The following is a 56,813-nucleotide window of genomic DNA, read 5'->3' as shown; positions in this document are numbered from 1 at the left end:
AGGTGTTCACCGGCAACATGACGGGGAACGTCGTCATCCTCGGGATGGCCCTCGCCGGCGCGAGCAACCTGCCTGTGCTCGGCCCGCTGCTCGCCCTGTTCACCTTCATGCTCGGGGCCGCCGTCGGCGGGCGGGTGCTGCGGCCCGTTGCGATCGGCTGGACGACCCACGCGACGGTGCTGTTCGCGGTGCAGGGCGTGATCATGGCGGGACTGGCGATCGCCCTGTTCCTCGGGGGCGGGCATCCGCCACAGCCCTTCGACCTGGTGATCACGAGCCTCCTCGCCGCGATGATGGGACTCCAGGCCGGGGTCGCCCGGCACATCGGGGTCAAGGACGTCACGACGGTCGTCGTGACGTCGACGATCACGGGACTGGCCGCCGACTCGAGGCTCGGCGGAGGAAAGGGCCAGCCCTGGTTCCGCCGGGTGGCCGCGATCCTGCTGATCTGCGCCGGCGCCGCCGTCGGGGCCCTGCTGCTCTCGGTGCACATCGGCTGGGGCGTCGCCCTCTCTGCCGTGATCACCCTCGTCGTCGCGTCGCTCGGGCATGCGGCCGGGCGCCCGCACCATGCGCCGGAAAACAGAGCGAGTGCATGAGTTTCCGGTCTTGGTGGCGGGAATGACCCCGGCGTGTGAGGCTTAACCGGTGCCGAAGACTTCTGAAAAATCGGACCTGCGTGAAGCCGTCTCCCTCGACCGCCCCTGGGTCACCATCGTGTGGGACGACCCGGTCAACCTGATGTCCTATGTGTCCTACGTGTTCCGCAGCTACTTCGGGGTCGCCCCCGAGGAGGCCGAACGCCTGATGCTGCGGGTGCACAACTCCGGCAAGGCCATTGTCTCCACCGGGAACCGGGAGTCGATGGAGCGCCACGTCGAGGCGATGCACGGCTTCGGGCTCTGGGCGACGCTCTCGCGCGAGGACTCCTGATGCTCTTCACCCGTGACCCGGCCGGAACGGTGTCCGCGAGCTTCGAATCGGTCGAGCTCGGGCTGCTCCGGCTCGCCGCGAGCCAGCTGATCGAGCTCCTGCTCGCCGCGGAGACCCATGCCCTCGGGACCAGCGCCGATCCCGCGCTGAGACGCCTGCTGCCGGACGCCTACCCTGACGACGCCGAAGCCTCGGCAGAGTTCCGCCGTTTCACCTCCGGGGATCTCCTCGACGGCAAGCTCGCGAACGCCCGCGTCCTGCTCGCCTCACTCGGCGAGGAACCCCTCGATGAGATCGCCGACGAACCGTCTCTGCCCTTCCTGGACGACCGCTTCGAGGTTCCGCCGATGCCGATCGCCCTCGACGACGTCGGCGTGCAGTCCTGGCTGCGCACGCTCACCGACCTCCGGCTCACGCTTGCCGAGCGCCTCCAGATCTCCCCCGACGGCGAACAGCACCTCGACGCCGACGAGGCCCCGCTGCTCAGCAGCATCTACGAGTGGCTCGGCATGGTCCAGGAGTCCCTCGTCTACGCCATCGACCGCTAGGCGATCGCGACAGGGAGGGCTTCGAGCGCAGTGAGCGCCTCGTAAGCCCGACGCGGGCCCGCGCCGCCCCGCAGTGAGTCGCTGAGGGCGTCGAGACGCGCGCGGTCGCCGGCCGGAAGCCCGAGCACCGAGAGGACTGCGGCGCGGAGCTCGAGGCTCGTCGCGGTGTTGGGCGCGAGCGAGAGCCCGAATCCGCTCGTCTCGACGCCCTCGGCCCCGGCAAACTGGTCGGTGGAGAACGGCAGCACGAGCAGCGGTACTCCCGCGGTCATCGCCTCGGTCACGCTGTTGTTGCCGCCGTGGGTGACGGCGAGGTCCGCGGCGCCGAGCAGGGCGACCTGGGGCAGGAAACCGCGCACGAGCCAGGCGTCGGGGATCCGGCCGAGCTCGACGGGGTCCGTCGACCCCGTCGCGAGGGCGACCCTGACGGAGAGGCCGTTGAGGGCATCCGCCACCCGGGCGAGCACGTCGCCGCGCACCGAGAGGAAGCTCCCGAAGCTCACGTAGACGAGGGGACGGTCGTCGCCGGCCGCGACGGCGTCGGCGAGCCACGCCTCGACCTCGGCGTCGCGGGCCTCCTCGCGCACCGCGGAACCGAGGAAGACGTGCTGCGGCAGCAGTGCCGTCCGGGCCGGTGCGTGCAGTTCGGCCGGATAGTTGAGCATCAGCACGTCGCCGGATTCGGTGAAGGCGTCACGGCTCGGCTCGGCCGCCGGGTCGAGTTCGAGCAGGGCGGCGTTCCACTGGGCGGTGAAGGTGTCACGCACCGCCTCGCAGGTGCTGTGAAGCGCGGCGAGGTCATCCGGCTCCGGCGCGAAGGCATCGGGCCAGGCGGACGGGAAGCCATAGACCTCGGTGCCGACCGGAAGGGCGCTCGGGTGCCCGAGCACGACGTCGGCGTGGCGGATGCCGGCGCTCACGAGCGCGAGGCGGGCGCTGAAGGCCAGGTGGTCGACGATGATCTGGTCGGGGCGCACCTCGGCGACGATGCGCTGCACCTCCCTGGCGATCTCGACCGGGTTCCAGAGCAGGTCGTTGCTGCGTGCCTCGGCCTGGAACTGCAGAGTCGGCACGAGGCCGAGCCTCGTCGCGGCGAAGAAGCCGCGGAGGGCGTCGTCCTCACCGCTCGGCTGCTGTTCCGCCCGGATGGTGCCGGGGTTCGAACCGCGGCCGAGCTGCAGGTTCACCCGTTCGAAGCCGAACTCGGCGACGATTCCGGCCGTCGCGGGGCCGCTCGCGACGACGACCCGTTCCCCGGCGGCCTGCCAGGCCGTGCCGAGGGTCGCGAGCGGGAACAGGTGCGAGGCGTAGTCGGGGCTGATGATGAGCAGGGTCATGAGGCGCTCAGCGTCCAGTTTGACGCCAGTCCCCGGCCGTAGCCGTTCCCGGCATCCGCCCTGAGGCGCTCGTGCGCTTCTGCGACGTCGCGGTACACCCCGGAGAGGGTTGCGGCCATCGCCTGGATCGTGAACGAGCCGGAGACCATGGCCATGGCGCGCTCGGCGAATTCGGGGCCGAAGGGGCCGGCCGCGAGATCGAGGGCTTCACGCACCCCGGTGGCGAGGCCTGCCGGCTTCCCGGTGTCGACAAGGAACCCGGTCACTCCCTGCTCGACGTAGGTGGCCGGTCCCCCGCCGTTCGGGGCGACCACGGTGAGCCCCGCGGCCATCGCCTCGAGCAACGCGATGCCGAACTCCTCCTTCATGCTCGCGCAGACGTACACGCCGTTCGCCGCGGCGAGGCCGGTGCGGCCGAGGCGGGTGGCGGCGAGCCAGCGGGCGACGGTGTCGTTGGAGCGGTGCCCGGCGAGCAGCAGCCCCGCAGAGGCGGCGTCGCCGCGCGGCACGACGGCGTGGATCCTGTCGAGCTGGCCGGCTTCGTCCGGAGTGGGATCCGTGAGGTCGCCTCCGACGATCAGGAGGTTGCAGGCGGACTGGAGCGCCGGATCGGCCGCCCAGGTTTCGACGAGGGTTGCCATGCCCTTGACCCGGTGCAGCCGGCCGACGGTGATCGCGAGCGGCAGTGCGCGGCGCTCCAGCGGGAGGGTTGCGAGGAGCTCGTCGAGCTGGCCGAGGGCGAGGGCACCCTCGACGCTCATCTGGGCGGGAACCACGGACGCGGGCGGGGCAGCCAGGTCTGGCTCGGCGTACGCTGCGGCCACGACCTCCGCGACCGGCGTGCCCTCGCTCGCCCCGGCGTCGACGAGCGAAGCCTCGATCACGCCGATGTCGATGCCCTCGGCGACGATCGAGTGGCGTTCCGGGTGCTGCGTCACGTCGATGCCGACGAGCTCGCGCAGGTCACGCTCGAGGTCTGGCCGGGGGAAGAGCACCGTGTGCGCGGCATCCGCTGCGAGGCGCTGCACGAGCCGGACGCGGAACCAGAAGTGATCGGCGGCATCGGCCGTGCCGAAGGTCGCGCGGGTGAGGGCACCGGCGGACTCGAGCGAGCGGATGAGGCTGTGCGGGTCCGGCGCGACGGTGAACACGACCGGGATGTCGAGTTCCCTGGCGACCGTCGAGGCGGCGAGGGTGCCCACGTCCGCCATCCGCAGGTGGATCGCGTCGACCGGCCCCGCGGCACGGAGCACCCGGCGGATGCCGCGCTGGGTCGCGATCCGGCGGGACCAGGCGTCGGCGGAGGCGACGGGCTCGCCGAGGAAGGGAACCGTCGCGAAGGCGTGGCCGGACAGGGTAGACGCGACCTCGGGCAGGCAGTCGAGCGCGGAGGCGAAGCCGCCGCGGGAGAGGGTCAGCACCCGGCCGACATCACCGGCACCAGTCCCGGCACCGCTGCCGGACTGTCCGGAGACGAGCGCGTCCCCGAGCCGGACCAGCAGGGTCGCGATGCCGCCGTTGTCGCCGGAGCCGACCCGGGTCAGCGCGCCGTCGATGTCAGCGTGCAGGAAGAGCTGGGCGACGGTCGTTCCGCTGCTCCACGGTGCCCGCGGGTAGCGCGGCACGGTCAGGTCAATCACGGCGAGCCTGGCGACCTCGGCGAGGACCCCGCTGCCTGCGGCCAGTCCGGTGACGATTCGGAGGCCGGTGTCGTTGGAACCGATCCCGGTTCCGATACCCGCGCCGGCGCCCGAGAGGGAGCCGGGACCGGCATCGGCGAGGCCCCGGTCGCCGATCGCGGCGATCGCGGCGGCCCGCACCTCTGTCGCCTCGGCCGGGTCGACGGCGACGCGGAACAGCATGCGTTCGGGAATGCGCCCCGAGATCTGGCCGATGGTTTCGACCAGTCTGGCCCGGGCGCCCGGCTCGGTGACGCCCAGCAGGGCGCCCTCGACGGCGAGGGCGACAGGGGCCGCGACGGCAGCGCTCCATTGCTCGAGGGTGCGCTGGGCGATCATCCCGGCGAAACCGCCGTCGATGACCATCCCGAGCAGGGGCGCGACCGCGTCGAAGCGGGGCAGGCGGGCGCCGAACGCCCAGGCCGCGTGCTCGCGGAGGAAGAGCTGCTCGTGCCCGAGGAGGGAGACGAGGACCTCGTCCGCCGTCTCGTCGAAGACCTGGGCGAGGGCGTGCACCGCGGCGATCGCGGTGACCTGGTCTGCCGGATCGACGGCGGCCTCTGCGAGCAGGCGCACGGCCCGGGTGCCGCCGTCCCGGCTCGCTGCAACGGTGAGGTCGTCTGCGGCCATGATCGTGGCGAGGATCGAGTCCGCGCTCCGGAGCGAATCCAGTGTGCTCTGCGTTCCCATGGTCGAACTCCCTGTCTGCCGGCGATGCCGCGGCTGGTGTCGGCCGGTGGGCCGAGAATGGCCCGGTGGGCCGGGACAAAAGCCCCTTGTCGATTCAACGCCACTTTCCCGGTTCGCGCGCCCTTCCGGGCTGGGAATCACCCGAGAGGACGCATCGCCGTTCTCAGACCCTGCGACGGCTGCCGTTGTGCCGGTACGCAGTCAAAAGGAGCATCATGGATGGCATGACACGTCACGCCCCGATCCAGGACATCAACGAAGACTCCCTCGTCGTGAAGAAGCCGGAGACCAGCGCGGCGGGCCTCGAAGCCGTCGTCGTAGCGCTCGAGCGCGGCGTCGCCCAGGCCGGGATCGGCCGCACCACCCGGGCCCTGCTCCGGCTCAACCAGCGCGACGGGACAGACTGCCCCGGTTGCGCCTGGCCGGAGTCGCAGGGTCACCGCAAGACGGCCGAATTCTGCGAGAACGGCGCGAAGGCCGTCGCGGAGGAGAGCACCGTGCGCCAGGTGACCCCCGCATTCTGGGCGGAGCACTCCATCGCCGAGCTCGCGACGAAGACCGAGTACTGGCTCGGCAACCAGGGCCGCATCACGCACCCCGTCGTCATCCGCCCCGGTGACACGCACTACTCGCAGATCTCCTGGAACGACGCGTTCGAGCTCATCGGCGAGCAGATCCGTGCCACGACCCCCGACCGCACCGTCTTCTACACCTCCGGCCGCACCGCGAACGAGTCCGCGTTCCTCTACCAGCTCTTCGCCCGCTCAATCGGCACGAACAACCTGCCGGACTGCTCGAACATGTGCCACGAGTCCTCCGGCTCGGCGATGAACGCGACGATCGGCATCGGCAAGGGCACCGTCTCCCTCGAGGACATCCACCACGCCGAGCTCATCCTCGTCGTCGGCCAGAACCCGGGCACCAACCACCCGCGGATGCTGTCAGCCCTGAAGGAATGCAAGGACAACGGTGGACGGGTCGTCGCGGTCAACCCCCTCCCCGAGGCCGGGCTGTTCAACTTCAGGGACCCGCAGTCCGTCTCCGGACTGATCGGCGACGGCACCGCGCTCGCCGACGAATACCTGCAGATCAAGGTCGGCGGGGACCTCGCCCTGTTCCAGGCCCTCGGCCACCTGCTCCTCGAGGAGGAGAAGCGCGTGCCCGGCTCCGTCGTCGACCAGGCCTTCATGGACGCCAACACCCAGGGACTCGAGGAGTACCGGGCCGCGCGCGGCGAGATCGACTGGGAGGAGACCGAGAAGGCGACGGGGCTGTCCCGGCTGCAGATCGGCGTGGTCGCGAGCATGCTCGTGACCTCGAAGGCCACGATCATCTGCTGGGCGCTCGGTCTGACCCAGCAGCCGCACTCGGTCAACACTCTCAAGGAGATCATCAACCTGCTGCTGCTGCAGGGCAACTTCGGCAAGCCGGGCGCGGGCGCCTGCCCGGTGCGCGGCCACTCCAACGTGCAGGGCGACCGCACCATGGGCGTCTGGGAGAAGCCGAAGGAGGCGTTCCTCGCCGCCCTCGACACGGAGTTCGGGATCGTGAGCCCGCGCGCGCACGGCCTGGACTCCGTCGCGACGGTCGAGGCCTTCGAGAACGAGGACGTCGACGTGTTCGTGTCCCTCGGCGGCAACTTCGCCCTCGCCTGCTCGGACACCGCGAAGCTCGAGGCCGCGATGCAGCGGGTCGGGCTCACGGTCCACATCTCCACGAAGCCGAACCGCTCGCACGTGATGCACGGGCGCACCTCCTTGATCCTGCCGACCCTCGGCCGGACAGACACCGACGACAAGCACCCCGGCGGACGCCAGGTGCTCTCCGTCGAGGACTCGATGTCGGTCGTCCGCACGACACAGGGGCGCCTCGATCCCGTGTCGGAGCACCTGCTCGCCGAGCCCGTCATCGTCGCCAGGATGGCGAGCGCGACCCTCGGCGCCGAACACCCCGTCGACTGGAAGGCGATGAGCGAGGACTACGACCTGATCCGCGACCACATCTCCCGGGTCGTGCCCGGCTTCACCGATTTCAACCGGCGCCTGAAGACGAAGAACGGCTTCGTGCTGCCGAACCCGCCCCGCGACACCCGCAGCTTCGCGACCGACATCGGCCGCGCCCGGTTCACGGTGAGCCCGCTCGAATATCTGACCCCGCCGGCCGGGCACCTCATCCTGCAGACCATCCGCAGCCACGACCAGTACAACACGACGTTCTACGGCCTCGACGACCGGTACCGTGGCATCTCGAACGGGCGCAGGGTCATCCTGATCAACAAGGACGACGTCGTCGAGCTCGGCTTCCACGACCGCGACCTCGTCGACGTGATCAGCACCTTCCGCGGCGAGGAACGCCGCGCGGACGAGTTCCGGCTCGTGGTGTACCCGACCCCGCGCGGCTGTGCCGCCGCGTACTTCCCCGAGGCGAACGCTCTGATGCACCGCGAACTCGTCGCCCGCGAGTCGAACACCCCCGGCTACAAGGCCATGGCGGTGCGCTTCATCGCCCACGAGCAGGCCCCGGTCCCGACGGCCGGTTAGGACGCCGGGCCGAGCACCACGCGGAGCATGCCGGTGAAGACCGCCCGCTCGGCGCCGAGCGGGGTGAAGAAACGTTGGTCGACGCCTTCCACGGCCGCGTTCGCGTGGCGGGCGAGCTCGGCTCCCGCCACTGTCACCTTGAGGGACTTCGCCCGGGCATCCGTCGGGTGAGCCCGCCGTTCCACGAGGTCCTTCCGTTCCAGGGTGCGCAGCACCTGCGAGGTCATCATCGGGTCCGTTCCGGCGTGGCGGGAGAGTTCCCGCTGGGTGGTCGGCCCGTCCGTGTCGAGCCACACGAGCGAGGCGAGCAGCACGAACTGCACATGGGTCAGGCCGAACGGCCGGAGCGCCGCCCGCTGGGCCGCCTGCCAGGCGTTGGTGACCCGCCACAGCATCAGCCCCGTGCTGTCCTCCGCGGACGCGAACTCGCTGTCGAGCCCGCTCTCCTCGGCGTCCGGCATCAGTGGTCAGGGTCTTCAGGGTCAGCAGGGTCAGCAGGGTCAGCGGATGCCTCGGCGAGCGCGAACAGCCCGGCCATCGCCTCGGGGAAGTCCGCACTGATCTCCGGGCCGAGCCCCGGTCCGATCTCGTCAGCATCCTGCCCGGTGATCACGAGTTCGTGGGTGACCCGCGTGCCGCCGTCACTCGGTGTGAACACGTGCCGGAACGTCAGCACGACGTCGCCGAATGTGGTCTCGTCGGCATACCGTTCGTTCGGGGCCAGTTCGATGATGCGGGATCGGAACGTGTCCTGCCCGACCGGCGTCACGCTCAACTCCGTGCCGACGGTGAATGCACCGTCCATCTCGAAGACGTCCCCGCCCGCGGCCGCGGCGACCCCGGTGTGGATGTCCCGGAACGCCGCCCAGACCGCGGCGGGTGTGGCGCTGGTGTCTGCCGTGTACTCAGTTCTCCACATCAGATGACCTCTCGTCCGAAGCTGCCCCTCGCAGCGGGACAGTTAGTATGCGCACATACTAATTCGGCGCTGCGGAACCGGCAAGGGCCGATGGGGCAGAACTCGCAACACTCGCAGCACCCTCGGCACCCTCAGCACCCTCGGCACCGGCGAAATCTTCCGCTGCGCGACCGCCACCGCCGGTGATCCGCTCGGCGCCCGCATAGATCACCATCGAGTCGCCGCGCAGGAAGCCGACCAGGGTCATGCCCACCTCGGCGGCGAGTTCCGCCGCGAGGGAGGACGGCGCGGAGACCGCGGCCAGCATCGGGATGCCGGCCATCGCCGCCTTCTGGACGAGTTCGAAACTCGCCCGGCCGGAAACCTGGAGCACGGTTCCACGCAGCGGCAGCCGGTCCTCCTTGACCGCCCATCCGATCACCTTGTCGACGGCGTTGTGGCGCCCGACGTCCTCGCGCAGCACGAGCAGTTCCCCGGTGGCGGCGTCGAAGAGCCCGGCAGCGTGCAGGCCGCCGGTCTTCTCGAATACCCGCTGGCCGGCCCGGAGCACCTCCGGGAAAGTGACGAGGCGTTCGGCGTCGAGGAGCACAGGGTCGTCCGAGACGGTGAAGACCGACCGCGTGCGCACGGCGTCGATGTTCGCCTTGCCGCAGAGCCCGCACGCGCTCGTGGTGAGGAAGTTCCGCTCGAGGCTCGGGTCGGGAGCAGCCACGCCCGGCGCGAGGCTCACGTCGAGAACGTTGTAGGTGTTCTCTCCGTCCACGGTGGCGCCGGCGCAGTAGCGCGCCGCGAAGAAATGCTCGCCGCGGCTGATCACGCCCTCGGAGACCAGAAAGCCCGCGGCCAGGTCATAGTCGTTGCCGGGCGTGCGCATCGTGACCGCGAGCGAGGTGCCGTTCACGCGGATCTCGAGCGGCTCCTCGACGGCGAGCACGTCTTCCCGGCTGGTCCTCCGGCCGCCGACCGTGAGCCGGACAACCTTTCGTCGTGCCGTGATTCGTGTCATTGTTCCTGGTCACCCTCCGATGTACGACATCTCGATCTTCTTCTTACCGGATGCCCGCAGTTCGCTCGTTTTCGCGCTCCGCAGGTCCGAATACCGGTCGGTCCGCTCTCGCCAGACCGCGGCCATGGCGGCGGAGAGGTCGTCGTCCGTTGCGCCGCCGCGCAGGAGCGCGCGCAGGTCGTGTCCCTCCGTCGCGAACAGGCAGGTGAAGAGTTTGCCGTCCGTCGACACCCGGGCGCGGGAGCAGGTCGAGCAGAACGACTGCGTCACGCTCGAGATCACCCCGATCTCGCCGCTGCCGTCCCGGTACCGCCAGCGGCTCGAGGTCTCCCCTGTGTAGTTCGGGGCGATCTCCTCCAGCGGCAGTTCGGCGTCGATCCGGGCGATCACCTCGCGGGACGGCACGACGGCGCCCATCTCCCAGCCGTTGCTCGATCCGACGTCCATGAATTCGATGAAGCGGAGGATGACCGGCGTGCCCTGGAAATGCCGCGCCATGGCGAGGATGTCCCCGTCGTTCTGGCCGCGCTTGACGACCATGTTGACCTTGACCGGGCCGAGCCCGACGGCCGCGGCGACGTCGATGCCGTGCAGGACCTTCGCGACCGGGAAGTTCACGTCGTTCATGGCCCGGAAGGTCGCGTCGTCGAGGGAGTCGAGGGACACCGTGACCCGGCGAAGTCCCGCGTCCTTGAGGGCCTGGGCCTTGACCGCGAGCGCCGAGCCGTTGGTGGTCAGGGCGATGTCGATGGGCCGTCCGTCCGGGGTGCGGAGTACCGCAAGCTCGGCGACGAGGTCTTCGAGGCCGCGGCGCAGCAACGGCTCCCCTCCGGTCAGCCGGATCTTGCCGACCCCGTGCGCGACGCTCACCCGGGCGAGCCGGGTGATCTCCTCGAAGGTGAGCAGTTCGTCGCGTTCCATGAAGGCGAAGTCGCGGCCGAAGATCTCCTTCGGCATGCAGTACACGCACCGGAAGTTGCACCGGTCCGTGACCGAGATCCGCAGGTCGTGCAGCGGCCGGCCTCGGGTGTCCGTGAGTGTCGGGTTTCCGGTCATACGCTCCACCCTAATCTTCTGTCATCACGGCCCCGCGACACGGATGCCCGACCGGGGCGGCGCCGGCCGGGCATCCGTTCGAAACGGTTGCTCTTACGTCACTGATTCACTACTTGACGTAACCGTTCGGGTTGAGCACATATTTCACGGACTTGCCGGCGTCGAACTCGGCGTAGCCGCGCGGCGCGTCCTCGAGGCTGATCGCCTGGGCGTTGACGGCCTTCGCGATCTGCACCTTGTCGTGCAGGATCGCCATCATGAGCTTGCGGTTGTACTTCATCACCGGGCACTGGCCCGTGGTGAAGGACAGCGACTTCGCCCAGCCGAGCCCCAGCCGGATCGAGAGCGACCCGACCTTCGCAGCCTCGTCGACCCCGCCCGGGTCACCGGTGACGTAGAGCCCGGGGATGCCGAGCGCGCCGCCGGCGGCGGTGATGGTCATGAGCGAGTTGAGCACCGTCGCCGGCCGCTCCTCCCCCGCCGCCTGGCCGTGCCCGCGGGCCTCGAAGCCGACCGCGTCAACGGCGCAGTCGACCTCTGGGACGCCGAGGATCTGTTCGATCTGGTCCTGCGGGTCGCCCTTGCGCAGGTCGACCGTCTCGCAGCCGAAGCTGCGGGCCTGGGCCAGCCGCTCCCCGTTGAGGTCGCCGACGATGACGGCGGCCGCTCCGAGCAGGTGCGCGGATGCCGCTGCCGCGAGGCCGACCGGCCCTGCTCCTGCGACGTAGACCGTCGACCCGACGCCGACGTTGGCGCTCACCGCCCCGTGGAACCCGGTGGGGAAGATGTCGGAGAGCATGGTCAGGTCCATGATCTTCGCGAGGGCCTGGTCCCGGTCCGGGAACTTCAGGAGGTTCCAGTCGGCGTACGGCACGAGAACGTACTCGGCCTGGCCGCCGACCCAGCCGCCCATGTCGACATAGCCGTACGCGCTGCCGGGGCGGTCGGGGTTGACGTTCAGGCAGATCCCGGTCTTGCGCTCCTTGCAGTTGCGACACCGGCCGCAGGAGATATTGAACGGGACCGACACGATGTCGCCGACCTTGATGAACTCGACATCGGGCCCGGTCTCGACGACCTCGCCGGTGATCTCGTGACCGAGCACGAGGTCGGCCGGGGCTGTCGTGCGTCCACGGACCATGTGCTGGTCCGAGCCGCAGATGTTGGTGCTGACCGTGCGGAGGATGACCCCGTGCGGTACCTTCCGGCCGACGTTGGCCGGGTTGACGCCGGGCCCGTCCTTCAGCTCGAAGGTGGGGTAGTCGATGTCGATGACCTCGACGTGCCCCGGGCTCTTGTAGGCAACTGCTCTGTTCCCTGTCATTACATACCTTCCTAGGTTCTGCGTAGTGATCCTCTGTGCACGGCCGTTTCGATCGTGCGAGATTGCAGTGGTGCTAGTTGGTGCGCTGTGGGGTGGCGCTTACTCGGTGGTGCCGTCTTCGACGAAACACCCATCGGCTGGGGATATCAAGGGGGTTGCCGAGACTCTGGGCGGATGCGGATGCGCCGGCCGCCGGGAGCGCCTAGCGTAAGGGGCATGGCCCTTCCTCCCCTTGTCGAACCCGTCGCCCGGCTCACCCCGACCGAATCCGTGCGCACCGCCCGTCAACGCCGCCTGCCGCAGCTCGACGAGCTCGGCCAGCGTCGCCTGGCGAACGCGAAGGTGCTCGTGCTCGGCGCGGGCGGCCTCGGCTCCCCGGCCCTGCTCTACCTGGCGGCGGCCGGGATCGGCACGATCGGCATCGTCGACGGCGACGACGTCGAGCCGAGCAACCTGCAACGCCAGATCGTGCACGGCCAGGCGGATGTCGGCAGGCCGAAGGTCGTGAGTGCCGCGGAGTCCATCGCGGCCATCGCCCCGGCGACCATTGTCATCCAGCATGCCGAGCGGCTCGACCACGGCAATGCCCGCGCGCTCATCTCCGGGTACGATGTCGTGATCGACGGCACCGACAATTTCCCGACCCGGTTCCTCGTGAACGACGTCTCCGCCGAACTGGGGAAGCCGCTCGTCTGGGCATCCGTGCTGCGCTTCGATGCCCAGCTCTCGGTGTTCTGGGCCACCCCGCCCGAAGGGAGCGGCGTTGCGGGCGTGCAGCTGCGGGACCTGTTCCCGAATCCGCCCGCCGAGGGCGAAGTGCCGAGTTGCGCGGAGGCCGGCGTGCTCGGCGCCCTCTGCGGCCAGGTCGGTTCGCTGATGGCGACGGAGGCGATCAAGCTCGTCGCCGGCATCGGCGCACCGTTGATCGGGCGGGTGCTCGTGATCGACGCCCTCTCCGGGCGGTTCACCGAGGTACCGCTCGTAGGCGGAGACGCGGAAGGGCACGCCCGGGCCGCCAGTGAGGCCGCCGCGGCTGCCGCGACCGACTCCGGTACGGCAAACATGCAAGCCCCCGTGCCGACCTGGCCGACACTGTCGGCGGCCGAGCTCGTCTCCCGCCTGGTCGCGCGCGCGAACGGGGCGGACGACTTCATCGTCCTCGACGTGCGTGAGCCGGGTGAACACGCCGAGAGTGCGGTGCCCGGCTCCCTGCTGCTCCCCCTCGACCAGCTGCGCACCCCGGAGGGACTGGCGTCGCTGCCGCGCGACGTTCCCCTCGTGCTGCACTGCGCGCAGGGGCCGCGCGCGCTGAGCGCCGCCGCCGCGCTCGCCGCGGACGGCTTCACCGACCTGACACTGCTCGAGGGCGGGATCATCGCCTGGGACGCCGCCGTCGCCGACGGCGGAGCTCCCGGTTTCGGCCAGAAGTGGTCGACCCAGTGGTCGGGGACCTGGTCCCCCGAGTGGTCCGTCGAAGCGCGGAGCTGACCGTGGCAGTAGCCGAGGGCGCTGCGGGGAACCACGATCACGCGAGGCGCGGCGGGCACGCTGACGCGGCATCCGCCCGCCCGGTCGCCGAGCACCTCGACTGGATCCTGGGGCAGTTGCCCATTCTCGAGCCCGTCCGGGTCCCGCTCGAACACGCGCTCGGGCTCGCCCTTGCCGAGGACGTCACAAGCGCGACGGACACCCCGCCGTTCGACAACTCGGCGATGGACGGCTACGCCGTGCGGCGCGCCGACCTGCTCGCCGCGACCCCCATGAGCCCGGTCGTGCTGCCCGTCGTCGCCGACCTCGCCGCCGGTACCGCACAGAACCCGCGCATCGACGCCGGGCAGGTCGCCCGGATCATGACCGGGGCGCCGATCCCCGACGGGGCGGATGCCGTCGTGCCGATCGAGGACACCGACCGGGGCATCGACCGGGTCGGCATCCTCAGGGTGCCGGAGCCGGCAGCCCACATTCGCAGGGCCGGCAGCGACGCCGCAGCCGGCGACACCATACTGCGGGCAGGGACGACGCTCTGGCCCACCCGGATCGCCGCAGCCGCGAGCGCCGGCCGCGCTGAGTTGCTCGTGCACCCGGCGCCCCGCGTCGCGGTGATCTCGACCGGCGACGAGCTCATCGTGCCCGGCACCCCCGCGCGGCGCGGCCAGATCCCCGACTCCAACTCGTACCTGCTCGCCGCTGCAGTGGCCCAGGCCGGCGGCGTCGTGCACCGGATCGGGGCGGTCCCCGACAACGAGGAGTCCCTGCGCACCGTGCTCGACTCCCTCATCGGCACGGTCGACGCGATCATCCTCTCCGGAGGCGTCAGCGTGGGAGCGTACGACGTCGTCAAGGCGGTGCTCGCCCCGCTCGGCGTGTGGTTCGGCCCGGTGCGGATGCAGCCCGGCAAGCCGCAGGGCTTCGGCCGCCTGCCCGCAGCCGGCACCGGCAGCAACAGCACCACCGGGAAGACAGGCTCCGCCGGAAGCGCCGCGCTCGGCCCGATCGTGTTCGCCCTGCCCGGCAACCCGGTGAGCGCGTTCGTCTCGTTCGAGGCCTTTGTACGCCCGGCGCTCCTGTTCATGGGCGGCCACGGCACCACCACCCGTCCGACGATCACGGGGACCGTCGCCCGCGGTTGGAGCTCACCGAGCGGCCGCCAGCAGTACATGCCCGTCGTCTGCGAGCGTCGTGGCCAGGAGACCCTCGTGTGGCCGGCCACCTCCGGCGGTTCCGGCTCGCACCTCGTCGCGGGACTCGGCCAGGCCGAGGGTCTCGCCATCGTTCCGGAGGAGTCCGACACCGTGGCTGAGGGCGACCTGCTCCCGGTCATGCTGGTGATATGAGTCATGCTGGTGGTATGACTTCCGCCCGAGACGAAACCGCCGCCGCCAGACCCGAAGGGCACGCTGCGCCGAATGCGCAGGCCGGGCAGCCGTTCACGCATCTCAATACCGCCGGCCAGGCCCGGATGGTCGACGTGACCGAGAAGCAGCCGACCGTGCGCAGCGCGACCGCCGCGGGTTTCGTGTTCTGCGGGCCCCGCGTGGTCGCCGCGCTGCGCGACGGCACGACGCCCAAGGGCGATGTGCTCGCCGTCGCGCGCATCGCGGGCATCCAGGGCGCGAAGAAGTGCGCGGACCTGCTGCCCCTCGCCCATGTGATCGGGGTGCACGGCGCGGCTGTCGACCTCACGATCGAAGACACCGGCGTGCGGGTGGCTGCGACCATCCGCACGGCCGACCGCACCGGCGTCGAGATGGAGGCGCTCACGGCCGTGTCGATCGCTGCGCTGGCGGTCGTCGACATGGTGAAGGGACTCGACAAGTCCGTCAGCATCGGGGACATCCGCCTGATCAGCAAGACCGGCGGCAAGTCCGGCGACTGGCTGCGCCCCGCCGAGTAGGACCGCCCATGCCTGAAGCCCTCACCCCTCAGGTCGACCTGATCGTGCTTGCGGGCGGCCGCGGCAGCCGGCTCGGCGGCGCCGTCAAGGCCGCCGTCGACGTCGCGGGCCGCACACTGCTTTCCCGGGTGCTCGACGCTCGGACCCTCGCCCGTCGAGTCGTCGTCGTCGGGCCGGCGTCAGCACGGGTCGCCGCCGGCCCCGAGGCGGCCGGAGTGCTCTGGGCGCTCGAGGATCCCCCGTTCGGCGGCCCCGTCGCGGGCATCGCCGCCGGCCTCGCGGCCCTCGCGGCACCCTCAACCGCAACCTCAGCCGGCGCCCCGGCCGATGCCCCGGCCGAGTGGCTGCTCGTCCTCGCGTGCGACCTGCCCTGGGCGGCGGATGCCGCCGGCACCCTCGTCGCAGCCCTCGCCGACCAGGCCCTCGCTGACCGCGCAGGCAGGAACACCACCGGCACAGACGCCCTGGACGGCCTGCACCTGTCCGACCCGGACGGTCGCCCCCAGTGGCTCGCCGGTCTCTACCGGGCGAGCACCCTCCGGGACGCCGCGGCACGCCTCGGCCCCGCAGCGAACGGCGCGAGCATGCGCGCCCTCCTGTCCGGGCTTCGGCTCGTCGGGGTCCGTGACGACTCGGGAAGCAGCCGCGACGTGGACACGTGGCAGGATGTTGAGTGGAGCACCGCGCTCCTGTCGGGACCCAGCCCGGTCAGCACCACCCCTCCGAGGAGCGACAACCCATGAGCACCTCCACCCCCCTGCCTCCCGAGGCCCTCGACGACTGGCTTGCCGTCCTCGCCGCCGGGCTCGACCTCGATCCGGCCGACGTGCCGGTCGGCACTCTCCTCGACGTCGCCCGCGACGTCGCGCACGGCGTCGCCCGCCCCGCCGCCCCGCTCAGCACGTTCCTCGTCGGTTTCGCCGCTGCCCGCAACGGCGGCACCGCAGCAGACATCGAGCAGGCCTGCGCCACCGCCACCGGGCTGGCCCTCGAGTGGGCGAAGACACACCCCACCGAGACCCGCTAGTGGCCGGCATCCGCTTCTTCGCGGCCGTGGCAGAGTCCGCGGGCACTGAGACCACGACCGTCGACGTTGCCAGCATCGGCGATCTCCGTACGCTCCTGGCCGACCGCCACGGCACCGAGTTCGCCAGGATCCTGTCGCGCTGTTCCCTGCTGGTCAACGGCATCAGGGCAGCGGATGACGCGGTGCCCCTCGCCGGGACCGACACCGTCGACGTGTTGCCCCCCTTCGCCGGCGGCTGAACCGCAGATCGACGCGGACCGGGTGTGAGCGGCACGATCCGACTGACCGGGCCTGATCGGAGGGGAATGATTTTTCACGGTGTTCCGCGATTGTCGAGGTCCGCACGCACGGTCAGGGTGGTAGTTACGCGGGCCGCACGGCCCGAAACCACCTAGTCCGAGGAAGCACATGTCAGTCCCTTCCGCACTCGTCTCGTCGAAGCTCAAACCAGACCTCTCCAACTGGGATCCGGAGAATGAAGAAACCTGGGATCCCAAGCTCGCGTGGCGCACCCTGTGGATCACGACCTTCAGCCTGACGCTTGCCTTTGCGGCCTGGTACCTCGTGAGCGCGATCGCCCCACGTCTGAACGACATCGGCTATTCCCTCGCGCCCGGCCAGCTCTACTGGCTTGTGGCCATCCCCGGACTCGCCGGCGGATTGCTGCGACTCGTCTTCATGTTCCTGCCGCCGATCATGGGCACCCGGTCCCTCGTGGCCATGTCGTCCGCCCTCCTCGTCCTGCCGATGCTCGGTTGGACGCTCGCGGCCCGCGACACTGCGACCCCATACTGGGTGCTGCTCGCGCTCGCCTTCTCCGCCGGCATCGGCGGAGGGACGTTTTCCGGATTCATGGCCTCGACCAGCTACTTCTTCCCAAAGCGCCTCGCCGGCACCGCGCTCGGACTTCAGGCGGGCATCGGTAACTTCGGGATCGGCCTCATGCAGCTGCTGCTGCCGTGGGTCGTCGGCTTCGGCCTGCTCGGCACCGCGGCGCTCACCCCTCAGAGCAGCGCCAAGGGCGACCTGGTCTGGCTGCACAACGGCGGCCTCGTCCTGATCCCCTGGGCACTCCTCGCCGTCGTCCTCGCGATCGTCTATCTGCGCCGGGTCCCGGTCACGGCGAACTTCCGCCAGCAGATGGACATCTTCAGGATCAAGCACACCTGGATCATGACGGCCATCTACCTGATGAGTTTCGGTGCGTACAGCGGCCTCGCTGCACAGATGGGCCTGATCATCCTGAACGTCTACGGGCACTTTCCCGATGCCCCGAATCCGCTCGCCTTCGCCTTCATCGGCCCCGTCGTCGGCGCCCTCGTGCGCGCGGCCAGCGGTCCGTTCTGCGACAGGTGGGGCGGCGCGATCTTCACCCTGATCGGGGGTATCGGCATGACCGTCGGCACCGTGGTCACCGCGTTCTTCCTCAGCCCGAGCAGCGTGTCCGACTTCTGGGGCTTCCTCACCGGGATGCTCATCATCTTCACCTTCGCGGGATTTGCGAACGCCGGCACGTTCAAGCAGATGCCGATGATCTTCCCCAAGCGGCAGGCCGGCGGGGCGATCGCCTGGACGAGCGCCATCGCGGCATTCGGCCCGTTCATCGTAGGCATCGCGCTCACGGCGATCAGTCCCACCGCGTTCTTCGTCGGCTGCGCGGTCTTCTGCGTCTTCTGCACCTGGCTCGCGTGGCACTACTACGCACGTCCCGGCGCTCCGTACCCGAGCTGACCGGCATCACCCGGCCGCCGGCTCAGCGCACCACCTGGCACCACCACGACGAAGGCCGCCGCTCTCTGGAGCGGGGGCCTTCGTCGCGCCCGCCCGGTCTTCCTGAGTTAACACGGGGATGAGCGAAGACCAGCGGGGACGACGAAGCGCCCGCACGATTCGGTGTCGTGCGGGCGCTTCTCTGGAGCGAAGTGAGGCGGGTCCGACTAGCGGCGAGCGTCGTCCCTGTCCCTGGCGGATGCCGGCAGTACGCTCTTCTCCCAGCCGCGGCGGGCCTTGCGCGCGCCGGATCCCCTGTGAGAGTCGCGCGACCTGTAGACGATGTACGGTCTCACGATGTAGCCGATCGGGGCCGAGAACACGTGCACGAGCCTGGTGAACGGCCAGAGCAGGAACAGCAGGGTCGCGGTCAGTACGTGCAGCTGGAAGAAGAACGGCACATGAGCCATCAGCGACGGGTCCGGCTGGGCCGAGAGCAGCCCGCGCACCCACGGTGAGATGGTTCCGCGGTAGTCGTAGCCGGCACCGAGCACCTGGAACAGCACGGTGGCGGTGGTCCCGAACAGCAGGGTCGCCCCGAGGAGCAGGTACATGACCTTGTCCATCACCGTTGTGGCGAGCAGCACCCGGGTGTTCAGCCGCCGCCGGTAGATCAGGATCGCAAGCCCGGCGAGGGTGAGGACGGCCGCGATACTGCCGAGCCAGGTCGCGCCGACGTGGTAGATCTCATTGGAGACGCCGACGAATTCGAGCCATTCCTTGGGAACCAGGAGCCCGACGACGTGGCCGCCGAGAACCATCAGGATGCCGTAGTGGAACATCGGTGATCCCCAGCGAAGCAGCCGGTTCTCGTAGACCTGGCTCGACCGGGAAGTCCAGCCGAACTGGTCGTGCCGGTACCGGAAGATGTGGCCGACCACGAACACGGCCATGGCCGCGTACGGGAACGCCACCCACAGTAGAAAGTCGATCGGGTTCATACCCTGAGTTCCTCACTCGCGATGCCGGACGGCGAAAATGGTTTGAGATTGCCGAGGAAGGTCATGCCGACCGTCTCCGTCGGCGGGCCCTCGTTCACGAGGTTCAGGTAGCGTTCGCGGGTTTCCTCATCGATGCTCGGGAGTGAGAGGGAGACCGCTTCGACGACGTGCGCGTACGGGCTCTCGATGGTCTCGAGTGCGGTGCGGAGCACCTCGATCCCGTCGCGGTGTGCCGCCAGCAGCTCCTGTGCGATGGGCGAATCGCTGAGCGCCGAGAATTCGAGCACCATCGGAAGGTAGTCGGGCAGTTCGTCCGCCGCGACCTCCCAGCCGGCCGCGCGATACGCCTCGACGAAGCGCACCAGCGCCATGCCCCGGCGACGGGTGTCGCCGGCGGCGTAGTACGAGAGGTACGGGCAGCACTTGCGTTTGAGGTCGAACGTGGCCGTGAAGTGCACCTCGAGCTGCTGCTGGTCCATGGTGTCGGCCGCGCCAAGGAACGCCTCGAAGGCGTGCCGAAGCGGGTCGGGCAGCAGCGTGACCGATTCGGCGACGACCGCAAACCGCGCCCGGCGTTCGATGGTCGGATAATCGAGCAGGATCGACGCCGCCATGTGCGCGATGGCGCCGTCCTCCGCACTGAGCGGAATCGCCCTGACGGTGCGCGGCGGAAGCTTCGGGAGCCTCATGCGGGGCTCCCGGTGTCGGCGACGGGCGGAATGATCGGCGGGATCGGCGGGAACAGGCCCTTCGGCGCCCCCGAGCCGTTCCAATTCAACAGGTTGAGCCGGCCGGGCGTTGTCGGCTTGGTCTTCTCCCCGCCCTTGCCGATCATCTCGTTGTAGTTGTCGACCGTCGCGTTGAACGGCATTCCCGGTGTCTTGCCATAGGGCCCTGCGGCGGTCGACGTCGGGCCGCCCATGCCGGGGCCGCCGTCGGTGTCGAGCGAGCACGCGAGCTCCTCGAGCTCGCGCGCCGTCTCGACGTGCGCCTTCGGGATCACGTAACGGTCCTCGTACTTGGCGATCGCGAGGAGGCGGTACATTGCTTCGATCTCGGTGCCGGTCATGCCGACGGCCTCGGGGATGGACTCGTCGCGGTCCCGGCCGAGGTTGATGTCGCGCATGTACGAACGCATCGCGGCGAGCTTCCGCAGCGAGGATTCGACCGGGACGACATCTCCGGCCGAGAACAGCCCGGCGAGGTATTCGACGGGGATGCGCAGCTTGTCGATTGCGGCGAACAGGGTGCGGGCGTCCTCACCGTCGTTGTTCGTCGTCGAGATGACGTCGACGACCGGGGACAGCGGCGGGATGTACCAGACCATCGGCATCGTTCGATACTCGGGGTGCAGCGGCAGGGCGACCTTGTACTCGGAGATGAGCTTGTAGATCGGGCTGTTCTGCGCGGCGAGGATCCAGTCGTCCTCCATGCCCTCCGCCTTCGCCGCGGCGATGACCTCGGGGTCGAACGGGTCGAGGAACACCCCGCGCTGGGCCTCGAGCAGGTCCTGGTCGTTCTCGATCGCGGCGGCGGCGAGCACGGCGTCGGCGTCGTAGAGCATCAGGCCCAGGTAGCGCAGTCGACCGACGCAGGTCTCCGAGCAGATGGTCGGCTTGCCCTGTTCGATCAGCGGATAGCAGAGGGTGCACTTCTCCGCCTTGCCGGTCTTGTGGTTGAAGTAGACCTTCTTGTATGGGCAGGCCGAGACGCACATCCGCCAGCCGCGGCAGGCATCCTCGTCGACGAGGACGATGCCGTCCTCCTCGCGCTTGTACATCGCACCGGATGGGCACGCCGCGACGCAGGCCGGGTTCAGGCAGTGCTCACAGATCCGTGGCAGGTAGAACATGAAGGTGTTCTCGAACTCCATCTTCACGTGCTCGCTCATCGTCGCGAGGATGGGGTCCTCCGCCGCGGTCTCCTGGGAACCACCGAGGTCGTCGTCCCAGTTGCCTGACCACTTGATGTCCATGTTCTTGCCGGTCAGTAGGGATTTGGGTCGGGCGACGGGACTCTCGGTGCTGAGCGGAGCTTTGGTGAGCATGTCGTAGTCGTAGGTCCACGGCTCGTAGTAGTCGTCGATGACGGGCAGGTCGGGGTTGTTGAAGATCGTGGCGAGCCGCTTGAGCCGGCCGCCGGAGCGCAGTTTCAGGCGTCCGCGCTTGTTGCGCACCCAGCCGCCGTTCCACTTCTCCTGGTCCTCGTACCGCTTCGGGTAACCGAGGCCTGGCCGCGTCTCGACGTTGTTGAACCAGACGTATTCGACGCCGGTGCGGTTGGTCCAGACCTGCTTGCAGGTCACGGAGCAGGTGTGGCAGCCGATGCACTTGTCGAGATTCATGATCATCGACATTTGGGCCATTACGCGCATTTAGTACTCAACCTCCTGGCTGCGTCGACGGATCACGGTGACCTCGTCGCGTTGGTTCCCGGTCGGGCCGAGGTAGTTGAAGGCGAAGGACAGCTGGGCGTAGCCGCCGATCAGGTGGCTGGGCTTGAGCAGGATCCGGGTCAGCGAGTTGTTGGTTCCGCCGCGCATGCCGCTCGTCTCGGCGATCGGTACGTTGATCGTGCGGTCCTTCGCGTGGTACATGTACACGGTGCCCTCCGGCATCCGGTGCGAGACGATGGCCCGTGCGACGACGACGCCGTTGCGGTTGTACGACTCGATCCATTCGTTGTCGCGCACGCCGATCTTGTCGGCGTCCTGCGGTGACATCCAGATCGTCGGCCCGCCGCGGGACAGCGAGAGCATCATCAGGTTGTCCTGGTATTCGGAGTGGATCGACCACTTCGAGTGCGGCGTCAGGTAGCGCACGGCGACCTCCGCGCGGCCCTTCGACCCCGTCGAACCGGTCGCCGCCGTGGAACCGACGATCGAGTCGTCAAACAGGCGGTGCATGTCGAGCGGCGGCCTGAAGATCGGCAGCTGCTCCCCCAGCTCGATCATCCAGTCGTGGTCGAGGTAGAAGTGTTGCCGCCCGGTCAGCGTGTGCCACGGTTTGAGGTGCTCGACGTTGATCGTGAAGGCGCTGTACCTGCGACCGCCGTGCTCGCTGCCGGACCACTCCGGGGAGGTGAGGACGGGGACGGGCGCGCCCTGGACATCCGGGTATGAGAAGCGCCGGCCCTCGTTGTCGCTCGCGAGGTGGGCGAGCTTCATGCCCGTGCGCTCCTCGAGCTGCCGGAAGCCCTGGGTGCCGAGACGGCCGTTCGTGGTGCCGGAGAGGGCCAGCACCATCTCGCAGGCGTGGATCGCGGTCGTGAGGCGCGGCCGGCCGGCAGCGGGGCCGCTCTCGACGAGACCGTTCTTCCGGCCGAGGTACTCGACCTCGACATCGGGATTGAACTTGACGCCCTTCGTGACCATGCCCAGTTTCGCGGTGAGCGGGCCGAGTGCGCCGAGCTTGTCTGCGAAGCCCGGGTAGTCGCGCTCGACGACGACGAGCTTGGGCATCGTGATGCCGGGCACGAGCGGCTGGCCGTACTGCACGGTTCCGTGCGGGGTCGCCATCGCATCGGGGGTGTCGTGCGTCAGGGGCACGGCGACGATGTCCCGGCGCACGCCGAGGTGGTCGACCGAAAGCTCGGAGATCTTCTTCGCGAGGATGTGGAAGATGTCGAAGTCGGTCTTCGCCTGCCACGGCGGCGTGATCGCGGGGTTGAACGAGTGGATGAACGGATGCATGTCCGTCGTCGACAGGTCGTTCTTCTCGTACCAGGTGGCCGGCGGCAGGACCACATCGCTGAAGACGGTCGTCGAGGTCATCCGGAAGTCGCTCGTCACGAGGAGGTCGAGCTTTCCCTCCGGAGCGGACTCGTGCCACTTCATCGTTTTCGGGCGCTTCTCCGGCGGGGATTCGGGCGCGCGCACGGCACTCGTGGTGCCGAGCAGGTGCTTGAGGAAGTATTCGTTGCCCTTGCCGGAAGAGCCGAGTACGTTCGCCCGCCAGACGACCATCACGCGAGGGAAGTTCTCCGGTGCGTCGGGGTCCTCGACCGAGTACGCGAGGCTGCCGTCCTCCAGCGACTCGACCACGTACTGGGCCGGGTCGACCCCGGCGGCGACGGCGTCGTCGACGAGGTCGAGCGAATTCCGGTTGAACGTCGGGTAGCTCGGCATCCAGCCGCGCTTCGTCGATTCGACAAGGCAGTCCGCGGTGGTGCGGCCGGCAAAGGTACCGACTCCGAGCGGGCTCGAGAGGGTGTCGGCGGACAGCCCGTCGTAGCGCCACTGGTCGGTCGCGAGGTAGAAGAAGCCGGTGCCGATCATCTGGCGGGGAGGGCGCACCCAGTCGAGGCCGAAGGCGTATTGTCCGTAGCCGGTGAGGGGGCGGACCTTTTCCTGCCCGACGTAGTGGGCCCAGCCGCCGCCGTTGACGCCCTGGCAGCCGGTCATCGTCGTGAGGGCGAGGAAGGCCCGGTAGATCGTGTCGGAATGGAACCAGTGGTTCGTGCCTGCACCCATCAGGATCATCGAGCGACCGCCCGATTCCTCGGCGTTCTGCGCGAATTCGCGGCCGATGCGTTCGGCAGCCTGCATCGGCACCGAGGTGATGGCCTCCTGCCAGGCAGGGGTGCCGGGCGAGGACGCATCGTCGTAGCCCGTTGGCCAGATGCCCGGCAGCCCGTCGCGACCGACGCCGTACTGGGCGAGGAGGAGGTCGAAGACGGTCGTCACGAGTTCGCCGGCGACGCGCCGCACGGGCACGCCGCGGCGGATGATACCGGCGCCGCCGGCCTGCTGCTCCCCCGCGTCGTCTGTCGTCGGCGACACGTCGAAGCGCGGCAGGTCGACCGAAGCGGATGCGCCGTCGTAGTCGGGCGCGTCCATGATCGAGAGCAGCGGGTCGACGCCCTCGAGATCGAGGTTCCATTTACCGACATCTGTTTCGGAGAAGCGGTGCCCGATGGATCCGTTCGGGATGACGGTGCGGCCGTCCTGGTCGAGGAGGATCGGCTTGAACGCCGCGCTCGCGACCGTCGGCTCGGTGTCGGGGAGGGCATCCGCCGTCATGAACTTGCCGGGCACCCAGGCGTCGCCGCGTTTCGTGAGCGTGATCAGGTAGGCGGAGTCGCTGTAGCGCTTCATGTAGTCGACGAAACGCGGGGTCCGCCGGTCGACGAGGAACTCCTTGAGAACGACGTGGCCCATCGCGATCGCGAGGGCGCCGTCGGTGCCGGGGTGAACGGCGAGCCATTCGTCCGCGAACTTGGAGTTGTCGGCGTAGTCGGGAGAGACCGTGATGACCTTCTGTCCGCGGTACCGGGCCTCGACCATGAAGTGGGCGTCGGGGGTGCGGGTGACCGGCACGTTCGAGCCCCACATGATCAGGTAGGACGAGTTCCACCAGTCGGCGGATTCCGGGACGTCGGTCTGGTCGCCGAAAACCTGCGGGCTCGCGACGGGGAGGTCGGCGTACCAGTCGTAGAAGGACAGCATCGTGCCGCCGAGCATGGAGATGAAGCGGTTGCCGACGCCCTGCGAGACGATCGACATCGCCGGGATCGGCGAGAAACCGGCGATCCGGTCCGGCCCGTAGGTCTTGATGGTGTGCACGTGGGCGGCGGCGACGATTTCCGCGGCCTCGTCCCAGCTCGCGCGCACCAGGCCGCCCTTGCCGCGAGCGCTCTTGTAGGCCTTGGCAGACTCGGGGTTGCCGGTGACGTCGGCCCAGGCGAGCACCGGGTCGCCGAGGCGTGCCTTCGCCTCACGGTAGAGGTTGAGCAGCACGCCGCGCACGTAGGGGTACCGCACCCGGGTCGGCGAGTAGGTGTACCAGCTGAATGCTGCGCCACGGGGGCAGCCGCGGGGTTCGTACTCCGGCGAGTCAGGGCCGACGGAGGGGTAGTCGGTCTGCTGGGTCTCCCAGGTGATGATGCCGTCCTTGACGTACACCTTCCACGAACAGGAGCCGGTGCAGTTCACGCCGTGGGTGGACCGCACCTCCTTGTCGTGGGTCCAGCGGTCGCGATAGAAGCTGTCGGCGTCCCTGCCGCCTTCGAGGAACAGGGAGCGCAGGTCCGGCGAGGTCTCGCCCCTGCGAAGGAAACGGCCGAGGTTCAGGATGCTGTCCGCGATCGGGCCGTCGATGCCCGGTTTGGTGCCGGGCTGGCCGGCTTTGCGCTTCGAGAAGCTCGAGTTCTTGAGAGTTTTCACGACATACCCCTTGCGGTGCCGGGCATTGCCGATTCAGCAACCACCCTCGCATCCGAGTCTCACGGGCACCCGAACGGGCTACAAGCGGAAAACGCCGTGAATAATAACCACGTCGGTCTCGGTGGGCACCCGGACGGGCCCGGCATCGGCCCCCTCGGATTCCTCACACTCAGCCCCCTCGTCGGAGTGCCGGAGGTCCAGTGTGCAGGAGTCTGGCTTGTCGAGCGGATGCAGCGCGTCGGCCGTCAGCGGACCCCCGGTCTGCTGCAGGATCCCCTGGAGCAGGCCGAGGTGCACGCGGCAGACCTCCGGGTGTTCCTTGACCATCTCGCTGTACGGACAATCGTGCAGCCTGACGTGACGCCCGTCCGCGTCGATCCGCCCGTCGAACCCGGTCTGGTCGAGGTGGTCGTCGAGGGCGTCCAGTTGCCGTTGCAAGGGCGAGTCGATCGCGGCGCTGACCGGCAGCATCCGCCGGACCAGGTCGCCGCGCCGTTCGGCGGCCTCGATCTTCGCGACCCGGATCGAGCCCTCCCGATGGTCGACGCCGGCAGCCGCACTGTAGAGCATCCGCGGCCGGCCCTTGACGTCGCGCTCTTCGGGTTCACAGGTGACGAATCCGTCATTGATCAGGCGTTGCAGGTGTTCGCGTGTCGTGTTGTGGTGCAGCCCGGTGGCCTCGGCGAGGTCGCCGACCGTCATCGTCCCGCGCTGTTGCAGAAAGTACAGCAGTTTGATTCTGCTGAACGACGCGAGCGTGCGGTAGCTCGACGGTGGGCTCGAAGACATGGGTCTACTATCCGCTCTTTGTCAGGAAGCCGCCATGTTGTGCCGGGTTTGAGGAGTAGAGCACATGTGCGACGCATACCCCCGGGCGCACGAACGGCTCGAGGCGGATGCCGATGGTGGGCGCGTGCATCCGGTCCAGTGCACCCTGCATCAGTCCGCGGTGCACGGAGCACACGATGGCGCTGTGGTCTTTCGCGACGTCCAGGAACGGACAGTGATGCAGTTCGATCGCGGTGCGGTCCTCCGACAGGGCGGGGGCGAAACCAACGCCGTCGAGTATCTCGACCACCCGGTCGATCGCTCCAGCGGGATCAACCGGACCGGCAGCTGGCTCGTCGGCGGGCACGAACTGTTCCGACCAGCGTCGCCCGGCGTCGCCGGCCTTTTCATTGCCGGGGCGCGCGTCGGGGGCTCCTGCGGCAAGGCTGTCCGCGAGGAGGCCCGCGAGGAGTCGGTAGGACTCCTCGGAGGTCCCGGATTCTGCCGGCCCGGCGGAACCGGGCCCGGCGGGTTCCGCCTCGGGCGGTACCGCGGCGTAGAGCAGGCGGGGACGGCCAGGTCGCGTCCGCGCCTCGACCGTCTCGGTCACGAGGCCGACCTCGAGGAGCCGTTCGAGGTGCGAGCGAACGGTGTTGGGGTGCAGGCCGACCGCCGCCGCGAGTGCGGGAACGTCCAGCGGCATCCGGTGGGTACGCAGCACGTCGAGGACGGCGACCCGGCTCACGCCGGAGAGGGCGCGGTGGGTACGGGCATCGAGGTCGGAGGCAGGCACACCCCTAGTTTTCCCTATAAGTGTGGTAAAAACAACTGAGGTGCGCATTCGAGCTGTACCGGACCAGGATCACGTGACTGACACCGCAATGCGCGCCGTTCGACACCTGCACCACGATGCCGGCGAGCGTCCCTTCATCGTGATCTGGGAGGTGACGCGGGCCTGCCAGCTCGTCTGCACGCATTGCCGTGCGGACGCCATTCGCACCCGCAATCCCTTCGAGCTGACCACCGACCAGGGCCGGAAGCTCCTGGACGATCTCGCGTCGTTCGGCACGCCTCGCCCGCTCGTTGTCCTCACCGGCGGCGACCCCTTCGAACGCCCCGACCTCCCCGAACTCGTGGCCCACGGAACGGGCCTGGGCCTCAGCATGGCCCTCTCGCCCTCCGTCACCCCACGCCTCACCCGGGAGGTCCTTGTCGAGCTGCACGACGCCGGAGCGAAGGCGGTGTCGCTCTCCCTCGACGGGGCATCCGCGGCGACCCATGATGCCTTCCGCGGTGTCGACGGGGTCTTCGACGACACGATGGTCGCCGCACGGATGGTGCGCGACGTCGGCTGCCGGCTGCAGATCAACACGACCGTCACCCGCGACACCGTCCACGAGCTGCCCGCCATCCTGAAGACGGTCCTCGAGCTCGGCACGACGCTGTGGAGCGTGTTCTTCCTCGTCCCGACCGGGCGCGGCAAGCTTCTCAACGCGCTCACCTCCACCGAGGCCGAAGAGGTGCTGCACTGGCTGCACGATGTCTCCGAACTCGTCGCGATCAAGACGACGGAGGCGCCGCACTACCGCCGGATCGCAATCCAGCGCGCCGGTGTCGCCGATCTCGATGCGGCGTTCCCCGTCGGCCCGCTGCGCGCCCGGTTGCGGTGCGACACCGCGGAACTGCTGACCGGGGACGAGCCCAGGCGCCGCGCGCCGCGCGCCCCGATCGATGTCAACTCCGGCCGCGGCTTCGCCTTCGTCGACCACGTCGGCGCGGTCTACCCGAGCGGGTTCCTGCCCGTGTCCGTCGGTTCGGTGCGTGAGCAGTCGTTCCCCGAGATCTACCGGGAGGCGCGGCTACTCCAGGAGCTGCGCACCCCGGATTCATTCGGCGGCCGGTGCGGAGCGTGCGAGTTCCGCACGGTCTGCGGCGGTTCCCGCTCGCACGCGTACGCAGTCACCGGCGATCCTCTCGCCGAGGATCCGAGCTGCGCGTACCGGCCGGTCGCCACCGTCCCGGTTTCCTGACCCAGTCGACGGACTCTTGGGGTTTTCGGCACCGGGGCGGCTGGGGTGACCCGAACGGCAAGAACTCCGTCGAATTGGTTCGGAGCGCTATTCGAGGTGGTGGTTGCCGCGAACCCAGCGCAAGGCGCCGATGATGCCGACCGTGACGCCGATCCCACCGACGATCATGCCGAGGAAGAGCCAGACGAACAGTGGTTCGAGGCCGGCGATAGTGTGGTCGGCGTTGACGATCGTGCCGCCGAGGAAGCCGCCGATGGGACCGAACAGCCCGACGAGCACCCCGATCAGCATCAGGCGGATGCTGACACCCCGGTCGTGAGCCGAACCGATCGTCGGCACATGCGTGCCCCGCTCCGCGTGCACTGTGTCAGCCATGGTCGGTCACATCCGTTTTCTCTCCGTGAGTCTGGCCGGGACGGCCGGGCTCGGTTGGGTCGAGCCACTGCGGTACTTTCTTCAGGAACGGCCCGATGATGTCCATCGGCAGCGGGAAGACCACGGTCGAGTTGTGGTCCGCGCCGAGCTCGAGCAGGGTCTGCAGGTAGCGCAGCTGGAGCGACGCCGGATTGCGGCTGAGGATCTCCGCGGCCTGGCCGAGCTCTTCCGAGGCCTGCAGTTCGCCGTGGGCGTTGATGATCTTCGCCCGCCTCTCCCGCTCGGCTTCGGCCTCGCGCGCCATGGCGCGCTGCATGGCCTGGGGAATCTCGACGTCCTTGATCTCGACGACCTTGACCTGGACTCCCCACGGCTCTGTCTGCGCATTGATACTCCTGGCCAGATCCTCGTTCAGGTCGGCCCGATGCGCGAGCAGGGTGTCGAGGTCCGCTCGCCCGACGACGGAGCGCAGGGTCGTCTGGGCCATCTGTGAGGTCGCCACCGCGTGGTTCTCAACCGCCATCACGGACCGCAGCGGGTCGGTGACCTGGAAGAGCACGACGGCATTGACCCGCGCGGGCACGTTGTCCTTGGTGATGACGTCCTGCGGCGGAATCGTGAGGGTGACGATACGCAGGTCCACCCTGACCATCGTGTCGAGGCCCGGAAAGACCATCTGCACTCCGGGTTCCCGGAGCTGCCGAAGGCGGCCGAACCGGAAGGCGACCCCCCGCTCGTACTCCTGCAGGACCGTGAACGCGACGGTCAACCAGACCACGACGATCAGGAGGATGACGCCGGCCGTCACGAGTATTCCGGTCATCGGGCTTCCTTTCCGGGGACCGTGCGCGGTCCCGTCTTGCGGATGCTGCCGTAGCCGCTCCGCCTGGCGAGTTCGTTCGCCGAGATGGCGGCCCGCTGGTCCTCGTTGTCTTCGAGTCCGAGCGCCGTGAGGTGATCGGGGAAGCGCGCGGGAGCGCGTCGGAGATGGGACCAGAGCGGCCAGCTGCCCGCTGCGATGATCGCGGACACGACTCCCAGGATGAGCAGTTCGAGGCCGGTGCGGCCCTGGAACATGACGGCGATCGGCCAGATGACCCCGAGGACCACGACGGCACAGGCGATCCCCCTGTGGAATCGCTCGGCTTCGGAGCTCGGCCAGGAATCGATGTTCCGCACGACCTCCCGGCCCGCGTGGGACGGAGTGCAGTCGTCCTTGACCGGGCACGGATTGCAGACGGTCGGGGAAGCGCGGTACCGGGTCACCCGATTCTCCGGGTCGAAGGAGATCGGCCAGAGCCACTGGTCTTCGGAACAGGTCCAGGCGTCGTGTCCCTCGTGGTACTCGAATCCCCCGGACCGCGCGCTCGTCGTCGCCGCCGCCGTGCGCCGGGACAGGATGTCCAGGACATGCGCCACGAGCAGCAGGAAGCCGCCGTAGCCGAGGGCGAACCAGACGTCAGGATTGACCGCCTCCATCACGCGCCCCTGTCCGGCCGGTTCTCACCGTCCTGATCGGCGACGCGCCTGCGGTAGCCCGAACCGTACCCGGACTCCGGTGTCGCGCCATCGACACCCGCATCGGAAGTGCCGCCGACCGCCCCGGCGGGCTGCGCCTCCACGAAGAGGGCCTCCATCGGGACATCCTGGGTGGTTCCCTTGATGCGGTACCGCACGCCCAGCCAGGCGATCCAGACGAACGGAACGACTCCACCGAAGATGAAGACGAGGTCGCCGGGCATCCGCAGCCATTCCAGGACCGTGTTGCCGGTTCCGGTGATGAAGTTCATGCTGCGGGCCTCGAAGTAGCCATCGCTGACGGAGTGCCACAACTGCAGCACACCGAGCGGCAGGAGCGTCGCGAAGGTCATCCAGGCCAGGCCGATGTTGAGCGACCAGAACGAGATCTTGGCGAGCCGGTCCGGCCAGCGTTTGGCCGGAATCAGGTAGCGCAGGGCGAAGAGGGATAGTCCCACGCCCATCATCCCGTAGACGCCCATCATCGACGCGTGGGCATGGTTGGCGGTCAGGGCGGTGCCGATCTCGTAGTACGAGACGATCGGGAGGTTGATCAGGAATCCGAAGACGCCGGCGCCGAGGAAGTTCCAGAAGCCGACGGCCACGAGGAACATCACCGACCAGCGGTGTGGGAACGGGGCGGCGCTTCGGGATTGCTGGCGGGCCCCGAGTTGCAGGAAGCTCCACGCTTCCACAGTGAGGAACGTCAGCGGGATCACCTCGAGTGCGGAGAAGAACGCACCCAGCGCCATGTGCTCGACGGGGGTTCCCGAGAAGTACAGGTGGTGCATGGTTCCGAGGATTCCGCCCGCGGAGTACAGGATCACGTCGAGCAGGATGATCTGCATCGCGATCCGGCGGTGCACGACGCCGAGCATCACGAAGATGTATGCGACCATGACGGTCGTGAAAAGTTCGAGGAAGTCCTCGACCCAGAGATGCACAACCCAGAAGCGCCAGAATTCGGCGACGCTCAGTGTCACTTCGCTGCCGGCGAGCATGCCGACGGCGTAGAAGGCGGGGATGGAGAGACCCGAATAGAAGAACAGCCACGGCAGGTTGAACCGGTGTTCAGACTTCAGCCGGGCCCGGATACCGCGGTAGATGATCGCGATCCAGATGAACATCCCGACGGTCAGCAGGCCCTGCCAGAACTTCGGCAGGTCGATGTACTCCCACTGCATCCCCCAGAACGGCGAGTCCTTGGCGGCGGTGACGCCGAAGATGCTGAGGGCTTCTCCCGCTAGGGAACCGGCGACGACCAGGGCGAGGGCTCCCAGGAGGATGTATGCGAGCCAGTGCTGCCGCTTCGGTTCGTGACCGGAGATATACGGCGCGAGGAAGATCCCTGCCGCGAGGAACGAGGCTGCTGTCCAGAGCAGGGAGAGTTGCACGTGCCAGGTCCTGGCGAGGTTGATCGGCAGCAGCTGGGCGAGGTCGATCCCGAAGAAGCTCGTCAGATCGACCCGGTAGTGTTCGACGGCCGCGCCGAGGAACGCCTGCGCGAGGAACATCAACGCGACGACGAAGAAGAACCAGGCGGTCGCAGACTGGGCGGGGGTGACGGCGACGTCGCCGGGCTGCCTGAAGGACAGCGGCGGGGTCTCTTCTCCGTGCTGCCAGCCCATTCGCTTGCTCCAGCGCCCGTAGAGGGCGAACAGCGCGCCGAGGGCGACCATCAGCGAAATGAGCGACAGACCGCTCCACACGATGATGTCCGCGGTGGGCCCGTTGTCGACGAGCTTCTCCGCCGGCCAGTTGTTGGTGTACGAGTAGTTGTGCCCCGGCCGTTCGGCCGCGGAGCCCCACGCGGTCCAGGCGAAGAACGCCGTGAGCTCGTGGATCTCGGCCGGATCGGTGATCACGCTCGGGATCAGCCCGTTCTGGGTCGTCGGAGTGCCGAAGAAGTCCGCATAGTGTTTCTGGACAGACTCGAACGCACTGATCTGCAGGTCCGTGAACACGAGATTTCCCGTTGCCGGGTCGTACCGGTTGGTCCGCATCATCGTGACGAGTGCTCCGTGCGGGTCCTGCACGCCCGAGGCGGTGAGGGCGTCGAGGACGAAGGTCGAGGACCGGCGGAGATAGTCGGCAGTGTAGTCGGGACCGAGATAGCCGCCGTGTCCGACGATCGAGCCGTATTCCTGAAGGCCGCGTTGCACGAAGGTCTGCTGGCCGGCAGTGATCTCGGCGCCCGTGAAGACGACCGTTCCCCGTTCGTCCACGACCTGTTTGGGCTGGGGCATCGAATCGGTGTACGTCATCACGGCGAGGAATCCCATCACCGCGAAGCCGAAGATCATCACGAGGGCGACGCCCTGCAGCCAACCCTTGGACACCATCAACTCGGAACGAATTCTTCCGACCCCGGATTTCAGTTGGACCATGTCGGACCCTCTCGCTGTTGCCTTGTTCAAGGTCGTGCGGCATGCCCGCGCTCGCGACAGCCGAAGTTCCTCCCCCGAATGGGTCACGCGAGGTGGGGAAAAACTACCACGTCTTAAAACTTATTAACTTCATTTTAATGCGCACAATTCTCGTCGAAGGGAAGTGATCGGAACATAAACACCAGATCAAACGGTGAGGCCCCGGAATAGGACCGCGGCGAAACACCGCCGAAACAAATTCACCGGTGAGGTGCGACACGCCGCATGGGGCGCCTTCCCTGCGTTTTCAGACCGGATTCACGGTGTGGCGGCTAAGACCCCACGGGCACCCTTCTCCGCATCCGACATGACGTGGCTGACGAACGGATAGCGCCCGGCCTCGGGGAAGGTGAGCTCGACGAAGCCGCCATGCGCCGCGGCGAGGTCGAGCACCTGCGCCAGGTCGGCAGGCTGCGAATATGACGGAATCTCCTCAACACGTACCTGATCAGAGCTAGTTTCCACAGACCTGAGCCTTGCTCAAAGAATGTCGGTGGTCGGTCGTAACGTGGGGGCATGACCAACCTTTCCGAGTCACCCGCTTCACCCGATCAGCCGCACGGCGACCGGGGGCAGGGTGACCCGGTGCACGGTGACCCGGTGCAGGGCGGCGTGCTCGACGGGTTGCGGTCGATGGCGGATGTCGTCACCGGCCTGGGCGGTTCGTCTGCAGCTGTCGACACGCTCAGCGATGAAGCGGTGCTCGAGGGGCACATGTTGATCGCGGGAGCCCGGCGGGCCTTGGACACCCAGGCGGCGTGGTTCGCCGCAACCCTGGCCCGGCGGTCCCGACCCGAACTCGGCGGGAAGGGCCTCGCGGCCCGGCAAGGCTTCCGGACTCCGGAAGACCTGCTGCAGAGCATCTCCGGATCGAGCAGAGGGGACGCTGCCAAGCTCTTCGCGGTCGGCCGGTTGCTCTCTGAGACCGACGCCGCCGAGAAAGCCGCCCGCGAAGCCGCCGACGCGAAGAAGCTGCTCGACGAGATCCCGCCCCTCGACGGCGCCGCCCCGGACCTACCGCCGCTCGAACTGCCGGTTCCGCCGGCCGCCGTGCCGCCCTGGCACGCACCAATCGGCCGGGACCTGCGCGAGGGCTGGCTGAGCGTGGAGAAGGCAGACTCGCTCCGCAAAGGCCTCGGCGACCTGGACCGGGCGATCACCCCGGAGAAACTCGCCACCGCCCTCGCCCGGCTCCTCACCGAAGCGCGGACCCTGAACGCTGACCAGCTGTTCAAGCGCGCCCGAAGGGTACGGGACGTGCTCGATGAAGCCGGCATCGCCGCCCGCGAGAAAGCCGCCTACGACGACCGGTCCCTACGGTTCTGGCGACTCCACACGGGACAGGTGCGCATGGTCGGGTTGTTCGCCCCGGAAGACGGCGAATACCTGATGAGCACCTACGACGCCATCACCAGCCCCCGCCGGGGCGGGGTCCGCTTCGTGGACAAGGAGCAGGCCGCGTGGGCGAAGCAGGTGCAGGACGACCCGCGCACCACCGAGCAGCTCACCGCGGACGCGTTCCTGGCCCTGATGAGACTCGGCGTGAAGGCCGACCCCAAGCGCATCGCCGGAAGCCGCAGCCCCGCCGTCCGCATGATCACCATCCGCCCCAGGAGCACCACACCCGCCGGTTTCGCGCCCAGGGGAACCACAACCACCGATGCCGCGCCAACCGAGGCCCCGTCACCCACAGCCGACGCTGCGGCGAACCCCGAAACCGCGTCACCCGCGCTCCAGCCCGGCGTCATCGAGGGGACTGCGGTGACGGTCGCGGCCGAGACCTTGGAACGGAACCGGTGCGACACCGGACTCCTCGACGTCACCTTCGACGACCACGGCCACGGCGTCGACCTCGGCCGCGAACAACGCACCTTCAGCCCCGCCCAACGCGCGGCCCTCGCCCTCCGCGACGGCGGCTGCATGTGGCCCGGCTGCGACCGCCCACCCTCCTGGACCGAAACCCACCACATCCAACACTGGAAAGAGGACACCGGCCAGACCAACCTCGACCAGGGCATCCTGCTCTGCCGCGGCGACCACCTCAGGCTCCACAACGAACACTGGCGCATCACCCGCGACGACACGGGCGGCTACTGGCTCACCCCACCACCCGGACTCGACCCCGAACAGAAACCCATCCCCCTCACCAGCAGGAGCGAGATCCTCCGCGACGACGACTGAATCAGCGGAGATGACGGACAGGACGGGCTCGGACGCCCGGGCGGAGTACGCGCCGGGTCCACCCCCGGAGCCCGGGTTCGGGCGAAGCCCGATCGAACGCGCGCGACGGGCTTCACGCGGAAGGACGCCAGAGACGCTCGAGACGCTACAGGCCCAGGCCGACCCAGGAGTGGGTGCCGTCGACTTCGTACTGCTTCTTCCAGATCGGGACCTCGGCCTTGACCGCCTCGACGAGACGCTCGCAGACCAGGAAGGCGTCGGCGCGGTGCGCACTCGCGACGGCGGCGACGAGGGCGAGGTCGCCGACCTCGAGGTGGCCGATCCGGTGGCTGACGACGAGCTCCACCGCGGGGTTCCCGGCCCGGAACCGCGCGGCGATCTCCGTGAGGATACGTCCGGCATCCGGATGGGCGCTGTAGTCGAGGCCCGTCACGGCGCCTGCGGCGTCGGGGTCGTGATCCCGCACCTGGCCCACGAAGGTGACGACGGCGCCGGCTGACCGCGAGGACACCGCGAGGACGTGCGCAGCCACATCGAGCGTCTGCTCGGTGACGAGGGATAGCGGCGGTATGCGTTCGGATTCCACAGCCCCACAGTACCCGCGCAGCATCCTCGCCGCGCGGACGCACCCGGCAGTATGCTGGCGCCGGCGGAATCCCCGCTCCGCCGAACCGACTGCCGGAACGAGGTTCACCGATGCCCCACCAGCCCCACAGACTGATCCCCGCGAGTTTCGCTCCCGGACCCTCCCTCGACCTGCGCACGCGGGTCGAGATCACGCCCGACTTCGGTCAGGGCGCCACGATCGCCGGCTACGCCGTCTCGAGTGACGGCCCCGTCCCCGCGGCGATCGGACTCGACCGTGCCGCGCTCACGGAGGCCGGGTTCACCGGTGCGGTGGGCCAGGCGCTCGTGCTCCCCCAGGCATCCGCACCGACCCTCGTCGCCATCGGCGTCGGCGCGCAGGGTCTGCTCACGACCGCGACCCTGAGAGACGCCGCCGCCGCGTTCGCCAGGGCCGGCCGGCAGGGACGCCGTCTCGCGACGGACCTCCTGGACGCCGCGAGCGGGCTCGACCCGGTCGCGGCCAGCGCGGCCGTCGTCGAGGGCGCCGTGCTCGCACGCTATCGCTACCTCGAACTCAAAACGGCGACCACCCACATTCCCCTCGAAGCGCTCGACCTCGTCGGGAGCACCGCACACGCAGGCGGCGTCGCACGCGGCCTCGCCCTCGCCCGGGCGACGGCCCTCGCGCGCGACCTTGCGGCCGCCCCGCCCTCCCATCTCACGGCGACGGTCTTCGGCGACTTCGCAGAGGCTCTCGCACCGCAATTCGGGCTCGAGGTGAGCGTCTTCGACAAGGCGGAACTCATCGAGCTCGGCTGCGGCGGCCTCCTCGGCGTCAATGCCGGCAGCATCGAAGAGCCCCGGATGATCGAGGTCAGGTATCGCCCCTCCGAACAGCCGACCGGGCACCTCGCCCTCGTCGGCAAGGGCATCATGTACGACTCCGGCGGGATCGCTCTCAAGCCGGGCGATGTCACGCACCTCGCGATGAAGATGGACATGTCCGGTGCCGGCGCGATCTTCGCCGCGATGACTGCGCTCACAGAACTCGGCTGCACGAACGCCGTGACCGCCTATCTGATGTGCACAGACAACATGCCCTCCGGTTCGGCGACCGCGATGGGTGACGTCCTCACGATCCGCGGCGGCACGACCGTCGAAGTCAAGAACACCGACGCGGAGGGGCGGCTCGTGATGGCGGACGGGCTCGTCCTCGCCACCGAAGAGGGCGTTGACGCCATCGTCGACCTCGCGACCCTCACCGGGGCCGCGCTCGTCTCGCTCGGCCCGATGATGGCGGCGCTGTTCGGCAACGACCAGGACATCATCGACCAGGTGCGCGCGGCATCCGACCTCACCGACGAGACAGTCTGGCAACTTCCGCTCGACCGCCGCTACCGCAACCAGCTCGACTCGGACGTCGCGGACATGTCGAACCTCGGCGGGCCGTTCGCCGGCGCGACGACCGCTGCCCTGTTCCTCGCGGACTTCGTCGGCGACACCCCCTGGGCGCACGTCGACATGTGCGGCCCGATGCAGTCGGACTCCGACGACTCCTGGCGGACCAAGGGACCGACCGGTTTCGGAGCCCGCCTGCTCGTCGAGCTCGCGCTCGCGTTCCGGCCCCCGGCCGCCTGAGCACGGCCGCCAACTGCGGAGCGCACGGTCGGCTCCTGCTTCGGCTTGCGCGCACCGGATGCCCGGCCCGAGCGACCGGACAGCGATCGCCTCCCATCACACCCGTTCGAAGACGGCGGCGAGGCCCTGTCCACCCCCGATGCACATGGTCTCGAGCAGGTACTGCCCCCCGGTGCGGTGCAGGTGCCTGCTCGCGGTCGCCAGGATGCGTGCGCCGGTGGCACCGACGGGGTGACCCAGGGAGATGCCGGAACCGTTCACGTTGGTGCGTTCCCAGTCGGCGTCGGTGAATTTCCACTCCCGGCTGACCGCGAGCACCTGCGCGGCGAATGCCTCATTGAGCTCGATCAGGTCAATGTCCGCGAGGGTGAGGCCTGCGCGTTCGAGGGCCTTCTTCGTTGCGGGCACCGGCCCGATGCCCATCCGCGAGGGCTCGACGCCGGCCCTTGCCCACGTCACGAGGCGCACGAGCGGGGTGAGCCCGAGCTCCGCGGCGCGCTCAGGGGTCGTCACGAGGCACACGGCGGCGGCGTCGTTCTGCCCGCTCGCGTTTCCGGCGGTGACCGTCGCGGCGGCATCCGTCTTCACGAGAATGGGACGCAGCCCGCCGAGACCGGCCAGGGTCGTGTCCGGCCGCGGGGTTTCGTCGCGGGAGACGACGACGGCGCCCTTTCGCCCCGGAACCGTGACCGGAACGATTTCGGCGTCGAAGCGGCCCTCTGCAACGGCCGCCGCGGCGCGCTGCTGGGACCGCACGGCGAGCTCGTCCTGCTCGGTACGACCGATGCCGTACTCCCGGCGCAGGTTCTCCGCGGTCTCGAGCATGCCGCCGGGAACCGGGTAGTTGCGGCCGCCGGCGGTCTCCCGGCCACGGCTGAGCGCGTCGCGCAGCAGCAGGCCCGGCCCGGCCGTGATTCCGAAACGGGAATCGACGGTGTAGAACGGCGCCTGGCTCATCGAGTCGACCCCGCCGGCCACGACGACGTCGCTGATGCCGGTCTGCACCTGCATCGCCGCGTCGAGCACGGCCTGCAGGCCGGAGCCGCACCGCCGGTCGAGTTGGAGCCCGCCGACGGTCACCGGCAGGCCGGCGTTGAGGGCGGCGACGCGGGCGACGGATGCCGCCTCCGCGGTCGGGTAGGCCTGCCCGAGGATCACGTCGTCGATCACACCCCCGTCGATGCCGGTACGTTCCAGCAGGGCCGCGATCACGGCGGCGGCGAGGTCGGCCGGCGCGACCGTGGCGAACATCCCGCCGAAGCGCCCGATCGGGGTGCGCACCGGTTCGCAGATGACGACCTCGCGCATCCGCTCGTTCATGCGCCGACCCCTGACAGCAGGGTGCGGATGACGCCCGGTTCCGCGGGCACGAGCAGCCGCGCCCCGGTCGCGGCCTGCACCTCCGCGACGGTGAGACCCGGAGCGACCTCCCGTAGCACGAGCCCCTCCCCGGTGACGTCGATCACCGCGAGGTCGGTGATGATCCGGGTGACCACGTGCTTGCCGGTCAGGGGAAGGGAGCACTCCGCCACGATCTTGTGCTCGCCGGCACGCGTGACATGCTCCATCACGACGATCACGGTATCGGCGCCGTGCACGAGGTCCATCGCCCCGCCCATACCTTTGATCATCTTGCCCGGCACGGCCCAGTTCGCGATGTCTCCCGTCTCCGAGACCTGCATCGCGCCGAGAACGGCCACGTCGATGACTCCGGCACGGATCATGCCGAAGCTCTGCGCGGAGTCGAAGTACGCCGCACCGGGATTGACGGTGATGGTCTCCTTGCCGGCGTTGATCAGTTTCGGGTCCTCCTCGCCCTCCCACGGGTACGCCCCGACGCCGAGCACCCCGTTCTCCGAATGCAGGATGACGTGCACCCCCTCCGGCAGGAAGTTCGGGATCAGGGTCGGCAGGCCGATCCCGAGGTTGACGTAGCTGTCGGGGGCGAGTTCCTGCGCGGCTCGGGCCGCCATCTCGTTGCGGGTCAGGGGCATGTCAGCCTTCCGTTCTGGCGGTATGGGCGGATGCCGCGGCCGCGGCGGCGTCTCCCGGCCGTGGCCGGGTCGTGACCTTCTCGATCGGGAGGTCATGCGCATCCGCGTGGTTCAGCTGCACGATCCGTTGCACGTAGATGCCGGCGAGGTGCACGTCGTCCGGATCGATCTCGCCCGGTTCGACGAGCTCGTCGACCTCGGCGATGGTGATCTGGCCGGCCATCGCTGCCGGCGGGTTGAAGTTGCGGGCCGACTTCTCGAAGACCAGATTGCCGTGCCGGTCGCCGCGAGCGGCGCGCACCAGGGCGAAGTCGGTGACGATCGCCTCCTCGAGCACGTATTCCTGCGTCTTTCCGAGCGAGGAGAACACCCTGGTCTCCTTCGGCGGCGAGGACACCAGCACCTCCCCGTCTGGCCCGTAGCGCCAGGGCAGGCCGCCGTCGGCGACCAGGGTTCCGACGCCGCTCGCGGTGAAGAACGCCGGGATGCCGCTGCCGCCCGCGCGAAGCCGCTCGGCGAGGGTTCCCTGCGGGGTGAGCTCGACCTCGAGGTCCCCGCCGAGGTAGCGCCGCGCGAAGTCCTTGTTCTCGCCGATGTATGACGCGATGACCCTGCTGATCCTGCCCTCCCTGAGCAGCTCACCGAGTCCCCAGCCGTCGACGCCGCAGTTGTTGGAGACGACCCGGAGGTCTGTCGTGCCCCGGTCGAGCAGGGCGCGGATCAGCACGATCGGCACGCCGACCAGGCCGAAGCCGCCGACGGCGAGGGAAGCGCCGTCTGGGATGTCCGCGACGGCGGCCGCCGCGGAGGTGAACGTCTTATCCATGGAGCAGTCCTTCGGTCCGGTTCAGGGAAGTGTCGGGGTCGGTGCAGAGGCGGCGGCCTCCGCGTCCAGGGCGGCGAACGTCGTGCGGGCTATCGAGAGCGCCGAGTTCGCGGCAGGCACCCCGGCGTAGATCGCGGTATGCAGCATCGCCTCGCTGATCTCGGCGCGGCTGAGCCCGTTGGTGAGCGCGGCGCGCACGTGCATCGCGAGCTCGTGCTCGTGGCCGCCGGTGATCAGGCAGGCGAGGGTGAGGAAGCTGCGGGTGCGCCGGTCGAGGCCGGGCCTGGTCCAGATTTCACCCCAGGCGTATCGGGTGATGAAGTCCTGGAAGTCGGCGGTCTCCGGGGTGATCGCGGCCGTCGCAGCATCCACGTGCGTGTCACCGAGCACGGCCCGGCGCACGGCCAGGCCCGCGGTGTACACCTCGGCCGCCGTTCGTGCGGAGGGATCCTGGGCCACGGCTTGTCCGATCGGCTGCTCCGCAGACGTTGCCGGGGGCGTCGCCGCGAGCTGTTCCCTGAGCAGGCCTGCGAGGTCCCGCGGCCGCTCGAGGGAGGGCAGGTGGGCGACTCCCGCGATCTCGGCGAACCGGGCGCCGGGAATGGCCGCGGCGAGTTCGGTGACGAGGGCACTCGGCGTGGCGAGGTCGAGTTCCCCGGCGACGCAGAGCGTCTGCACGGCGATGCCGGCGACCGCGTCGCGCTCGTCGAAGCCGGCGAGCGCCTCGCAGCAGAGCGCGTATGACTCGTCGTCGATGTCGAGCAGCCGGTTCAGCGCACCGGCACCCGCCGCGGGATCGCGCTCAAGGAACCCCGGAGCGAACCAGCGTTCGGCGCTGCCGATCACCATCGAGGGCGTTCCGCTCGCCCGGATCTGTGCGGCGCGCTCGTGCCAGCCCTCCGCTGTGCCGATCCGTGCCGCCGAACAGACGACGGTGAGGCTCAGCAGGCGCCCGGGGTGGCGGATGCCGAGCTCGAGCCCGACCGCTCCGCCGAGCGAGATCCCGGCATAGTGGAAGGACTCCGGTGCCGCGTCCGGACCGAGGGCGGCGGCCGTCGCGGAGTCGACGAGCGCGATCACCGCGTCGGCGAGTTCGGCGACCGTGAACGGTTCCCGCGCGGCCGGGCTGACCCCGTGTCCGGGCAGATCGAAGCTGAGCACCCGCAGGTCCGGATGTGCCGGGTCGCCGAGGGCGCCGAGGGCGTCGACGACCGGGTCCCAGAGCGTCGTCGTGGTGCCGAGCGACGGTCCGAGAACGAGCAGCGACGCCCGGCCAGCCGGGCCAGCCGGGCCAGCCGGGCCAGCCCGGCCAGCCGGGCCAGGGCGAATCGTGCCACGAAGAAAGGGCTGGGTCATCGTTCAACCTTCCGTGCTGGGTGGGCAGGCACTGCCGGTTGACGAGGCACTGCCGGTTCACGAGGCACTTCTGCCTCGACGTGTGCCCGGTATCGGGCGAGCACCCGGTCGATCGCTGACGAACCCTGGCCAAGGCCGGAGTCCGCGTCGAATGCGGCCCAGGCCCGGTCCCGCAGTGCGTCGGTCACTCCCCCGGTGGCGCCCTCTGCTGCCAGCATGCCACCCAGCGTCACCCGCAGCGGTCGCCGGGTCTCGTGGGATTCCTCGGCGGCACGCTGTACGAGTGCGAAGGCCCTGGTCTTCCCGAGGGCCTCGGCGAGCAGGGTGGTCACGCGTTCGCTGAAGACGAGCCCGTCGGTGAACTCGAGGTTGACCCGCATCCGCCCGGGGTGGACGTCGAGGCGCCCGGCGAGGTCGGCCGCTCCGCTGACCGCGGAAACCGCGAGCCGCTCGAGCTCGCGCAGGGTCTGCCACTCGGCGTGCCAGGCTCCGCTCGGGCGCTGGTCCTCGGCGAGCAGGCTGCCGTAGAGCGACGCCAGCAGAGCAGGGGTCTGGCGCGCTGCGGCCGTGACGAGCACGGCCGTCACCGGGTTGCGCTTGTGCGGCATCGCGCTGGAGCCGCCCTGTCCCGCACCGAGCCGCTCGTTCACCTCGGCGATCTCGGTGCGGGACAGCACGGACACGTCGAGGGCGAACGCCCCGGCGACCCCGGTCACCGCGGCGAGCGCGGATCCAAGTTCTACGACCGGCAGGCGGTCGGTGTGCCAGCTGAGCAGCGGGCGGCGCAGCCCGAGCCGGGCGGCGAACCGGTCCGTGACGACCTCGACGGCCGGGGTGCCCGACGTGGATGCCGCCGGCCCGGCGACCCCGGAGCGGGCGTTGGCGATGGCGGTGAGCACGGCGAGGTTCCCGACGGCGCCGCCGAGCTGCGCTGGCAGCCCCGCGCGCACCCGGGCGAGCGCGGTCGCGGCCGTGAGCACGGCGTCGAGCCAGCCGGCCGCCACGAAGCCGAAGCTCGTGGGCGAGGCCTGCTGGCCCAGGGTGCGGCCGGCCATGATCGTGTCCCGGTGCTGCCCCGCGAGCACGGCGAGCGCGGCGGCGAATTCCCCGAGCCGGTCGGCGAGCTCGCCGCAGACCCGGTCGGCGACGAGCATCGCCGCCGTGTCGAGGACGTCCTGGCTCGTGGCGCCGACATGGATGTGGTCTGAGGCCCCTGCACGCACGCGTTCCGCGGCGAGCCCGAGGTGCTTCACGAGCGGGATCACGGGGTTGCCGCCGCCGCGTCCCTCCCGCGCGATCGCACCGAGGTCGAGCGCACCGGCGTCGGCGAGAGTGTCGCAGACGCCGAGCATCCACTCGGGGGCGAGTGCTGCGTCGACGAGCGCCCTGGTCAGGGCGAGCTCGGTGTCGACCATCGCCTGCAGCCAGGCCGCGTCGCTCGTGAGCGCCCGCGCCCGGCTGCCGTGGTCGAGCGGAGCCAGCAGCCCGACGTCGAGAATGGGCTCAGGCATCGAAGACTCAGGCAGCACTGACTCAGGCATCGAAATCCAGGAACACGGTCTCGTTCTCGCCCTGCAGGCGGATGTCGAACCGGTACGAGGCAGCGCCCGTCGGCCCGGTCCCTTCCTGCACGCAGACGAGGGTGTACCGCCGGTCCGCCGGGACCGCGGCGAGCACGGCATCCGTGGCATTCAGCTCCGCATTCCCGGGGAAGTAGGCCCGGGTGAAGAGGTGGTGGATGAGCCCCCTGGCGAACACGGTGACGAGCACGTACGGCGCACCGCCCGCGACCGGGCCGGGCTCGACCGTCGTGAAGGTGTAGTGACCGCCGAAGTCGACGGCCGCCCTGCCGAAGCCCGTGAAGCCGAAGCCGTCGCGGGCGAGGGAGCCCCGTTCGGTCCGCAAGGCGCCGGTCTCGTCGGCCTGCCAGATTTCGAGGATGGCGTCGGGCACCGGTTCCCCTGCGCCGTCGAAGACGGTTCCGTGCAGCCGGATCGCGTGCGGGTGGTGGCCGGGCACGAGCTCGGCTCCCCCGTCGTACGGCAACGCGAACCCGTAGAACGGGCCCACGGTCTGCGCGGGGGTCTGCACGTACCGGGCGGCAGGCGACTCAGTCATGGGCTTCTTCACTTTCCATCCAGGTGGATTTCGGACCGGTGAGCACGATGTCCCACCGGTAGCCGAGCGAGAACTCCGGCACGCTCAGGTCGTGGTCGTACACGCCGATCAGCCGGGCGCGCGCTGCGGGGTCTGTGATCGACTGGTAGATCGGGTCGAGCGCGAAGAGCGGGTCGCCCGGAAAGTACATCTGGGTGATCAGGCGCTGGGTGAACGCGGTACCGAAGAGGGAGAAGTGGATGTGTGCCGGCCGCCACGCGTTCAGGTGGTTCCGCCACGGGTAGGGTCCCGGCTTGATCGTGGTGAAGGAGTATTCGCCGTTGTCCCCCGTGATGACCCGGCCGACGCCGGTGAAGTTGGGGTCGAGCGGGGCGGGATGCTGGTCGCGCTTGTGCACGTAGCGTCCGCCGGCGTTGGCCTGCCAGACCTCGACGAGCTGGTGCCGCACCGGGCGGCCCTCGCCGTCGAGCACCCGCCCGGACACCGTCATCCGCTCGCCGAGAGGTTCGGCGTTGTGCTGGATGGTCAGGTCGCTCTCGAGGGGGCTGACGTCGCTGTGCCCGAAGGCGGGCGAGTGCCGTTCGATCTCCTCGGGGTCCGCCCGCACGAGCTCGTGGGTCGGGTGCCGCAGGATCGAACTGCGATAGGGAGGGTAGTCGCGACGCGGGTGCAGTTCCGGGGCGTTGCCCTCCGCGACGCGGGCCCTGGCTTCCGCCTCGATGGCCTGCATCTCTGCGGAGATCTCGTGTTGTGACGTGGTATCGGTCATGTCGCTGATTCCTCTCGGGAGTATGGGGTCGGGAGTGCGGGGCTAGAACGGGAGTCCGGAATACTGTTCGGCGAGCTCGCGCTGGGCGTGCACCGAGCCCGTGACGTAGTCGAGACGGCCGAGCTGGCTCTGGTAGTCGAACTCCATCGTCTGCAGGTCGGTGCTGTTGCGGTGCAGCAGGTCGGTCATCCACTGCGAGAACTGCTGCACGCGCCACTGGCGGCGGAGCGCCGCCTCGCCGTAACCGGAGAGGAGGGCGTCGTCGTCCGCGTAGTGGGCGGCGAGGGCGGCGGCGAGCATGGTGACGTCGGCGATGGCGGAGTTGAGGCCCTTCGCCCCGGTCGGCGGCACGATGTGTCCGGCGTCCCCCGCGAGGAAGAGACTGCCGTACGCGAGGCGGGACGCCACGAAGCTGCGCATGGGCGTGATCGACTTGTCGGTGATCTCGCCCTCCTGGAGGGTCCAGCCCGGCACGCCGAGCCGGGCGTGCAGGTTCTCCCAGATCCGTTCGTCCGGCCACTGGTCGAGCGAGTCCGCGGTGTCGACCTGCAGGTAGAGCCGGGAGACGTGCGGCGAACGCATCGAGTGCATTGCGAAGCCGTCTTCGTGCAGCGCATAGATGAGCTCGTCGGTCGACGGAGCCACGTTCGCGAGGATCCCGAGCCAGGCGTACGGGTAACTCCGGTCGTAGAGCGTGATGGCTTCGCGGGGGATGCTCGCGCGGCAGACGCCGTGGAAGCCGTCGGCGCCGACGACGAAGTCCGCCGTGATCTCGTGGGCCTCGCCCGCGTGGGTGAACGTCACCCGCGGCGCGCTCGACTCGAGGGCGTGCACGGCGACATCCGCCGCCTCATAGTAGATCGTCGAGCCGGCGGCGTTGTGCGCCGCGATGAGGTCCTTGACGACTTCCTGCTGGCCGTACACCGTGACGCTGCGGCCGATGAGCTCCTGGAAGTCGACGTGGTGGCGTTCGCCCCGGAACTGCAGGTAGATGCCGTCGTGCTCGAGGCCCTCGGTCCTGATCCGCTCGCCGAGCCCCAGGCGGGTGAGGGTCTCGACGGCGCTCTGCTCGAGTACGCCGGCCCGGATCCGGGCGAGCACGTAGTCCTGCGAACGGTTCTCGACCACGATCGAGTCGATTCCGGCGTCCCGCAGCGCCCAGCTGAGGAGAAGACCGGCGGGGCCTGCGCCGATGATGGCGACACGGGTGTTTTCTGGGGACACGGGGTTCTCCTAGCGACGATGACAGGTGATCGCACCATCTTGCGGAGTCAGCAACCCTCCAGCGCAGCCGTTTCCACTGAGTGAAAGATCGCGGGCTGGACTCACGGCAAGCAGGTCTTTCTAAGAAAGCTCTCACACGCGTCTCGCGTCTGCCTCATCGAGGACAGGCACACTGTCGGATGATGACCCCGACGCCCGGTGACGGCACACTGGCTGTGGAGCCTTCCCCCGCTGAATAGGAGCAGATCAATGCGCGAGCCCATCCCAGCACCTGACAGTCGTCGGCGGCGGACGCGTGCCGGCCTCGCCGGGGCTGCACTCATCGTCGTCGTCGCCACCGCCGGCCTTGCCGCAGCCATGGTGAGCTCCCTCGCGCTCGCGGACCAGGCGGGGACGCCGCTCACCGTTCCCGGGGTCACGGTCGGAACCCAGCCGCCCGCCACGGGCGACGCCCCGGTCGTCGCGCCGAGCGCGGTCTCCACCGGCGCGCCGTCGGTGGGCACGGTCCCGGCCACGATACCGACCACCGCACCCGTGCCCGAGCTGGTGCCTGCCCCGACGCCGGTTGTCGTCGACGACCACGGCGGTAACCGATCGGGAGGAAGCGGTGGCAGCGGCAGCAGTGGGAGCAGCGGTAAGGACTGAACCGCCCGAACGCTAAGAGAGCTCTCACCGGCGTCTCCTTCCGGGCTTAGAACCACACCGCAGAGTGGAAGCACTCAGTGACATCCGCTGAAGCGCCGGTCCCGGCGCCGTCGAAAGGACATCTCATGGCCCACCTGACAAAGAAGAGTTCCCTCGCACTCGCCACCCTCGGCCTCGCCGGGCTCCTGTCTGCGGGTATCGCCACCGCACAGGCAGACACCGGCAGGCACGGCGACGTCATCCCGACGCCGACCAGCAGTTCCAGCACGACCACACCCGGCACCATCGTCGGCACCGACGACCCGGCGACCCACGACCTCGGCGACGATCACTCGACCGACCCCGCCACGCCGACACCGACGACCCCCGCCGTCACGACCGACGACAACGGAGCCGACGATCCCGCCACCCACGACGTCGGCGACGACCACTCCGCAGCCCCGGCCGTGCCCGCCACGCCTGCGACTCCGGTCCGCACCGATGACCACGGCGTCGACGACCCCGCAACCCACGACGTCGGCGACGACCACGGAACGGACACCTCCGGCTCCACCGACTCCGGCTCAGGCAACTCCGGCCACGACAGCTCCGGCCACGACAGCACCGGGCACGACAACTCCGGGCACGGCAGCAACGGCTAGAACTCCCCGAACACCGATATCCGCCCGGGCTCGTCGCCGAGGACGGGAAATGGGCTGCCGGCTCAGCGCGATCAGCGCAGCCGGTAGCCCATTCCCCTGACCGTTTCGATGCGCGAGGCGCCGAACTTGGCCCGGAGATAGCCGACGTAGACGTCGACAACGTTCGAACCGGGATCGAAGTCGTACCCCCAGACCCGGCTGAGCAGCTGCTCCCGACTGAGCACCTGGTCGGGGTTGCGCAGGAATTCCTCGGCCAGAGCGAATTCCCTGGCCGACAGGTCCACCTGGTGATCACCGACGATCGCCCGGCGGCTACGCAGGTCGAGCTGGAGCCCAGGGACGCCCAGGACGGGTTCGAGGACTCTGGCGGCATCTGCCAGACGCAGGCGCACGCGGGCGAGCAGCTCATCGAACCGGAACGGCTTGGCCATGTAGTCGTTGGCACCGCCCTGAAGGCTGGCCAGGGTGTCTTCTGCAGAGTCCCGCGCCGTCAGCACGATCACCGGTAGCGCAGAGTCCTCCGCGCGCAGTCTGCGGAGTACTTCGTAACCGTCGATGCCCGGAAGGCCGATGTCGAGCACCATCAGGTCGAATCCGCCGGTGAGGGCGAAGTCGAGTGCGTCAGGTCCGGTGCGCACGACCGACGTCGCGTACCCGGCCGCCGAGAGGCCCTTGTCGACGAAGGTCGCGATCCGCGCTTCGTCCTCTGCGATCAGGATGCGGCTCATGGGGTGACCTCCGTGGTCTCTGGCGCTTCGACGCTTCGGGGCGGGAGCGGGATATCGAGCGTGAAGGTCGCGCCCTGTCCCTGCTGCGACGTCACCAGGACCGAACCGCCGTGGGCGTCGGCGATCGCCGCGACGATCGCGAGGCCGAGTCCGGAACCGGTCTCTCCCCGTCCGACCGCTCCACGCGTGAATCGTTCAAAAATGTGTTCCTGCGCCTCGATACTGATCCCTGGACCGTCGTCCCTGACCCAGAGCCGCAGCCGGGATGAGCCGTCCGCCGCCCGGTCGACCGCGCTGCCGATGTCGACCGTTCCTCCGGGCGAACCGTGACTGACAGCGTTTGCCGCGAGCTGGAGCAGGGCCTGGGTGAGCTTGTCGGCGTCGACGGTAGCCATGACAGCGGCACTCCGGCTCGACACCCAGTGGTGGTCGGAGAGCGCAGCTGCCTTGGCGCGCACGAGTTCGGTGAGGGCCGCGATGTCGGCAGGCGCCAGGTTCAGGCTCACCGGCCTGTGCACTTCTGCGAGCGCGGAGATGTCCCTGACCAGGCCGTTCATCCGGTCGAGCTCGTCGATCGCCAGTGCCCTCGTCGCTGCAACGTCGGCGGGGTCGGATTCGTTCATGAGTTCCAGGTGCCCGCGCACGATGGTGATCGGAGTCTTGAGCTCGTGGCCGATGTCGTCGAGCAGGCGACGCTGGCTGGTGATCGAGTGATCGAGCCTGTCGAGCATGCCATTGACGGTTTCGGTCAGGAGTGAGACATCGTCCCGGCCATAGGCCGGTATGCGCTCACTCATGTCGGACGCGGTGATCCGCGCGGCCGCCTCACGCAGGGCACGGATGGGACGCAGCAGACGTCCGGATACCAGCCAGCCGACGAGGCCGAGCAGGACCAGGGTCAGCGCGGCGACTCCCAGGTAGGTGCGGAAGGCATCCGTGACGGGCCGCAGCTCGGCGTCGAGATCGAAGGCGGCGCTGAACACCCCGGCGGCGGGGTCCGTGCCGACGGTGACGGGTGCCGCGACGTAGCGCACAGCCCGTCCGTTCCCGACCGCGGTGCCGAGCACGACTGCTCCGCCCGACGTCTCGGCTGTGATCCGCGTGACGAACCCGGCGTCGTCTTCGAGGCGGAAGGCGACGTCCCCAGCGGGGGCGAAGGCCGCAGCACCGTCGATGACGGCGAGTGTGGACTCATTCGTTCCCGGCCGCACCCGCTGCACGACGGCACCGAGCACGCCGGCCACCGTGGTCAGCCCGGAGTCCCCTGCGATGAAACGGGCGTCCTCGACCGTCACCTTCAGTGAGGCGTCAAGAGCATCCAGGGTTCGTTCGCGCTGCACCAGATACGCGGTCGTCCCCGCGGTGGCCATGCCGAACGCTGTGACGACCAGGATGGCGGCCAGGATGCGCACCCGGACCGACAGCAGGGGTCGCCATCGACCACGGGGAACGAGCTCCTCAACGGGCATTCCCCCATTATCGACTGCCGCAACCATCGAGCGGGCATCCCCGCGCGATCAGTCCGCAATCAGTCCGCAGCTGATCCGCACTCAGCCGGCGGCGCGGCGGTACCCGAGCGCCCTGCCGACCCCGTGGGCCGCGACGCGCACGGCCTGTTCCTGCTCGGGGCTCGACCGGGGCGTTGTGCGGGTGACGATAGACACGGCCGCAACCACCTGGCCGGTGCGGTCCCGGATCGGCGCCGCGATCGAACTCGAACCGGCCGTCATCTCCTCGGACATGCGGGCGATGCCCTGGGCGCGGATGCCGGCCAGGCGCCGCCGCAATTCCTCGGGGTCGGTCACCGTCTGTGGCAGGAACCGCGGCAACGGCCCGGCCAGGTAGGCCTGGATCACCTCGTTCGGAGCGAAGGCCAGCAGCACGAGTCCGACCCCGGTCGCGTGCAGCGGGAGGCGGCCGCCCACCCGGGAGATCACCCGCACGGCCTGGTGCCCGGACAGCTTCTCGAGGTAGAGGGCGTCGCTCCCATCGAGGATGGCGAGGTGCACGTGCTCGTGGGTCGACTCGTACAGGTCTTCCAGATAGGGCAGGGCGATCGTGCGCAGGTTCCGCGCCGTCGGGGTCTGCACCCCGACCTCCCAGAGCCGCATCCCGAGCGCGTAGCGTCCGTCTTCCTGGCGGGCAAGGCCTCCCCAGCTCGTCCATTCGCCGACGAGGCGATGCACCGTCGTCAGCGGGATCCCGGTGCGCTGCGCGATCGCGGTGAGGGTGAGCGAACTCGCCGGCGGCGCGGTGAACGCGTCGAGAATGGCGAAGAGCCGGGCGGCCACGCCGCGGTCATCGACCGGGAACGCCGCAGCGTCCTCGGTTCCCCTCGACTGTGCGGGCTTCCCTGACATCAGCACCACGCTACTCGCCCGCGCACCGGCGGGCAGCATATTGTGGGGCCATGGCGAATTCCCGCTCCGGCGACTCCCTGCTGTCCCGGCTCGTGACGATTCTCGACGCCTTCGATTCCCATCGCTCGTCCATGACGATCTCCGCGTTATCGCGCCGGGTGGGCATCCCACTCGCCACGACCCACCGGCTCGTCGTGCAGCTCCTCGACGAACGGCTCCTCGAGCGCGACGCGGACGGAGGAGTTCGCCTCGGCATCCGGTTGTGGGAGCTGGCCTCGCGGGGCTCGCGCACCACCGACCTGCGCGAGATCGCGCTTCCCTTCATGGAGGACGTGCACGCCGTCGTGCAGCAGCACACGACCCTGAGCCTGCTCGACAGCGAGAACGTGCTCTACATCGAGCGGCTCACGACCCGCGGTTCGGCGGTGAACATCACCCAGATCGCCGGCCGGCTGCCGATCCACGCGTGCTCGTCCGGGCTCGTGCTCCTGGCATACTCCCCGCCGGAGTTCCAGGACGACGTGCTCGGCAGGGAACTCGTGCGCTACACGGAACACACCGTCACCGAACCCGCAGCCCTGCGCCGGCTGCTGGCCGGGATCAGGCAGCTCGGCCACGCTTCCGTGCCCGGGATCATCGTGCCGAACACGACCGGGATCGCCGTTCCGGTGTTCGAACGCGGCGATCGGGTGATCGCCGCGCTGAACGTGATCGTCCCCTTCGGCGAGGAGGACCTCCGGGCGACCGTGCCCGCCCTGAAGACCGCGGCGCACGGCATCTCCCGCGCCCTCGGCTCCGACCGGCCGCGCGGCGGCACAAGCCGGATGCCGCGGGCCGTCTGACCGGGACGCCCCGATTCCCCGGCGAATATTCCTCCCATTGAATGGGAGGGGCACGATGAGCGACCCCGACCGTTGGCAGTCTTCAGAAACGCAAATTCTTGTGTCAACGACGACGGGAGTGGGATTCGATGCGAATTCTCCAGGGCAAGCCGCAGGACCGATTCGATGTCGTGGTGGTGGGGTCCGGCGCCGCGGCGCTCACGGCCGCCGCGACGGCGGCCAACGAAGGCAAGAGCGTGCTGGTGGTCGAGAAGTCGGCCCTGCTCGGCGGGACCTCGGCGGTATCGGGCGGGATGCTCTGGGTCGCCGCCAACCATCTCGCCCGCGGCGCGGGCATCGCGGATTCGCCGGAAGACGCCGCACGGTACGTGCGAGCGGTCTCCAGGGGCCGGGGCAGGGACGAGCTCTTCGATGCCGCGATCGACAGCGGCGATGACATGCTGCGCTACGTCGAACGCGAGCTCGGCGCGGCCTTCCTGCTGCTTGATAACTTCCCGGACTACCGGATGGATCTCGACGGCGCCCTCGACGGCGGACGCACCGTCGAACCCGAACTCTTCGACGCCGCTGCCGCGCTCGGCCCCGTGCGGGCACACGTGCGCACCGACGGCCGGGCGCCCTTCACGATGCAGGAATACGAAGCCTGGGGAGCCTTCACCCACTTCCCCTGGCCAGAACTCGCGGCACGGGAAGCGGCGGGCCTCGTCGCCAAGGGGCAGGCGCTCGTCAGCATGCTGCTCGCCTCCTGCCTCGGGAACGACGTGACCCTCTCCGTCGACGCCCGCGCCGAACGCCTCGTCGTCGAGAACGGGCGCGTCACGGGCGTCGTCGTGGACGGACGCACGTTCCACGCGAATGACGGCGTCGTGCTCGCCTGCGGCGGCTTCGAGTGGGACAAGGAACTCGCCGACGGGCTGCTCCAGACCCGGCTGCACGTCGTCTGCTCTCCCCCGTCGAACACCGGAGACGGCCTCCGGATGGCCCAGCGCATCGGTGCACGGACCGGTGGGACCAGGGAAGCCTGGTGGGCGCCGATGTCGGTCATCCCCGGCGATCTCCGCGACGGGGAACAGGTCGGCACCCTGCTCCGCTTCGAACGCCAGGGTCCCGGTTCGATCATGGTCAACCAACACGGGCGCCGTTTCGCGAACGAATCCCAGGATTACAACGACCTCGCGCGTGCCCTGCACTCGTGGGACCCCGCGGCCAATGCCCCGCTGAACACGCCGGCCCACGTCGTCTTCGACCACGCCTTCCTCGAGCGCTACGGCGTCCTGAGCCACCGCGCCGGCCGGCCGACGCCGGCGTGGCTGCTCGAAGGCGCCACCCTGGCCGACCTCGCCGCGCGCATCGGCGTCGACCCGGCCGCCCTCACGGAGACGGTCGGCCGCTTCAACCACTACGCCGAGCTCGGTGAGGACCCAGACTTCGGCAGGGGCCGGAGCCGCTACGACACCTACTGGGGCGATGCGGGGAACGTCTTCCCCAACCCGAGCCTCGGCCCGCTCACCACCGGGCCGTTCTACGCGCTCCCGGTCGTCAACGGCGCCTTCGGCACGAGCGGAGGCGTGTCGACGGATGGCGTCGGTCGCGTCGTCGACATCGACGGCGCCGTCATCGGTGGACTGTTCGCCGCCGGGAACACCACCGAGAGCGCGTACGGGGCCGGTTACCCCGGCGCAGGCGCGACCCTCGGGCCGCTGATGACGATGGGCTACCTGATCGGCCGCACCCTCGCAGGCAGCCCGATCGGCTACCCCGACCTGGCCGACGCTGCGGCGACGGCGGTCGTCCGATGATCCGCCACGTGGTGCTGTTCCGGTTCGAAGACAGCTTCACCCCCGCGATCGAACACGACTGGCGTGCCGGGCTCGACGGTCTCGTCGGTCACGTACCGGGGCTCCGGTCGCTGAGCGTCGGCCGCGACCTCTCCGGACAGGCCAGGTCCTGGGACTGCACGATCGTCGCGGACTTCGACACGGCCGCCGACGTGGCCGGGTACGCAGGGCATCCACTGCACACCCCGCTGATCGCCCTCTCCAGCCCGCACACCCGGCAGATCGCATCCGTCGATTTCGACGTTCCGGAACCGGCCACGACGCACGCGGAGCAGAGGAAGGGGCGGGTGCACGGCAAGATCGCCATCGTCACGGGAGGGAGCGGCGACCTCGGCAGCGCCTGCGTGCGGCTCCTCGCCCGCGAGGGCGCCGTGGTCGTCAGCCTCGACGTCACCCCGCCGGCCGAACCGTGGCACGAGCCGGGAATCACCTCCCTCGAACTCGACATCACCGACCCGGAACAGGTGGAACGCGCCGTGGCCCGGGTACTCGAGACGGTCGGCGTTCCCGACATCCTCGTGAACGCCGCCGGTATCATCGGGCGCGCGGCGCCCTCGCACGAGTCGACCCTCGCCGAGTTCGACCGGATCTTCAACGTGAACGTCAAGGGCACCTGGCTCATGACGAAGTACGTGGTCCCGGCCATGATCGCCGCGTCGCGCGGCAGCATCGTCAACTTCTCGTCGATCCACGGCATCACCGGCGGCAGGAGCGTGCCGCTGTACCACGCCACGAAAGGCGCGGTCCGGCTGCTCACCAAGTCCGACGCCGCGACCTACGGTGAGCACGGCATCCGGGTGAATTCGATCCACCCCGGCTCGATGAACACGAGGATGAGCCGCACGGCCGCCGACATGAGCGCTGTCGGGCCAGAGGCGTACTACCGCCAGCTGGTCGAGGGCAATCCGCTCCGCCGGCAGGGGGAACCCGACGAGATCGCCTACGGCGTGCTCTACCTCGCGAGCGACGAATCCCGCTTCAGCACCGGTTCCGAACTGGTCATCGACGGCGGATACACCGCCGTCTGACCCAGGGCAGACCACCCGCACCACCCGAACCACCCGCCCCAACCCCACCAGGCACCTTGTCAAAGGAGACAGCATGTCCAGCACGGTTCCAGCGTCGACCATCCCCCAGCGGATGCCTCGAAAGGCCGCGGCAGCGGCATTCGTCGGCAGCGCCCTCGAGTACTACGACTTCTTCATCTACGGCGCCGCGGCCGCCCTCGTCTTCAACCACATCTTCTTCTCCGCCGCCGACCCGGCGATCGCGACCATCGCCTCCCTGGCGACATTCGGCGTCGGCTATGTCGCCCGGCCGTTCGGCGGGCTGATCCTCGGCCACTTCGGCGACCGGATCGGCCGCAAGCGGGTGCTGATCCTCACCCTCGTGATCATGGGGGTCGCGAGCCTCGCGATCGGCTTCCTGCCCACCTACGACCAGATCGGGGCCTTCGCCCCGGCCCTCCTCGTGCTGTGCCGCCTCGCGCAGGGGTTCTCGGCCGGCGGGGAAGCGGCAGGGGCGAGCACCCTCGCCATCGAGCACGCCCCCGAACATCGCAGGGCGTTCTTCTCCGGTTTCACGATGACCGGGTATGCGGCCGGTATGGTGCTCGCCACCATCGTCTTCATTCCCGTCGCGGCCCTACCGGAGGACCAGCTGTATGCCTGGGGCTGGCGGGTGCCGTTCCTGTTGAGCGCGGTCGTGCTCGTCGTCGCATACATCGTGCGGTCCCGTCTCGACGAGACGCCGGTGTTCGCCGAGACGAAGTCCGTCGCCGCCGTCGAGAGGTTCCCGGCCGCGCAGGTGTTCCGGCACCAGTGGCGCGACGTCGTGCGCGTGCTCGTCTGCTCTCTGTTCGCTGTGACGCAGACCGTGTTCACCGTCTTCGGCCTCGCCTATGCGACGAGCCCCGCCGTGGGCATCGATCGCGGCACGATGCTGTGGGTCGCGACCGTGTCCATCGCGGGTTCCCTCGTCACCATCCCGCTGTTCTCGGCTCTGTCGGACCGCATCGGGCGCCGGCCGGTCTGGATCATCGGCACCCTCGGTTCCGCGGCGACCATCTTCCTCTATTTCTGGGCGATCTCGACCGATTCGATCCCGCTCATCTTCCTCGGCGGCTTCCTGAACATGACGCTGTTCTATTCGATGGTCAACGGGCTCTGGCCGTCGTTCTTCACGGAGATGTTCGCCGCGCCGGTGCGCTACTCCGGCTTTGCGATCGGCACCCAGCTCGGATTCCTGCTCGCCGGCTTCGCTCCGAGCATCTGTTATGCCCTGCTCGGGAGCGGGATCGACGGCTGGGTTCCCGTCGCCGTCTTCACCGCAGCCACCATGGTGCTCTCGGCGATCGCCGCCGTCACCGCGCGGGAGACCTTCCGGGTGCCGACCGCCCTGCTCGGGGCCGACGCGCTGCGCGTCGAGGCACCGGAGCGACGTCGATCGACGGTCGGCGCTGGCTAGTGTCGGCGGGGTGACGTACACTCCCAATATCGAACATTTGTTCGATCATTACGGAGGAGCCACCGAATGCCCCAGATCATCGACATCCGCGTCGACGTCGAGCTTTCGGCCGACGGCGACCCCCGCGCCTTCACCTGGGACCGCTTCGAGCACACCATCATCGGGCAACCGCAGGCGGTGTTCACGCGCACCCGCTGGTGGGAGAACGACGGGGTGCCCACCCGCATCGACACCGAGCTGTGGCGGGTCGACGCGGCCCGCGGGGGCGAGGAACAACACCGGTACGACCTGCGACGCGACGTCGACGGGTCGTGGGTGCTCGCCCTCGACTGGGGATGAACGAGCCGGGCACGGGCCGGTCGGGCACTGCCGGGCCGGGCACCGGCTTCCCGCACCTGCACGTCGCGAGCGCATACTCGACCCACTACGGGGTGACGCTTCCCGAAGCGCTTGCCGGCCAGGCGAGGGCCCAGGGCGCCTCCTTCCTTGCACTCACCGACCGTGACGGGCTCTATGGGGCCGTCAAGCACCTTCGGGCGTGTGGGGCGGAGGGCATCCGCGCCGGCCTCGGGGCCGACCTCGCGGTGCACGACGACGACCGGCTGCCGCTCGGCCGCGTCGTCGTTCTCGCGCACGGAGGCACCAGCGGCCGTGGGTATGCTGCCCTGTGCCGCGCCGTGTCCGCCGCCCACCAGGCCATGTCGACCGGAACAGGGCGCGAGCCGAGCATCGGCCGGTCAGAGCTTGCCGAACTGGCCGGGCTCCGGGCGCTGACCGTTCTGCTCGGGCCGGTCTCAGACGTCGGTGAGGCGATCGGCCGCCGCGCGACGAAGGAAGCCGGCGCCCGGCTCACGGCCTGGCAGGGATCGATGCCCACCGGGTCGGTGTGCCTCGAAGTCGTCTGCCATCTCGCCGAGCCCGGCAGCCGCGGCAGCGTCACTCCCGCGACCCGCATGCTCGCCCTCGCCGAGCAGAACGGCCTGCCCGCCGTGCTCACGAATGCGGTGCGCTACGGCGAGCCGGAGGACGCGGTGACCGCAGACCTTGCCGACGCCGCCCGCACCCTGACCCCGCTCGCCGAGCTCGAGCAGCCGCAGACGAACGGACAGGCCTGGCTCAAACCGGCAGGCGCGATGCGGCAGGTGGCCCGCATGGTCGTCGATGCCGGCCTGCACGACGACGGCGCGCTCACCCGGCTGCTGCGCGATACGGACATGCTCGCCGACCGCTGCACCCTCGACCCGCAGGCCGACATCGGCCTCGGTACCCCGCGGATGCCGGAGGCACGCGTGATCGGGGTCACCGGCGACCCGCTCGCCGAACTCTGGAAACGCGGACGATCCGGCGTCGACGAACGCTACGCGGCATCCGGTCGGACGGCGGTCGAAACGGCGCACGCCCGCCTCGAGTACGAGATGGCGACGGTCGAGCATCTCGGCTTCGCGAGCTATTTCCTCACGGTCGCCCGCGTCGCCGACCTCGTCAGGGGCATGGGCGTTCGTATCCAGGCCCGTGGCTCCGGCGTCGGCTCGGTGCTCAACTACGCCCTGCACACCTCATCGGTCGAGCCGATCGCGAACGGCCTGCTCTGGGAACGGTTCCTCTCCCCCGAACGCCAGACCCTGCCCGACATCGACCTGGACGTGGAGTCAGCGCGCCGCCACGATATCTACCGCGCCATTTTCCAGACCTTCGGTGCCGACCGGGTCTCGCTGATGTCGATGACCAACGCCTACCGCGGCCGCGGCGCCGTCAGGGACGCCGGGCTGGCCCTCGGCATGGATGCCGGGCAGGTGTCGGCGATCGCGAAGCAGATGTGGCGGTTCAACGCCCGCGACTTCCGCCGTGCCCTCGAGGAGAAGCCCGAGCTCGAACCGCTCGCCGCCGAAGTGCGCGCCTCGCAGCAGCTCGATCAGCTGGTCGACCTCACCGCACGGCTCGACCGGCTGCCGCGGCACATCTCGGTGCACCCGTGCGGCGTGATCCTCTCCGACGCGAGCCTGCTCGACCGCACCCCGGTGCAGGCGTCGGGAATGGGACTGCCGATGTCGCAGTTCGACAAGCACGACATGGACCCGATGGGCCTGATCAAGCTCGACATCCTGGGCGTTCGGATGCAGTCTGCGATGGCGCATGCCGTCGAGGAGCACCGACGCCTCACCGGCGAGAGCATCGA

At 69.3% G+C, this 56,813-nt stretch carries 52 protein-coding genes (2 of these 52 only partly in view); 22 read left to right on the top strand and 30 right to left on the bottom strand.

What is annotated here, in order from left to right:
* The 3 genes in view from E3O50_RS03045 to E3O50_RS03035 are tightly spaced (at most 49 nt apart) and all read left to right on the top strand, a layout consistent with a single transcriptional unit that may run on beyond the window.
* A protein-coding gene (locus tag E3O50_RS03045) for a YoaK family protein (protein ID WP_241975460.1) crosses the window boundary here: on the top strand, nt 1-599 show its 3' portion. 109 nt of this gene lie to the left of the window's left edge; the window shows 599 of its 708 coding nt (coding positions 110-708); its start codon lies beyond the left edge, outside the window; the stop codon is at nt 597-599.
* Between the two features lie 49 nt (nt 600-648).
* The gene (gene clpS, locus E3O50_RS03040; protein WP_241975459.1) at nt 649-933 is read left to right on the top strand and encodes an ATP-dependent Clp protease adapter ClpS; all 285 of its coding nucleotides are present in this window, start codon (nt 649-651) and stop codon (nt 931-933) included.
* Nucleotides 933-1,481, top strand: a complete 549-nt coding sequence (locus E3O50_RS03035) for a DUF2017 family protein (protein WP_134560217.1) — start codon at nt 933-935, stop codon at nt 1,479-1,481. Before clpS ends, E3O50_RS03035 begins: the two co-directional genes overlap by 1 nt.
* Here the strand turns inward: E3O50_RS03035 and E3O50_RS03030 are convergent.
* The gene (locus E3O50_RS03030) at nt 1,478-2,818 is read right to left on the bottom strand and encodes a glycosyltransferase (RefSeq protein WP_134560215.1); all 1,341 of its coding nucleotides are present in this window, start codon (nt 2,816-2,818) and stop codon (nt 1,478-1,480) included. The two genes, E3O50_RS03035 and E3O50_RS03030, sit on opposite strands and share 4 nt — an antisense overlap.
* Nucleotides 2,815-5,187, bottom strand: coding sequence for a glycosyltransferase (locus E3O50_RS03025; RefSeq protein ID WP_134560213.1), 2,373 nt, complete (start codon nt 5,185-5,187; stop codon nt 2,815-2,817). The genes E3O50_RS03030 and E3O50_RS03025 overlap by 4 nt, the downstream gene beginning before the upstream one ends.
* Nucleotides 5,188-5,411: 224 nt before the next feature.
* Between E3O50_RS03025 and E3O50_RS03020 the strand changes: the two genes are divergently transcribed.
* On the top strand, nt 5,412-7,727 hold the full coding sequence (locus E3O50_RS03020; protein ID WP_134560293.1) for an FdhF/YdeP family oxidoreductase: 2,316 nt from the start codon (nt 5,412-5,414) through the stop codon (nt 7,725-7,727).
* Here the strand turns inward: E3O50_RS03020 and E3O50_RS03015 are convergent.
* The 5 genes from E3O50_RS03015 to fdhA form a co-directional block, all read right to left on the bottom strand.
* Nucleotides 7,724-8,188, bottom strand: coding sequence for a MarR family transcriptional regulator (locus E3O50_RS03015; protein WP_134560211.1), 465 nt, complete (start codon nt 8,186-8,188; stop codon nt 7,724-7,726). The two genes, E3O50_RS03020 and E3O50_RS03015, sit on opposite strands and share 4 nt — an antisense overlap.
* Nucleotides 8,188-8,646, bottom strand: a complete 459-nt coding sequence (locus tag E3O50_RS03010; protein ID WP_134560209.1) for an SRPBCC family protein — start codon at nt 8,644-8,646, stop codon at nt 8,188-8,190. Before E3O50_RS03010 ends, E3O50_RS03015 begins: the two co-directional genes overlap by 1 nt.
* Before the next feature lie 58 nt (nt 8,647-8,704).
* On the bottom strand, nt 8,705-9,652 hold the full coding sequence (fdhD, locus tag E3O50_RS03005) for a formate dehydrogenase accessory sulfurtransferase FdhD (protein ID WP_134448911.1): 948 nt from the start codon (nt 9,650-9,652) through the stop codon (nt 8,705-8,707).
* Between the two features lie 9 nt (nt 9,653-9,661).
* Nucleotides 9,662-10,708 (bottom strand): GTP 3',8-cyclase MoaA, encoded by a 1,047-nt coding sequence (moaA, locus tag E3O50_RS03000; protein ID WP_134448910.1) that lies wholly within the window; start codon nt 10,706-10,708, stop codon nt 9,662-9,664.
* Between the two features lie 109 nt (nt 10,709-10,817).
* Nucleotides 10,818-12,032, bottom strand: a complete 1,215-nt coding sequence (fdhA, locus tag E3O50_RS02995; protein WP_134560207.1) for a formaldehyde dehydrogenase, glutathione-independent — start codon at nt 12,030-12,032, stop codon at nt 10,818-10,820.
* Nucleotides 12,033-12,248: 216 nt separating this feature from the next.
* On the opposite strand from fdhA, the gene E3O50_RS02990 reads away from it, so the two are divergent.
* From E3O50_RS02990 to E3O50_RS02960, 7 genes are all read left to right on the top strand, one after another.
* A complete protein-coding gene (locus E3O50_RS02990; protein ID WP_134560205.1) occupies nt 12,249-13,520 on the top strand; it encodes a ThiF family adenylyltransferase in 1,272 nt (423 codons plus the stop codon).
* Nucleotides 13,521-13,522: 2 nt separating this feature from the next.
* Nucleotides 13,523-14,866: a gephyrin-like molybdotransferase Glp gene (gene glp / locus E3O50_RS02985; protein ID WP_134560203.1), complete on the top strand. Its 1,344-nt coding sequence runs from the start codon at nt 13,523-13,525 to the stop codon at nt 14,864-14,866.
* Nucleotides 14,867-14,880: 14 nt separating this feature from the next.
* Nucleotides 14,881-15,426, top strand: a complete 546-nt coding sequence (gene moaC, locus E3O50_RS02980; protein WP_134448906.1) for a cyclic pyranopterin monophosphate synthase MoaC — start codon at nt 14,881-14,883, stop codon at nt 15,424-15,426.
* Between the two features lie 8 nt (nt 15,427-15,434).
* A complete protein-coding gene (locus tag E3O50_RS02975; protein WP_134560201.1) occupies nt 15,435-16,169 on the top strand; it encodes an NTP transferase domain-containing protein in 735 nt (244 codons plus the stop codon).
* Nucleotides 16,166-16,453, top strand: a complete 288-nt coding sequence (locus tag E3O50_RS02970) for a DUF6457 domain-containing protein (RefSeq protein WP_174774645.1) — start codon at nt 16,166-16,168, stop codon at nt 16,451-16,453. Before E3O50_RS02975 ends, E3O50_RS02970 begins: the two co-directional genes overlap by 4 nt.
* A complete protein-coding gene (locus tag E3O50_RS02965) occupies nt 16,453-16,692 on the top strand; it encodes a MoaD/ThiS family protein (RefSeq protein WP_134448904.1) in 240 nt (79 codons plus the stop codon). Before E3O50_RS02970 ends, E3O50_RS02965 begins: the two co-directional genes overlap by 1 nt.
* Before the next feature lie 169 nt (nt 16,693-16,861).
* Nucleotides 16,862-18,184 carry an MFS transporter gene (locus tag E3O50_RS02960; protein ID WP_134448903.1) on the top strand — a complete coding sequence of 441 codons (1,323 nt, stop codon included), beginning with the start codon at nt 16,862-16,864 and terminating at the stop codon, nt 18,182-18,184.
* Nucleotides 18,185-18,390: 206 nt separating this feature from the next.
* Here the strand turns inward: E3O50_RS02960 and narI are convergent, their stop codons facing one another.
* The 6 genes from narI to E3O50_RS02930 all read right to left on the bottom strand — a co-directional run bounded on the left by narI (nt 18,391) and on the right by E3O50_RS02930 (nt 26,888).
* Nucleotides 18,391-19,164: a respiratory nitrate reductase subunit gamma gene (gene narI, locus E3O50_RS02955; RefSeq protein ID WP_134448902.1), complete on the bottom strand. Its 774-nt coding sequence runs from the start codon at nt 19,162-19,164 to the stop codon at nt 18,391-18,393.
* Nucleotides 19,161-19,853, bottom strand: a complete 693-nt coding sequence (gene narJ / locus E3O50_RS02950) for a nitrate reductase molybdenum cofactor assembly chaperone (protein ID WP_134448901.1) — start codon at nt 19,851-19,853, stop codon at nt 19,161-19,163. Before narJ ends, narI begins: the two co-directional genes overlap by 4 nt.
* The gene (narH, locus tag E3O50_RS02945) at nt 19,850-21,538 is read right to left on the bottom strand and encodes a nitrate reductase subunit beta (protein ID WP_134448900.1); all 1,689 of its coding nucleotides are present in this window, start codon (nt 21,536-21,538) and stop codon (nt 19,850-19,852) included. Before narH ends, narJ begins: the two co-directional genes overlap by 4 nt.
* Nucleotides 21,539-25,249 (bottom strand): nitrate reductase subunit alpha, encoded by a 3,711-nt coding sequence (locus E3O50_RS02940; protein ID WP_241975468.1) that lies wholly within the window; start codon nt 25,247-25,249, stop codon nt 21,539-21,541.
* A 156-nt stretch (nt 25,250-25,405) separates the two neighbouring features.
* Nucleotides 25,406-26,116, bottom strand: a complete 711-nt coding sequence (locus E3O50_RS02935; protein WP_134560198.1) for an ArsR family transcriptional regulator — start codon at nt 26,114-26,116, stop codon at nt 25,406-25,408.
* Between the two features lie 7 nt (nt 26,117-26,123).
* Nucleotides 26,124-26,888, bottom strand: a complete 765-nt coding sequence (locus E3O50_RS02930) for a helix-turn-helix domain-containing protein (protein ID WP_166790691.1) — start codon at nt 26,886-26,888, stop codon at nt 26,124-26,126.
* Between the two features lie 73 nt (nt 26,889-26,961).
* Between E3O50_RS02930 and E3O50_RS02925 the strand changes: the two genes are divergently transcribed.
* Nucleotides 26,962-28,125, top strand: a complete 1,164-nt coding sequence (locus tag E3O50_RS02925) for a TIGR04053 family radical SAM/SPASM domain-containing protein (RefSeq protein ID WP_241975458.1) — start codon at nt 26,962-26,964, stop codon at nt 28,123-28,125.
* Nucleotides 28,126-28,212: 87 nt separating this feature from the next.
* Here the strand turns inward: E3O50_RS02925 and E3O50_RS02920 are convergent, their stop codons facing one another.
* The 5 genes from E3O50_RS02920 to E3O50_RS02900 form a co-directional block, all read right to left on the bottom strand.
* Nucleotides 28,213-28,500, bottom strand: coding sequence for a hypothetical protein (locus E3O50_RS02920; RefSeq protein ID WP_134560194.1), 288 nt, complete (start codon nt 28,498-28,500; stop codon nt 28,213-28,215).
* Nucleotides 28,493-29,323 (bottom strand): slipin family protein, encoded by an 831-nt coding sequence (locus tag E3O50_RS02915; RefSeq protein WP_134448895.1) that lies wholly within the window; start codon nt 29,321-29,323, stop codon nt 28,493-28,495. Before E3O50_RS02915 ends, E3O50_RS02920 begins: the two co-directional genes overlap by 8 nt.
* Nucleotides 29,320-29,979, bottom strand: coding sequence for a hypothetical protein (locus E3O50_RS02910; protein WP_134560192.1), 660 nt, complete (start codon nt 29,977-29,979; stop codon nt 29,320-29,322). Before E3O50_RS02910 ends, E3O50_RS02915 begins: the two co-directional genes overlap by 4 nt.
* A complete protein-coding gene (locus E3O50_RS02905) occupies nt 29,979-32,405 on the bottom strand; it encodes a cbb3-type cytochrome c oxidase subunit I (RefSeq protein WP_134560190.1) in 2,427 nt (808 codons plus the stop codon). The genes E3O50_RS02910 and E3O50_RS02905 overlap by 1 nt, the downstream gene beginning before the upstream one ends.
* A gap of 297 nt (nt 32,406-32,702) precedes the next feature.
* Nucleotides 32,703-32,909, bottom strand: a complete 207-nt coding sequence (locus tag E3O50_RS02900) for a hypothetical protein (protein WP_134560188.1) — start codon at nt 32,907-32,909, stop codon at nt 32,703-32,705.
* A 51-nt stretch (nt 32,910-32,960) separates the two neighbouring features.
* On the opposite strand from E3O50_RS02900, the gene E3O50_RS02895 reads away from it, so the two are divergent.
* Nucleotides 32,961-34,625 carry an HNH endonuclease signature motif containing protein gene (locus E3O50_RS02895; protein ID WP_134564546.1) on the top strand — a complete coding sequence of 555 codons (1,665 nt, stop codon included), beginning with the start codon at nt 32,961-32,963 and terminating at the stop codon, nt 34,623-34,625.
* 145 nt (nt 34,626-34,770) lie between these two features.
* Here the strand turns inward: E3O50_RS02895 and E3O50_RS02890 are convergent, their stop codons facing one another.
* The gene (locus E3O50_RS02890) at nt 34,771-35,211 is read right to left on the bottom strand and encodes a molybdenum cofactor biosynthesis protein MoaE (RefSeq protein ID WP_241975370.1); all 441 of its coding nucleotides are present in this window, start codon (nt 35,209-35,211) and stop codon (nt 34,771-34,773) included.
* 110 nt (nt 35,212-35,321) lie between these two features.
* On the opposite strand from E3O50_RS02890, the gene E3O50_RS02885 reads away from it, so the two are divergent.
* A complete protein-coding gene (locus E3O50_RS02885) occupies nt 35,322-36,830 on the top strand; it encodes a M17 family peptidase N-terminal domain-containing protein (protein ID WP_134559308.1) in 1,509 nt (502 codons plus the stop codon).
* Nucleotides 36,831-36,926: 96 nt separating this feature from the next.
* Here E3O50_RS02885 and E3O50_RS02880 read toward each other — a convergent pair whose 3' ends face one another.
* The 8 genes from E3O50_RS02880 to E3O50_RS02845 are packed head-to-tail and all read right to left on the bottom strand — an operon-like array spanning nt 36,927 to nt 45,117.
* Entirely contained in the window at nt 36,927-38,150 is a 1,224-nt protein-coding gene (locus tag E3O50_RS02880) for an acetyl-CoA C-acetyltransferase (protein WP_277870850.1), read from the bottom strand.
* Nucleotides 38,147-38,824 (bottom strand): 3-oxoacid CoA-transferase subunit B, encoded by a 678-nt coding sequence (locus E3O50_RS02875; protein WP_134448888.1) that lies wholly within the window; start codon nt 38,822-38,824, stop codon nt 38,147-38,149. Before E3O50_RS02875 ends, E3O50_RS02880 begins: the two co-directional genes overlap by 4 nt.
* Before the next feature lies 1 nt (nt 38,825).
* Complete coding sequence (locus E3O50_RS02870) at nt 38,826-39,650, bottom strand: CoA transferase subunit A (RefSeq protein WP_134559306.1); 825 nt, start codon at nt 39,648-39,650, stop codon at nt 38,826-38,828.
* Nucleotides 39,651-39,671: 21 nt separating this feature from the next.
* Entirely contained in the window at nt 39,672-41,006 is a 1,335-nt protein-coding gene (pcaC, locus tag E3O50_RS19900; RefSeq protein WP_134559304.1) for a 4-carboxymuconolactone decarboxylase, read from the bottom strand.
* A complete protein-coding gene (locus E3O50_RS02860; protein ID WP_166790979.1) occupies nt 41,003-42,517 on the bottom strand; it encodes a lyase family protein in 1,515 nt (504 codons plus the stop codon). Before E3O50_RS02860 ends, pcaC begins: the two co-directional genes overlap by 4 nt.
* A 22-nt stretch (nt 42,518-42,539) precedes the next feature.
* Nucleotides 42,540-43,124 (bottom strand): protocatechuate 3,4-dioxygenase subunit alpha, encoded by a 585-nt coding sequence (pcaG, locus tag E3O50_RS02855; protein ID WP_134560040.1) that lies wholly within the window; start codon nt 43,122-43,124, stop codon nt 42,540-42,542.
* Nucleotides 43,117-43,893, bottom strand: a complete 777-nt coding sequence (gene pcaH, locus E3O50_RS02850) for a protocatechuate 3,4-dioxygenase subunit beta (protein ID WP_134448883.1) — start codon at nt 43,891-43,893, stop codon at nt 43,117-43,119. Before pcaH ends, pcaG begins: the two co-directional genes overlap by 8 nt.
* A 42-nt stretch (nt 43,894-43,935) precedes the next feature.
* A complete protein-coding gene (locus E3O50_RS02845; RefSeq protein WP_134560038.1) occupies nt 43,936-45,117 on the bottom strand; it encodes a 4-hydroxybenzoate 3-monooxygenase in 1,182 nt (393 codons plus the stop codon).
* A 249-nt stretch (nt 45,118-45,366) separates the two neighbouring features.
* Between E3O50_RS02845 and E3O50_RS19035 the strand changes: the two genes are divergently transcribed.
* Both E3O50_RS19035 and E3O50_RS02835 read left to right on the top strand, forming a co-directional pair.
* Nucleotides 45,367-45,762 (top strand): hypothetical protein, encoded by a 396-nt coding sequence (locus E3O50_RS19035; RefSeq protein WP_166790688.1) that lies wholly within the window; start codon nt 45,367-45,369, stop codon nt 45,760-45,762.
* A 125-nt stretch (nt 45,763-45,887) separates the two neighbouring features.
* On the top strand, nt 45,888-46,403 hold the full coding sequence (locus E3O50_RS02835) for a hypothetical protein (protein ID WP_134448880.1): 516 nt from the start codon (nt 45,888-45,890) through the stop codon (nt 46,401-46,403).
* 71 nt (nt 46,404-46,474) lie between these two features.
* On the opposite strand, the gene E3O50_RS02830 is transcribed toward E3O50_RS02835, so the two are convergent.
* The 3 genes from E3O50_RS02830 to E3O50_RS02820 form a co-directional block, all read right to left on the bottom strand.
* Nucleotides 46,475-47,131, bottom strand: a complete 657-nt coding sequence (locus E3O50_RS02830) for a response regulator transcription factor (protein ID WP_134560034.1) — start codon at nt 47,129-47,131, stop codon at nt 46,475-46,477.
* On the bottom strand, nt 47,128-48,600 hold the full coding sequence (locus E3O50_RS02825; RefSeq protein ID WP_166790687.1) for a HAMP domain-containing sensor histidine kinase: 1,473 nt from the start codon (nt 48,598-48,600) through the stop codon (nt 47,128-47,130). The genes E3O50_RS02830 and E3O50_RS02825 overlap by 4 nt, the downstream gene beginning before the upstream one ends.
* Nucleotides 48,601-48,681: 81 nt before the next feature.
* The gene (locus E3O50_RS02820) at nt 48,682-49,491 is read right to left on the bottom strand and encodes an IclR family transcriptional regulator (protein ID WP_134560030.1); all 810 of its coding nucleotides are present in this window, start codon (nt 49,489-49,491) and stop codon (nt 48,682-48,684) included.
* A 50-nt stretch (nt 49,492-49,541) separates the two neighbouring features.
* Between E3O50_RS02820 and E3O50_RS02815 the strand changes: the two genes are divergently transcribed.
* The 6 genes from E3O50_RS02815 to dnaE form a co-directional block, all read left to right on the top strand.
* Nucleotides 49,542-50,333 (top strand): IclR family transcriptional regulator, encoded by a 792-nt coding sequence (locus tag E3O50_RS02815; protein WP_134560028.1) that lies wholly within the window; start codon nt 49,542-49,544, stop codon nt 50,331-50,333.
* Nucleotides 50,334-50,461: 128 nt separating this feature from the next.
* Nucleotides 50,462-52,132, top strand: coding sequence for an FAD-dependent oxidoreductase (locus tag E3O50_RS02810; RefSeq protein WP_134560026.1), 1,671 nt, complete (start codon nt 50,462-50,464; stop codon nt 52,130-52,132).
* Nucleotides 52,129-53,199, top strand: coding sequence for an SDR family oxidoreductase (locus E3O50_RS02805; RefSeq protein WP_134560024.1), 1,071 nt, complete (start codon nt 52,129-52,131; stop codon nt 53,197-53,199). The genes E3O50_RS02810 and E3O50_RS02805 overlap by 4 nt, the downstream gene beginning before the upstream one ends.
* A gap of 73 nt (nt 53,200-53,272) precedes the next feature.
* The gene (locus tag E3O50_RS02800) at nt 53,273-54,637 is read left to right on the top strand and encodes an MFS transporter (RefSeq protein WP_134560022.1); all 1,365 of its coding nucleotides are present in this window, start codon (nt 53,273-53,275) and stop codon (nt 54,635-54,637) included.
* Between the two features lie 66 nt (nt 54,638-54,703).
* On the top strand, nt 54,704-54,976 hold the full coding sequence (locus E3O50_RS02795; RefSeq protein WP_134448872.1) for a hypothetical protein: 273 nt from the start codon (nt 54,704-54,706) through the stop codon (nt 54,974-54,976).
* Nucleotides 54,973-56,813, top strand: the 5' portion of a protein-coding gene (dnaE, locus tag E3O50_RS02790) for a DNA polymerase III subunit alpha (protein WP_134560020.1). Its footprint extends 1,648 nt past the window's final position; 1,841 of the gene's 3,489 nt are visible here — the first part of the coding sequence; it begins with the start codon at nt 54,973-54,975; its stop codon lies off the right edge, out of view. Before E3O50_RS02795 ends, dnaE begins: the two co-directional genes overlap by 4 nt.

The organism is Cryobacterium sp. MDB1-18-1, from assembly GCF_004402735.1.
In the GTDB taxonomy this organism is placed as follows: Bacteria; Actinomycetota; Actinomycetes; order Actinomycetales; family Microbacteriaceae; genus Cryobacterium; species Cryobacterium glucosi.
The sequence above is the reverse complement of the archived record's forward strand: the minus strand, read 5'-3'. Positions and strand labels throughout refer to the sequence as shown.

Coding starts and splice junctions, on each gene's coding strand:
- E3O50_RS03035 (WP_134560217.1), top strand. CDS start 933: ATGCTCTTCACCCGTGACCCGGCCGGAACGGTGTCCGCGAGCTTCGAA.
- E3O50_RS03030 (WP_134560215.1), bottom strand. CDS start 2,818: ATGACCCTGCTCATCATCAGCCCCGACTACGCCTCGCACCTGTTCCCG.
- E3O50_RS03025 (WP_134560213.1), bottom strand. CDS start 5,187: ATGGGAACGCAGAGCACACTGGATTCGCTCCGGAGCGCGGACTCGATC.
- E3O50_RS03020 (WP_134560293.1), top strand. CDS start 5,412: ATGACACGTCACGCCCCGATCCAGGACATCAACGAAGACTCCCTCGTC.
- E3O50_RS03015 (WP_134560211.1), bottom strand. CDS start 8,188: ATGCCGGACGCCGAGGAGAGCGGGCTCGACAGCGAGTTCGCGTCCGCG.
- E3O50_RS03010 (WP_134560209.1), bottom strand. CDS start 8,646: ATGTGGAGAACTGAGTACACGGCAGACACCAGCGCCACACCCGCCGCG.
- fdhD (WP_134448911.1), bottom strand. CDS start 9,652: ATGACACGAATCACGGCACGACGAAAGGTTGTCCGGCTCACGGTCGGC.
- moaA (WP_134448910.1), bottom strand. CDS start 10,708: ATGACCGGAAACCCGACACTCACGGACACCCGAGGCCGGCCGCTGCAC.
- fdhA (WP_134560207.1), bottom strand. CDS start 12,032: ATGACAGGGAACAGAGCAGTTGCCTACAAGAGCCCGGGGCACGTCGAG.
- E3O50_RS02990 (WP_134560205.1), top strand. CDS start 12,249: ATGGCCCTTCCTCCCCTTGTCGAACCCGTCGCCCGGCTCACCCCGACC.
- moaC (WP_134448906.1), top strand. CDS start 14,881: ATGACTTCCGCCCGAGACGAAACCGCCGCCGCCAGACCCGAAGGGCAC.
- E3O50_RS02975 (WP_134560201.1), top strand. CDS start 15,435: ATGCCTGAAGCCCTCACCCCTCAGGTCGACCTGATCGTGCTTGCGGGC.
- E3O50_RS02970 (WP_174774645.1), top strand. CDS start 16,166: ATGAGCACCTCCACCCCCCTGCCTCCCGAGGCCCTCGACGACTGGCTT.
- E3O50_RS02960 (WP_134448903.1), top strand. CDS start 16,862: ATGTCAGTCCCTTCCGCACTCGTCTCGTCGAAGCTCAAACCAGACCTC.
- narI (WP_134448902.1), bottom strand. CDS start 19,164: ATGAACCCGATCGACTTTCTACTGTGGGTGGCGTTCCCGTACGCGGCC.
- narJ (WP_134448901.1), bottom strand. CDS start 19,853: ATGAGGCTCCCGAAGCTTCCGCCGCGCACCGTCAGGGCGATTCCGCTC.
- narH (WP_134448900.1), bottom strand. CDS start 21,538: ATGCGCGTAATGGCCCAAATGTCGATGATCATGAATCTCGACAAGTGC.
- E3O50_RS02935 (WP_134560198.1), bottom strand. CDS start 26,116: ATGTCTTCGAGCCCACCGTCGAGCTACCGCACGCTCGCGTCGTTCAGC.
- E3O50_RS02920 (WP_134560194.1), bottom strand. CDS start 28,500: ATGGCTGACACAGTGCACGCGGAGCGGGGCACGCATGTGCCGACGATC.
- E3O50_RS02915 (WP_134448895.1), bottom strand. CDS start 29,323: ATGACCGGAATACTCGTGACGGCCGGCGTCATCCTCCTGATCGTCGTG.
- E3O50_RS02910 (WP_134560192.1), bottom strand. CDS start 29,979: ATGGAGGCGGTCAATCCTGACGTCTGGTTCGCCCTCGGCTACGGCGGC.
- E3O50_RS02905 (WP_134560190.1), bottom strand. CDS start 32,405: ATGGTCCAACTGAAATCCGGGGTCGGAAGAATTCGTTCCGAGTTGATG.
- E3O50_RS02895 (WP_134564546.1), top strand. CDS start 32,961: ATGACCAACCTTTCCGAGTCACCCGCTTCACCCGATCAGCCGCACGGC.
- E3O50_RS02885 (WP_134559308.1), top strand. CDS start 35,322: ATGCCCCACCAGCCCCACAGACTGATCCCCGCGAGTTTCGCTCCCGGA.
- E3O50_RS02880 (WP_277870850.1), bottom strand. CDS start 38,150: ATGAACGAGCGGATGCGCGAGGTCGTCATCTGCGAACCGGTGCGCACC.
- E3O50_RS02875 (WP_134448888.1), bottom strand. CDS start 38,824: ATGCCCCTGACCCGCAACGAGATGGCGGCCCGAGCCGCGCAGGAACTC.
- E3O50_RS02870 (WP_134559306.1), bottom strand. CDS start 39,650: ATGGATAAGACGTTCACCTCCGCGGCGGCCGCCGTCGCGGACATCCCA.
- pcaC (WP_134559304.1), bottom strand. CDS start 41,006: ATGACCCAGCCCTTTCTTCGTGGCACGATTCGCCCTGGCCCGGCTGGC.
- E3O50_RS02860 (WP_166790979.1), bottom strand. CDS start 42,517: ATGCCTGAGCCCATTCTCGACGTCGGGCTGCTGGCTCCGCTCGACCAC.
- pcaG (WP_134560040.1), bottom strand. CDS start 43,124: ATGACTGAGTCGCCTGCCGCCCGGTACGTGCAGACCCCCGCGCAGACC.
- pcaH (WP_134448883.1), bottom strand. CDS start 43,893: ATGACCGATACCACGTCACAACACGAGATCTCCGCAGAGATGCAGGCC.
- E3O50_RS19035 (WP_166790688.1), top strand. CDS start 45,367: ATGCGCGAGCCCATCCCAGCACCTGACAGTCGTCGGCGGCGGACGCGT.
- E3O50_RS02835 (WP_134448880.1), top strand. CDS start 45,888: ATGGCCCACCTGACAAAGAAGAGTTCCCTCGCACTCGCCACCCTCGGC.
- E3O50_RS02830 (WP_134560034.1), bottom strand. CDS start 47,131: ATGAGCCGCATCCTGATCGCAGAGGACGAAGCGCGGATCGCGACCTTC.
- E3O50_RS02825 (WP_166790687.1), bottom strand. CDS start 48,600: ATGCCCGTTGAGGAGCTCGTTCCCCGTGGTCGATGGCGACCCCTGCTG.
- E3O50_RS02820 (WP_134560030.1), bottom strand. CDS start 49,491: ATGTCAGGGAAGCCCGCACAGTCGAGGGGAACCGAGGACGCTGCGGCG.
- E3O50_RS02815 (WP_134560028.1), top strand. CDS start 49,542: ATGGCGAATTCCCGCTCCGGCGACTCCCTGCTGTCCCGGCTCGTGACG.
- E3O50_RS02810 (WP_134560026.1), top strand. CDS start 50,462: ATGCGAATTCTCCAGGGCAAGCCGCAGGACCGATTCGATGTCGTGGTG.
- E3O50_RS02805 (WP_134560024.1), top strand. CDS start 52,129: ATGATCCGCCACGTGGTGCTGTTCCGGTTCGAAGACAGCTTCACCCCC.
- E3O50_RS02800 (WP_134560022.1), top strand. CDS start 53,273: ATGTCCAGCACGGTTCCAGCGTCGACCATCCCCCAGCGGATGCCTCGA.
- E3O50_RS02795 (WP_134448872.1), top strand. CDS start 54,704: ATGCCCCAGATCATCGACATCCGCGTCGACGTCGAGCTTTCGGCCGAC.